Genomic DNA, 56509 nt, shown 5'->3' on the forward strand with positions numbered 1-56509 from the left:
CGAAACCCATGCTGCCGTGGTGATGGGTATCGCTTCGCTCAACGCCATCCTACGAAAAGCCGTGCTTCCTGGAACCGTAGGAGCAATTGTCTTGCCGACTGCACCGAAGCGCTTTTCGTAGGATGGGTTGAGCCTTGGCGAAACCCATGCGGTCACGGCGATGGGTATCGCTTCGCTCAACCCATCCTGCGGGGCTGCAACGTAGGAGCGGACCTTGTCCGCGATAGCCGGACGTTCCGGCGCGATTCGCGGATGAGATCCCTCCTACGCTGCCCCCGCCGCTCCATTCCCATGTAGGAGCGCGCCCTGCGCGCGAATCGCAGGCAGGGCCTGCTCCTACAAGGTGCCGGGATGCAATGGTTTCGCCATGAAAAAAGGCCGCGGATGCGGCCTTTTCCCGTCGGGGCAGGGCTGCCTGCTAGGCGTGCAGCTCTTCCGCAGCGTACAGGGTGTTCTCCAGCAGGCAGGCGCGGGTCATCGGGCCTACACCGCCCGGCACCGGGGTGATCCAGCTGGCGCGCTCGGCCGCCACTTCATATTCCACGTCGCCCACCAGCCGGCCGTCGGCCTGGCGGTTGATGCCCACGTCGATGACGATGGCGCCTTCCTTGATCCACTCGCCCTTGACCAGGCCCGGCTTGCCGGCGGCCACCACCACCAGGTCGGCGCGGCGCACGTGGTCGGCCAGGTCGCGGGTGAAGCGGTGGGTGACGGTCACGGTGCAGCCGGCCAGCAGCAGCTCCAGGGCCATGGGGCGGCCGACGATGTTGGAGGCGCCCACCACCACCGCGTCCATGCCGTACAGGTCGGCACCGGTGCTTTGCAGCAGGGTCATGATGCCTTTCGGGGTGCACGGGCGCAGCAGCGGGATGCGCTGGGCCAGGCGGCCAACGTTGAACGGGTGGAAGCCGTCCACGTCCTTGTCCGGGTTGATGCGTTCCAGCAACTGCGAGGCGTCGAGCTGGGCGGGCAGGGGCAGCTGGACCAGGATGCCGTCGATCGCCGGGTCGGCATTGAGGCGGTCGATCAGGCCCAGCAGTTCTTCCTGGGTGGTGCTTTCCGGCAGGTCGTAGGCCTGGGACAGGAAGCCCACTTCCTCGCAATCCTTGCGCTTGTGCGCGACGTAGACTTGGGATGCCGGATCGCTGCCGACCAGGATCACCGCCAGGCCGGGAATGCGCAGCCCTTGCTGGCGGCGCTCGGCGACGCGTTGGGCTATCTGCTGGCGGAGGCTGGCGGCGATCGCTTTGCCGTCGATCAGTTTTGCGGTCATGTCGGAGGAGCAACCATAGAGACGGGGAAAAAAGGACGCGCATTTTCGCACGCCGTCCACATAAGGCAAAGGCGGGCCGTCCCCGATTTGCCGTAACTCCTTTATCTCTTTGAAATTTTTTTGAAAAAACCGTTGACGAGGGTAGGGCTCGTCGCTAACATGCGCCCCGCTTGCCGAGCACAGCCTGAAGCAAGAAAGCCAAGGCAGTGCAGACCGGTTCAGTGGTTTCCACTGATCTGCTTAGCAAGGGTTGCAGCCACTAAAGCGCCCGTAGCTCAGCTGGATAGAGCATCCGCCTTCTAAGCGGATGGTCGCAGGTTCGAGTCCTGCCGGGTGCGCCATACTGGCGTTCGGTGAAGCATGTAATATGGTGGGCGTAGCTCAGTTGGTAGAGCACAGGATTGTGGCTCCTGGTGTCGTGGGTTCGATTCCCATCGTCCACCCCATATTCCGAAGCGCCAGGCCCCGAGCCTGGCGTTTTCGTTTCTGCGGTTCCCTGCGGACGTGGTGAAATTGGTAGACACGCCGGATTTAGGTTCCGGTGGCGCAAGCTGTGAGAGTTCGAGTCTCTCCGTCCGCACCATTCTTTTCCAGAAGCTCTCGCAGCCCGAGTATTTCCGCCGCTTTCAGCCTGGGTGACTTCTGCATTTCTTGTGACTAGAATGCTTGCCCTTGATTCTGGGAGCCGGAAGGACCGGCTTACGTCTGTGCCACGAGGAATATCCATGCAAGTTTCCGTTGAAAGCACCTCCGCTCTTGAGCGCCGCATGACCGTTGGCGTGCCGGCCGAGCGCATCGAGACCGAAGTCAACAAGCGTCTGCAGCAGACCGCTCGTCGCGCCAAGGTTCCCGGCTTCCGTCCCGGCAAGGTGCCGATGAGCGTGATCCGCCAGCGCTACGAAGCCGCCGCTCGTCAGGAAGCCCTCGGTGACCTGATCCAGGAAACCTTCTACGAAGCCGTGGTCGAGCAGAAGCTGAACCCGGCCGGCGCTCCGTCCGTCGAGCCGAAAGTGTTCGAGAAGGAGAAGGGCCTGGAATACGTGGCCACCTTCGAAGTCTTCCCGGAATTCCAGGTTGCCGGCTTCGACGGCATCGAGGTCGAGCGCCTGCAGGCCGACGTGGCCGACGCCGACGTCGACAACATGCTGGAAATCCTGCGCAAGCAGAACACCCGCTTCGAGGCCGTCGAGCGCGCCGCGCAGAACGACGACCAGGTGAACATCGACTTCGTCGGCAAGATCGACGGCGAAACCTTCGCCGGCGGTTCGGCCAAGGGCACCCTGCTGGTGCTGGGCTCCGGCCGCATGATCCCGGGCTTCGAAGAAGGCCTGGTCGGCGCCAAGGCCGGTGAAGAGCGCGTGCTCAACCTGAGCTTCCCCGAGGACTACCAGAACCTCGACCTGGCCGGCAAGGCCGCCGAGTTCACCGTCACCGTGAACACTGTCAGCGAGCCCAAGCTGCCGGAACTGACCGAAGAGTTCTTCGCCCTGTTCGGCATCAAGGAAAGCACCCTGGAAGGCTTCCGCGCCGAAGTTCGCAAGAACATGGAGCGCGAACTGCGCCAGGCCATCAAGTCCAAGGTGAAGAACCAGGTGATGGAAGGTCTGGTGGCCGCCAACCCGATCGAAGTGCCCAAGGCCCTGATCGGCAACGAAGTGAACCGTCTGCGCGTGCAGGCCGTCCAGCAGTTCGGCGGCAACATCAAGCCCGAGCAACTGCCGGCCGAGCTGTTCGAAGAGCAGGCCAAGCGCCGCGTGGTCCTGGGCCTGATCGTCGCCGAGCTGGTCAAGCAGCACGAGCTGAAGGCCGACGAAGCCCGCGTTCGCGAGATGATCGAAGAGATGGCTTCGGCCTACCAGGAGCCCGAGCAAGTGGTCGCCTGGTACTACAAGAACGACCAGCAACTGAACGAAGTGCGCTCGGTTGTACTGGAAGAACAAGTTGTAGATACTGTCCTGCAGAAGGCCAAAGTGACCGATAAGCAGGTATCCTACGAAGACGCGGTCAAGCCTGCTGAAGCTCCTGTGGCGGCCTGATCCAACCCTTCGTTCGATCGTCATAAGCCAGCCCTCGGGCTGGCTTATGTCTTTGAGACATATCTATTTCATTAGGGAGTGATCGTCGGACATGCCGAATACCTTCATGCCGCAAGTTCCGAACATCCAGGCCGCCGGTGGCCTTGTGCCGATGGTGGTGGAGCAGTCCGCCCGCGGTGAGCGTTCCTACGACATCTATTCGCGCCTGCTGAAGGAGCGGATCATCTTCCTGGTCGGCCAGGTCGAGGACTACATGGCCAACCTGGTGGTGGCCCAGCTGCTGTTCCTCGAAGCCGAGAACCCGGACAAGGACATCCACCTGTACATCAACTCGCCGGGCGGTTCGGTGACTGCCGGCATGTCCATCTACGACACCATGCAGTTCATCAAGCCGGACGTGTCGACCATCTGCGTCGGCCAGGCCTGCAGCATGGGCGCGCTGCTCCTGGCGGGCGGCGCCGCCGGCAAGCGCTACTGCCTGCCGCACTCGCGGATGATGATCCACCAGCCGCTGGGCGGTTTCCAGGGCCAGGCCTCGGACATCGAGATCCACGCCAAGGAAATCCTCTTCATCAAGGAGCGCCTGAACCAGGTGCTGGCGCACCACACCGGCCAGCCGCTGGACGTCATCGCCCGCGACACCGACCGCGACCGCTTCATGAGCGGCGAGGAAGCGGTGCAATATGGTCTGATCGATCAGGTTTACACTCAGCGCCCCTCGGCCGCCTGAGTCTTTCCGCTCGAACGCGGCCGGGCGACCGGCCGTTTCGCGGGCTTGAAAATGCCCGCATTTGCCTTCATCTTGTGTTTCAAGCCCTATCCGACTGGAACGATCTAATGACTGACACCCGCAACGGCGAGGACAACGGCAAGCTGCTGTATTGCTCCTTCTGCGGCAAGAGCCAGCACGAAGTGCGCAAGTTGATTGCCGGCCCCTCGGTCTTTATCTGCGACGAGTGCGTCGACCTGTGCAACGACATCATCCGCGAGGAGGTGCAGGAAGCACAGGCGGAGAGTAGCGCGCACAAGCTTCCGGCGCCGAAAGAGATCCGTTCCATCCTCGATCAGTACGTGATCGGCCAGGAACGTGCCAAGAAAACCCTGGCGGTAGCGGTCTACAACCACTACAAGCGCCTGAATCAGCGCGACCGCAAGGACGACGTCGAGCTGGGCAAGAGCAACATCCTGCTGATCGGGCCGACCGGCTCGGGCAAGACGCTGCTCGCCGAGACCCTCGCGCGCCTGCTGAACGTGCCTTTCACCATCGCCGACGCCACCACCCTGACCGAAGCCGGTTACGTGGGCGAGGACGTCGAGAACATCATCCAGAAGCTGCTGCAGAAGTGCGACTACGACGTAGAGAAGGCCCAGATGGGCATCGTCTACATCGACGAGATCGACAAGATCTCGCGCAAGTCGGACAACCCGTCCATCACCCGTGACGTGTCCGGCGAAGGCGTGCAGCAGGCCCTGCTGAAGCTGATCGAGGGCACCGTCGCCTCGGTTCCGCCCCAGGGCGGCCGCAAGCACCCGCAGCAGGAGTTCCTGCAGGTCGACACCCGCAACATCCTGTTCATCTGCGGTGGCGCGTTCGCCGGCCTGGAAAAGGTCATCCAGAACCGTTCCACCAAGGGCGGCATCGGCTTCAGCGCCGAAGTGCGCAGCCAGGAGATGGGCAAGAAGGTCGGCGAGGCCCTGCGCGAAGTGGAGCCCGAAGACCTGGTCAAGTTCGGCCTGATCCCGGAGTTCGTCGGCCGCCTGCCGATCATCGCCACCCTCGACGAGCTCGACGAGGCGGCGCTGATGCAGATCCTCACCGAGCCGAAGAACGCCCTCACCAAGCAGTACGCCCGGCTGTTCGAGATGGAAGGCGTGGACCTGGAGTTCCGCCCGGACGCCCTCAAGGCCGTTGCCCGCAGGGCCCTGGAGCGCAAGACCGGCGCCCGTGGCCTGCGTTCGATCCTCGAAGGCATCCTGCTCGACACCATGTACGAAATCCCCTCGCAGACCGAGGTCAGCAAGGTGGTCATCGACGAGAGCGTCATCGACGGCTCGTCCCAGCCACTGCTGATCTACGAGAACAGCGAGCAGCCTGCCAAGGCTGCGCCTGAGGCATAAAGAAAAGGGGGCCTTCGGGCCCCCTTTTTCCTTCCCGTCTACCGCGCTTGTTTTTTCCCTGGCCTAACCCCATCTTAGGTCCAAGGGTCTAACCCCATCTTTTTTGGCCAAGTGCCGCTGTAGAGCCGAATATCATGAAAACACTCGTCGAGTTGCCCCTGCTTCCCCTGCGTGACGTAGTGGTCTATCCGCACATGGTCATCCCCCTGTTCGTGGGGCGCGAGAAATCCATCGAGGCCCTGGAGGCCGCGATGACCAGCGACAAGCAGATCCTCCTGCTGGCGCAGAAGAACCCCGCCGACGACGACCCGGGCGAAGACGGCCTGTACCGCATGGGCACCGTGGCCACCGTGCTGCAGCTGCTGAAGCTGCCCGACGGCACCGTGAAGGTCCTGGTGGAAGGTGAGCAGCGCGGCCATGTCGAGCGTTTCATCGACGAAGACGCCCATTGCCGCGCCGAAGTGTCGATCATCGACGAGGCGCCGGTCGGCGAGCGTGAGTCCGAGGTCTTCATCCGCAGCCTGCTGAGCCAGTTCGAGCAGTACGTGCAACTGGGCAAGAAGGTCCCGGCCGAAGTGCTGTCGTCGCTGAACAGCATCGACGAGCCGGGCCGCCTGGTCGACACCATGGCCGCGCACATGGCCCTGAAGATCGAGCAGAAGCAGGAAATCCTCGAAATCACCGAGCTGGCCGCCCGCGTCGAGCACGTGCTGGCCATGCTGGATGCCGAAATCGACCTGCTGCAGGTCGAGAAGCGCATCCGCGGCCGCGTGAAGAAGCAGATGGAGCGCAGCCAGCGCGAGTACTACCTGAACGAGCAGATGAAGGCCATCCAGAAGGAGCTGGGCGACATCGACGAGGGCCACAACGAGGTCGAGGAGCTGAAGAAGCGCATCGACGCCGCCGGCCTGACCAAGGAGGCGCTGGCCAAGGCCAACGCCGAGCTGAACAAGCTCAAGCAGATGTCGCCGATGTCCGCCGAGGCCACCGTGGTGCGCTCGTACATCGACTGGCTGGTGAACGTGCCGTGGAAGGCCGAGAGCAAGGTGCGCCACGACCTGGACAAGGCCGAGGACATTCTCGACACCGACCACTACGGCCTGGAAGAGGTCAAGGAACGTATCCTCGAATACCTCGCCGTGCAGAAGCGTGTGAAGAAGGTCAAGGGCCCGGTGCTCTGCCTGGTCGGCCCGCCCGGCGTGGGCAAGACCTCGCTGGCCGAGTCCATCGCCCGCGCCACCAACCGCAAGTTCGTGCGCATGGCCCTGGGCGGCGTGCGTGACGAGGCCGAGATCCGCGGCCACCGCCGCACATACATCGGTTCCATGCCCGGCCGTCTGATCCAGAAGATGACCAAGGTGGGCGTGCGCAACCCGCTGTTCCTGCTCGACGAGATCGACAAGATGGGCAGCGACATGCGCGGCGACCCGGCCTCGGCGCTGCTGGAGGTGCTGGACCCGGAGCAGAACCACAACTTCAACGACCACTACCTGGAAGTCGACTACGACCTCTCGGACGTGATGTTCCTCTGCACGGCCAACTCCATGAACATCCCGGCGCCGCTGCTGGACCGCATGGAAGTCATCCGCCTGCCGGGCTACACCGAGGACGAGAAGGTCAACATCGCCTCGAAATATCTTGTACCGAAGCAGACTGCGGCCAATGGTCTCAAGAAGGGCGAGCTGACCTTCGACGAAGCGGCCATCCGCGACATCATCCGCTACTACACCCGCGAGGCGGGCGTGCGCAGCCTGGAGCGGCAGATCGCCAAGGTCTGCCGCAAGGCGGTGAAGGAGGGGGCCAGGGCCAAGCGCATCGAGGCCAAGGTCACCACCGAGACCCTGGAGAACTACCTGGGCGTGCGCAAGTTCCGCTATGGCCTCGCCGAGCAGCAGGACCAGATCGGCCAGGTCACCGGGCTGGCCTGGACCCAGGTGGGCGGCGAACTGCTGACCATCGAGTCGGCCATCGTCCCCGGCAAGGGCGCGCTGACCAAGACCGGTTCGCTGGGCGACGTGATGGCGGAGTCCATCACCGCTGCGCTGACCGTCGTGCGTAGTCGTGCGAAAAGTCTGGGAATTCCGGCGGACTTCCACGAAAAACACGATATCCATATCCACGTCCCGGAAGGCGCCACGCCCAAGGACGGCCCCAGCGCCGGCATCGGCATGTGCACCGCGCTGGTCTCGGCGATCACCCAGATCCCGGTGCGCGCGGACGTCGCCATGACTGGCGAGATCACCCTGCGCGGCCAGGTGCTGGCCATCGGCGGGCTCAAGGAAAAACTTCTGGCGGCCCACCGCGGGGGAATCAAAACCGTGATCATCCCGGAAGAAAATGTCCGTGATCTCAAGGAAATTCCGGATAACATTAAGGCAGATCTCGTTATTAAACCGGTTAAATGGATTGACGAGGTCCTGCAAATTGCGCTGCAATACACGCCGGAGCCCTTGCCCGATGCGGCTCCCGAGATGGTTGCAAAGGATGAAAAACGCGAGTCTGATTCCAAGGAGCGAATCAGCACGCATTAGCCGGGGGGCTTTCTTGACACTGTTTTTGGGCCCTTGTTATAAAGCGGCACTTGCTTTGTCAGTTGGCAAACCAGCACCTGCTTTTGCTTACACCTAACACATAGAAACATACTCAACAGAAATAAGGGGACTTAGAGTGAACAAGTCGGAACTGATCGATGCAATTGCCGCATCTGCTGATATCCCGAAAGCTGTTGCCGGTCGCGCTCTGGACGCGGTAATCGAGTCCGTCACTGGCGCCCTGAAGGCGGGTGACTCCGTCGTACTGGTTGGCTTCGGCACCTTCGCTGTCAAAGAGCGTGCTGCCCGCACCGGTCGCAACCCGCAAACCGGCAAGCCGATCAAGATCGCTGCCGCTAAGATCCCGGGCTTCAAAGCCGGTAAAGCCCTGAAGGATGCTGTCAACTAAGCGTCTTTCTGGACTTGACCTGTCCGGTCCGGCCTAGCGTCGGATCGGCCGCGGAGCGGCGCTCGGGATGGGTTACCATCCCGCATCGCCGGGGGTCGCGGGCCTGGCCCGCTAGCTCCGCCAGTTGCGAGAAGGCGCATCCTCGGATGCGCCTTTCTCATATCCGCATATTAAATACCCACGCCTCGCCGCCACTGACGGCAGGTGCGTGGCCGCTTTTGGGGGCCGCATGCTGCAAAACATCAGGGACAATTCCCAGGGCTGGATCGCCAAGACCATCATCGGTGTCATCGTCGTGCTGATGGCGCTGACCGGTTTCGATGCCATCATCCGGGCTACCCATCATGAGAATGTCGCTGCCAAGGTCAATGGCGATGACATCAGCATCCCCGAGCTGCAGCAGGCTCAGGAAATGCAGCGCCGCCAGTTGCAGCAGCGCCTGGGCAAGGACTTCGACGCCTCGACCCTGGACGACAAGCTGCTCAAGGACGCCGCACTCAAGGGCCTGATCGAGCGCAAGCTGCTGCTCCAGGCCGCACAGAACGACAAGTTCGCCTTCACCCAGCAGCAGGTCGACCAACTGATCCTGCAGACTCCCGAATTCCTGGTCGACGGCAAGTTCAACGCCGACAAGTTCGACCAGGCGCTGCGCCAGAACGGCTACACCCGCATGCAGTTCCGCCAGATGCTCGAGCAGGAAATGCTCATCGGCCAACTGCGCGCCGGCATCGCCGGTTCCGGCTTCGTCACCGACAACGAACTGCAGGCCTTCGCCCGCCTGGAGAAGCAGACCCGCGACTTCGCCACCCTGACCTTCAAGGCCGATCCGTCCAAGGCCAAGGTCGAGGGCGCCGACATCAAAGCCTACTACGATGCCCACAAGGCCGAGTTCATGAGCCCGGACCAGGTGGTGATCGACTACATCGAGCTGAAGAAGTCGTCCTTCTTCAACCAGGTCGTCGCCAAGGACGAGGACCTGCAGGCCCAGTACCAGAAGGAAATCGCCGGTCTCTCCGAGCAGCGCGACGCCGCGCACATTCTCGTCGAGGTCAACGCCAAGCAGACCGATGCCCAGGCCAAGGCCAAGATCGAAGAGATCAAGGCGCGCCTGGCCAAGGGCGAGGACTTCGCCAAGCTGGCCAAGGAGGAATCCAACGACGTCGGCTCCGCCAACAATGGCGGTGACCTGGGCTATGCCGGCCGTGGCGTCTACGACCCGGCCTTCGAGGATGCGCTCTACGGCCTGAAGGCCAAGGGCGATGTGTCCGAGCCGGTGCGTACCCAGTACGGCTGGCACCTGATCAAGCTGCTGGGCGTGCAGGCGCCGGAAGTCCCGAGCTTCGCCAGCCTGAAGCCGAAGCTGGAACAGGACCTGAAGAGCCAACTGGTGGAGCAGCGCTTCGTCGACGCCACCAAGCAGCTGGAAAGCTCTGCCTACGAAGCCTCCGACCTGGCCCAACCGGCCCAGGAACTGGGCCTGAAGGTCGAGACCAGCAAGCCCTTCGGCCGCGAGGGCGGCGAGGGCGTCGCCGCCAACCGCCAGGTCGTCCAGGCTGCCTTCAGCACCGAGGTGCTGGAGGATGGCGCCAACAGTGGCGCCATCGAGCTGGATCCGGACACCGTGGTGGTGCTGCGCGTCAAGGAGCACCACAAGCCGCAGCAGCAGACCCTGGAGGAAGTCACCGCTTCCATCCGCGAAGTGCTGCAGCGCCAGCATGCAGCCGATGCCGCCAAGGCACAGGGCGAAGCCCTGCTGGCGGGCCTGCGCGACGGCAAGACGCCGCTGGCCCAGGCCCAGAGCGGCCAGACCTGGAAAGTGGTGGAAGCCGCTTCCCGTGGCCAGGACGGCGTCGATCCGCAGCTGCTCCAGGAAGTGTTCCGCATGGCGCGCCCGGCCAAGGCCGAGCAACCGACCTTCGCCGGCGTGACCCTGGGCAATGGCGACTACGTGCTGATCCGCCTGAACGGCGTCAGCGAGCCGAGCGCCACCCTGAGCGACCAGGAGAAGGCCATGTATCGCCAGTTCCTCGCCTCGCGCAGCGGCCAGGAAGACTTCGCCGCCTTCCGTCGCCAACTGAGCGACAAGGCCGAGGTCGAGAAGTACTGATCCATCGGCTGTGAGAAAAGGCGGAGCAGGGTGACCTGCTCCGCCTTTTTTGTATCCGCCGCATACCGACGCCATCCCATGTAGGCGCGAGCCGTGCTCGTCTGCAACGTAGGAGCGGACCTTGTCCGCGATAGCCGGACGATCCGGCGCGATTCGCGGATGAGATCCGCTCCTACGCTGCCCCACCCACGCGATTTCAATTGTAGGAGCGCGCCCTGCGCGCGAAATCGCGGGCAGGGCCCGCTCCTACAGGGTGCCTTGAAGCCCGGCATTCCCACCCGTAAGTCGATCAGCGGATAACGCCGCAGCGTTATGCGCCCTACGGGGCCGCTACGTAGGATGGGTTGAGCGAAGCGATACCCATCGCCATGGCCGCATGGACTGCCTCATCCTTCCCTTCGTGGCGAGCCTCAGCCGAAGCGATAGATGTCCATGCCCAGGGCGCCCAGGGTGAAGCCAGCGTGCTCGATGTGCATGGCGGGGCCGCCGGCGCCGCGGGCGAAGTACAGCGGCAGCAGGTGTTCGTCGCTGGGGTGGTTTCGCGTTGCCGACGGTGCCTGCTGGCGATAGTCGAAAAGCGCGGCTTCGTCGTTGCGCGCCAGCTTCTCGACGATCCAGTCGCGGAAGGCCCGGGCCCAGGGTTCGACCACGTCGGGGCCGGCGTGCCAGTCCAGTTCGCCGAGGTTGTGGGTGATGCTGCCCGAGCCGATGAGCAGGATGCCTTCCTCGCGCAGCTGGCGCAGGGCCTTGCCTATGTGGTCCTGCAGGCGCGGACCGAGGCGGCTGGGCAGCGACAGCTGCAGCACCGGGATGTCCGCGGCCGGGTACATCAGGCTCAGCGGGACCCAGGCGCCGTGGTCCAGTGGCCGCTCGGCGTCCAGGCTGGCCGGGATGTTCTGGCTGGCCAGCAGTTCGACGACGCGTTGGGCCAGCTCCGGGGCGCCGGGCGCGGGGTACTGGACCTCGTAAAGGGCGCGGGGGAAGCCGTAGAAGTCGTGCCAGGTCTCCGGCCGGGGATTGGCGGTGACGCGCAGGTCCGGCGTTTCCCAGTGCGCCGATACCACCAGGATCGCCTTCGGCCGGGGCAGCTCGGCGGCCAGGCGCTGGAGAGGTGCCGCGCTGGCACCGGGCTCCAGCGCCAGCATGGGGGAGCCGTGGGATATGAACAGGGTGGGGAGCATGGAACACCTCCAGGGGAATGGCGTTATGTTCCCGCTGGGATAGATCGAAATCCAGTATGGGTTTTCGACCATAACAATCCGTTAATTCGATGCCATCAAGCTGTGCCGCGAAGCGACGGTCGGGCGGAACCTGGATGGCCAGTGGCCGCTCCAATACGAGTGGTCGCTCTCGACTGTGACGGGGTCGAGGCGTTTTTGCCGGCTGCGTCGCAAAGCCATCTATTCTCGGAAAAGAGCCACAGCAAGTTGCGGCTTGCGTCTCTTTGGCTGAGGGGCGGGGGTGAGGATAATTCGCGCCCCGCGGTGCAGTCGTCGTTTCCAGCGTTCGAGGTTCCATCCATGCAAGCCTTCAGGCAAGAGCTGATCCTTCGGGAAGGCGATCGTTTCGTGCTCGACGACGGTACCGAACTCATCGTCCGCCGCATCCGCGCGGGGCGGGTGAGCCTGGGGGTGGTCGAGCAGCGCGAGCAGGCCGAGCGCCACGGCTGGCTGCACTGGCCGCTGCGGCCGGCGTTGCTGCGCGGTCGCTAGCGGCAGACGCCCGGCTGGGCGATCATGGGCATCCGGCGGAGCCGCTCCGCCGATTCCGTGCAGGCAATCCGGCCTGCACCGCAGCAGGAATGGAGCCCATGCACGAAGACTTCTGGCAGGCGCGCTGGTCGCGCAACGAAATCGGTTTCCACCTCGCCGAGGTCAACCCCTACCTCGTTCGTCACTGGCCGGCGCTGGCCCTGCCAAGGGGCGCGCGCGTGCTGGTGCCGCTGTGCGGCAAGTCGCGTGACCTGGTCTGGCTGGCGGAGCAGGGCTACCGGGTGCTGGGGGTGGAGCTGGCCGAGCGCGCGGTGAAGGATTTCTTCGCCGAGCAGGGCTGGCAGCCCGAGGTGGAGCAGCGTGGCGCGCTGTGCTGTTACCGGTATGGCGCCGTGGAAATCCTCCAGGGCGACTTCTTCGACCTGACGGCCGAACATCTGGCCGATTGCCGGGCGCTCTACGACCGCGCCGCGCTCATCGCCTTGCCGCCGGACATGCGCAAGGACTATGCGCGGCACCTGTCCACCATCCTGCCGCGACCGCTGGATGGCCTGCTGGTCACCCTGGAATACCCCCAGGAGCAGATGTCCGGGCCGCCGTTCGCGGTGCCGGCGGATGAAGTGAGGGAGCGCTTCGCGCAGTGGCAGGTCGTGGAACTGGAGCGCCTGGATGTGCTGGGCGAGAACTGGAAGTTTCTCGACCGCGGGGTGAAGCGCCTGGAAGAGGTGGTGTTCCGGCTGCACCGGGACTGAAAGAAGAAGGGCGGCTCCGAGGCCGCCCTTTTTTGCTTGCTCAGCGCGCGTTGCGCAGCGCCTCGATGCGTTCTTCCAGCGGCGGGTGGCTCATGAACAGGCCGGCGAGGCCGTGCTTGAGGCCGCCGTTGATGCCGAAGGCGGTCAGGCTGTCGGGCATGTGCACCGGCACGCCCTGCTCGGCGCGCAGGCGCTGCAGCGCGGCGATCATCGCCTTGCTGCCGGCCAGGTGGGCGCCGGCGGCGTCGGCGCGGAACTCGCGGCGGCGCGAGAACCACATGACGATGATGCTGGCGAGGATGCCCAGCACCAGTTCCGCGACTATGGTCGCGATGTAGTAGGCCGGGCCGCGGCCTTCCTCGGTCTTGAACACCGCCTTGTCGACGAAGTTGCCGAAGATGCGCGCGAAGAACATGACGAAGGTGTTCACCACGCCCTGGATCAGCGCCAGGGTGACCATGTCGCCATTGGCCACGTGGCCGATCTCGTGGGCGAGCACCGCGCGCACTTCATCCGGCGAGAAGCGCTCGAGCAGGCCCTGGCTGACGGCCACCAGGGCGTCGTTGCGGTTCCAGCCGGTGGCGAAGGCGTTGGCCTCGTAGGCCGGGAAGATCCCCACCTCGGGCATCTTGATGCCGGCTTCGCGCGAGAGCTGCTCGACGGTCTGCAGCAGCCACTGCTCGTGGCGGGTGCGCGGCTGGCTGATGATTTCCGTGCCGGTGGTGGTCTTGGCCATCCACTTGGACAGGAACAGCGAGATGATCGAGCCGGCGAAGCCGAAGACGGCACAGTAGACCAGCAGCGCTTGCAGGTTGAGGTCGACGCCGTTGGCGGCCATGACCCCGTTGAAGCCGAGCAGGCTCAGGGTGATGCTGGCGACGAGCACGACCGCCAGGTTGGTGGCCAGGAACAGCAGGATGCGCATCATGGGTAAGACTTCTCCTCGCGACTTGGGCGCACGGCGCGCAGGGGCGCGCCGGTGCCCCGGGCGTGCGCGCTCCGGGGCCGGGCTGGATTATGCGGGGTATATACGGTCGGCCCCTAGGCGATTCAACGTGGGGACTATTTCAAACTATGTCTCTTTTTCCACGCCAGCACATTCGAAGAGTAGCCGGGCCAGGCGCGAGATGCGTTCGCTGTGCGCATCGGCCAGCGCGTCGCGCAGTTGCTGCGCGAGGGTGGCCTGCTGGCGTCGCACGCTGGCGGGCAGCTGCGCGTCGTCATCGCTGCCGCGGGGCAGGGCGCGGCTCAGGCGCAGGAAGCCTTTTTCGCTGAGCACGGCCTGGTCCAGGGCTTCGTGGCGGATGCAGCTGTCGTAGCGCAGGTAGCCTTCCTCGGCCAGCCACAGCAGCGCGCCCAGGCAGGCCTGGTGACGCTTGCTGGGCAGGCCGAACTCGTCATGCTCCTCGCGGCCGATGAGGTCTTCCACGTACAGGGCGATCTTGCGCGGGAAGGCCTGGTAGAGCAGGAGCATCCCGGCGGCGGCGTCCTTGTAGAAGTCGTCGATCTGCAGGTCCATGGTTACTGACGATAGCTGCCGAGGAAGTTGCCGATGCGCCCGATGGCCTGCTCCAGGTCGTCGACGCGGGGCAGGGTGACCACGCGGAAATGGTCCGGCCAGGGCCAGTTGAAGGCGGTGCCCTGGACGATCAGCAGCTTTTCGGAAAGCAGCAGGTCGAGGACGAACTTCTCGTCGTTGTGGATCGGGCAGACCTTCGGGTCGATGCGCGGGAAGGCGTAGAGCGCGCCCATGGGCTTGACGCAGCTGACCCCGGGGATGTCGTTGAGCAGTTCCCAGGCGCGGTTGCGCTGTTCCAGCAGGCGGCCGCCGGGCAGCACCAGGTCGTTGATGCTCTGGTAGCCGCCCAGGGCGGTCTGGATGGCGTGCTGGCTCGGCACGTTGGCGCACAGGCGCATGTTGGCCAGGATGTCCAGGCCCTCGATGTAGCTCTGCGCCTTGTGCTTGGGCCCGGAGATGGCGATCCAGCCGGAGCGGAAGCCGGCCACCCGGTAGGCCTTGGACAGGCCATTGAAGGTCAGGCACAGCACGTCCGGCGCCAGGGAGGCGGTGGAGATGTGCACGGCCTCGTCGTAGAGGATCTTGTCGTAGATCTCGTCGGAGAAGATCACCAGGTTGTGCTGGCGCGCCAGTTCGACGATGTCCAGCAGCACTTCCTTCGAGTAGACCGCGCCGGTGGGGTTGTTCGGGTTGATCAGCACCAGCGCCTTGGTGTTGCTGGTGATCTTCGCTTTCATGTCGGCGATGTCGGGGAACCAGTTGGACTGCTCGTCGCACAGGTAATGCACCGGCTTGCCGCCGGCCAGCGACACCGAGGCGGTCCACAGCGGGTAGTCGGGCGCGGGGATCAGCACCTCGTCGCCGTTGTTGAGCAGCGCCTGCAGGGCCATGACGATCAGCTCGGAAACGCCGTTGCCCAGGTAGATGTCCTCGATGCCGACGCCTTCCACCTGCTTCTGCTGGTAGTACTGCATCACCGCCTTGCGCGCGCTGAACAGGCCCTTGGAGTCGCTGTAGCCCTGGGCCGTGGGCAGGTTGCGGATGACGTCCTGGAGAATCTCGTCAGGGGCTTCGAAACCGAACGGCGCCGGGTTGCCGATGTTCAGCTTGAGGATGCGATGGCCTTCCTCTTCCAGGCGTTTGGCGTGCTTGAGCACCGGCCCGCGGATGTCGTAGCAGACGTTGGCGAGCTTGTTCGATTTGCTGACCTGCATGATGTGGCGTTCCCGAAATGAAGGTTCCCGCGCTCCGGCCCTGGCTTGGCAGGCTGTAACGCGGGTGACAGACTGGCGTCTATACGAGGTGCGGAATGTCGCGCGTCCTGGCGGTAAAACTGAAAAAATGCCTGGTTGACGGAGAAACGAACGAAAAAAAGCCCATAAAAAGGCTTTTTTATCGTAGATGATCCCTTGTGCGGCAGATTCTGCATCCAACGATGACGTCACGCATCATACGTGCGGCCCGTTTCCCGCGAAAGGGCGCGGACGGGCTTTTTTCAAGCTTGCGAGGTACAGCGATGGAAAAGATCGAGAAGCCCCTGGAAAGCTGGCGCGAGGAGCTCGACGAACAGCAGTTCCACATCTGCCGCCTGGGTGGGACCGAGCGTGCCTTCACCGGCGAGTACTACGCTACCAAGACCCCCGGCATCTACCACTGCGTGTGCTGCGGCGCGGCGTTGTTCGACTCGGACGCCAAGTACGATTCCGGCAGCGGCTGGCCGAGCTACTTCCAGCCGGTGTCCAAGGATGCCATCGCCGAGCTGGAAGACTTCAGCCATGGCATGCACCGCATCGAGGTGCGCTGCGCCGCCTGCGAAGCCCACCTGGGCCACGTGTTCCCCGACGGGCCGCGGCCGACCGGGCTGCGCTACTGCATCAACTCAGCGTCGCTGAAGCTGGTGCCGCGCGACGAGGCTTGAGTGACGCAAGGCCCGCCGGTCGTCGGCGGGCCTTTTTTCGATGTAAATAAATTGTGTGCAATTTAATTGCGAGCTATCTTGATCGCTCCCACTTTCCTGGAGCCGGTTCCATGAGCGACGCATTGCTGGATATCCCCTGCACGACCATCAAGGGCGAGCAGAAGACCCTGGCCGATTTCGGCGGCAAGGCCCTGCTGGTGGTGAACACCGCCAGCCAGTGTGGCTTCACCCCGCAGTACAAGGGCCTGGAGGCGCTGTGGGAGAAGTACCGCGACAAGGGCCTGGTGGTGCTGGGCTTCCCCTGCAACCAGTTCGGCAAGCAGGAGCCGGGCGACGAAGGCGAGATCTCGCAGTTCTGCGAGCTGAACTTCGGCGTCAGCTTCCCGCTGTTCAAGAAGATCGACGTCAACGGCGCCGACGCCCACCCGCTCTACGTGCAGTTGAAGAAGCGCGCGCCGGGCGTGCTGGGCAGCCAGGGCATCAAGTGGAACTTCACCAAGTTCCTGGTCAGCCGCGACGGCAGCCAGGTCAAGCGCTTCGCCCCGCTGACCAAGCCGGAGGAACTCACCGCCGAGATCGAAGCGCTGCTGCGATGAGCCGCCGCGAACCTGAACAGGCGCTGCTGCTGGACAACCAGCTGTGCTTCCGCCTGTACGCTGCCTCGCGGGCGATCATCCGCGGCTACCGGCCGATGCTCGATGCGCTCGGCCTGACCTACCCGCAGTACCTGGTGATGCTGGTGCTGTGGGAATGGCAGGACAAGCCGCCGGCGCAGCCGACGGTGAAGGCCCTGGGCGAGCGCCTGATGCTCGACTCCGGCACCCTGACGCCGCTGCTCAAGCGCCTGGAGCAGCTCGGCCTGGTGCAGCGCCGGCGGGCGCGGCAGGACGAGCGCGAGGTGCACCTGGGCCTGAGCGGGGAGGGCATCGCCTTGCGCGAGAAGGTGGCGCCGCTGCGCGAGGCGCTGCTGTGTGCCAGCGGCCTGGACCTCAATGCGATGGATGAGCTGCGCGGACGCCTGGACGACCTGCTCGGGCAACTGCTGGCGCTGGAGCCGTAAGGCGCCGCCGGCCTCAGGCATCCAGCCGGGGCTGCGCCCAGCGCTCCAGCATCGCCGCCATCTCGTCGCGGTGGAAGGGCTTGGCCAGGTAGTCGTCCATGCCGGCCAGGCGGCAGCGCTCGCGCTCGTCGGGCAAGGCGTTGGCGGTCAGGGCGATCACCGGCAGATCCTTCCAGCGCGGCGCCTGGCGAATCCGGCGGGTCGCCTCGTAGCCGTCCATCACCGGCATGTTGCAGTCCATCAGCACCAGCTCGAAGTCTTCCTCGGCCAGGGCATCCAGGGCCTCCTGGCCATCGGCGGCGACCCGCACCCGGCAGCCGAGCTTCTGCAGCAGGCCCCGGGCCACCAGTTGGTTGACCGGGTTGTCTTCCACCAGCAGCACCCGCGCGGCGAACTGCTCCGGGGCTTCGCCCGGCAACTGACGCTGGGCCGGTGTGGCCGGGCGGCGGAGGGCCTGCTGCAGGGCCTGGTGCAGGGTGGCGCGGCTGAGCGGGCGGGCCAGTTGGCGCAGGGGCGCCAACTGCTGCGCCAGTTCGGCCTCGAGGAAGCTGCCGTAGGCGGTGACCAGCAGCACCGGGCGGTCCTTGAGGTGCTGACGCAGGCCGACCAGGCAGTCCGGGCAGTCGGACACCAGCACGTCCAGCTCCACGCCCAGCAGGCTGGCGTCGATGTCCAGGCGCCGGTAGTCCAGGCCCCAGCGCGGCAGCCAGGTCTGCAGCAGTTCGGCCAGGCCGCTGCCGGCCGGGCACTGCGCCACCACCTTGCCGCTCAGGGGCTCCAGCGCCTGCGCGGGGTCCAGGGTGGGCAGCGGCAGGGTCGCGGCGAACTCGCTGCCCAGGCCCGGTTGCGAGCTGACGCTCAGCTCGCCCTGCATGGCCTCGCAGAGCTTGCGCGTCAGCGCCAGGCCCAGGCCGGTGCCGCCGAACTGGCGGGTGATGCCGGCATCCGCCTGGGTGAAGGGTTGGAAGATGCGCTGCAGGGCGTCGGCGGCGATGCCGATGCCGGTGTCGCGGACGCTGATGCGCACGCCGTCCTCCCAGGGCTCGACGCGCAGGTCGACGCGGCCCAGGCGGGTGAACTTGAGGGCGTTGGAGAGCAGGTTGCTGACGATCTGCCGCACCCGCGTCGGGTCGCCTTCCAGCTGTGCAGGCAAGTCGGGGCTGACCAGGCAGGTCAGCTCCACCGCCGGGGCGGCGTTCTGCGACAGCAGGCTGGCGGTGTCCTCCACCAGGGTGGCGAGGTCGAAGGGGATCTTCTCCAGCTCCAGCTGGCCGGACTCGAACTTGGACAGGTCGAGCACGTCGTTGAGCAGGTCCACCAGCACCTTGCCCGAGTCGTGGGCGATGGACAGCTGCTGGCGCTGTTCCGGGCTCAGCGGGCCGTCCAGGGCCAGGCCGAGCATGCCCAGCAGGCCGTTGAGCGGGGTGCGGATCTCGTGGCTCATGTTGGCCAGGAAGGTGGCGCGGGCCTGGGCCATGTCCAGGGCGTTGAGGCGGGCGCGCTCCAGTTGCTGGTTGGACTGCGTCAGGCGGGCGTTGGCCGCTTTCAGCTCGGCGGTGCGCGCCGCCACTATGTTCTCCAGCTCGGCCAGGTAGCGGGTCAGGCGGTCCTCGGCCTCGCGGCGCTGCTCCATCTCCACGGCGATGTGGCTGAGCTGGCGGTTGGTCACCTCCACCAGCACGCCGATCTCGTCGCGCTCGTGGCCGCTGGGGCAGGGCAGGCGCAGGCGCGTGGGCGAGCGCGGGTCGTGGCGGGCGAGCACCTCGATCAGGCTCACCAGCGGCTTGGTCAGCAGGCCGTAGAACAGCACCAGGAGGATCAGCGACAGCAGCAGGCTGCGGACGAAGCCGGAGATCAGTGTCATGCCGGCGCGGCGCAGGAAGTCGTTGCCGAAGACGAAGGTGTCGATCTCCAGGCGCAGCACGCCGAGGGACTCCTTGGGCTGGTGCTCTATATACAGCGGCTCCTCGTAGACGCGCATGTGCCCGAAGAGGAAGTCGCTGAGCGGGCGCAGGCGGCTCTCCGCCGGTGGCCGGCCGGCGCTGGCCAGGGCCACGTCGGCGCTGTCGATGATCTCCGCGCGGATCACCGCCGGCGAGCGCAGCAGGCCCACCACCAGTTCCTGGGCCAGTTCGGCGTCGATGTTGTAGGCGATGCGCGCCGCCGGGTTGTGGCTGACGTCCAGCAGGGCGCGTACTTCGCGGTTGATGGAGGCGTCCTGGCTGGCATAATCGACGCCCACCTGGATGAGGCTGAGCAGGGTGCCGAGGATGAAGGCGACCAGCACCGTCAGGCTGGCCTGCTTGAACGAGAGGCGATGGGTGAGCGCAATATCCATGAGGTGCGGTACTTCGCCTCGAGAATGCTTTCCAGGCGCGTAGCATAGCCCAAGCCGGCAGGCTGTCGGCAGAGGCGATGCCATCCATGTGACATGACCGAACGACAGCGTCGCTACGCTGAAGATCCCAGGGAGAAAGCCGTGGATTCCCGTCTGAATGATTTCCTGGCCCGCGCCGAAAGCGTGCTGGCCCGGCTGGAGCCGTTGCTCCCGGCGCTGCGCGAGCCCATCGACTGGCAGCGTTGCCTGGCCGCCCGCTGGCACCGCGATGGCCGCAGCGGCTACCTGCAGGCGCTGCAGGTGAGCCTCGACCTGCGCCTGGACGACCTGCTCGGCGTCGACAAGCAGCGCGAACAGCTGGCCCGCAACACCCGCCAGTTCGTCGCCGGCAGGCCGGCCAACCACGCTTTGCTGTGGGGCGCCCGGGGGACGGGCAAGTCCTCGCTGGTGCGCGCGCTGCTGGCCGAGCTGGCCGGCGACGGCCTGCGCCTGATCGAGATCGAGCGCGACCACCTGGCCGACCTGCCGCGGGTGGTGGAGCAGTTGCACGGCCTGCCGCAGCGCTTTGTGCTGTTCTGCGACGACCTGTCGTTCGACGCCGGCGAGGGCGACTACCGGGTGCTCAAGAGCGTGCTCGACGGCTCGCTGGAGCAGGCTCCGGACAACGTCCTGCTGTACGCCACCTCGAACCGCCGCCACCTGGTCTCGGAGAAGCAGAGCGACAACGAGAACTGGAAGATGGTCGACGGCGAGCTGCACCCCAGCGAGGCGGTGGAGGACAAGATTGCCCTGTCGGATCGTTTCGGCCTGTGGCTGTCGTTCTACCCCTTCACCCAGGAGCACTTCCTGGACGTGGTGCGGCACTGGGTGGAAGTGCTGGCCGGCCGTTCGGGGCTGGCCTTCACCTGGGACGAGCCGCTGGAGAAGGAAGCCATCCGCTGGGCCCTCGGGCGCGGCAACCGCAACGGCCGCTGCGCCTATCAATTCGCCCGCCAGTGGGTGGGCCGTCAATTGCTCGAAGGAGAAGAACCATGATCGACCTGCAACAGACCGGCGCCGGGCTGGGTGGCTACGCGCTGCTGGCGGCGCAGGCCGAAGCGCTGTTCGCCGACGAGCGCGACTTCATCGCCAACGCCTCGCAGTTCGCCGCCCTGCTGTTCCACGAACTGGGCGACCTGAACTGGGCCGGTTTCTACCTGAACAAGGACGAGGAACTGGTGCTGGGCCCGTTCCAGGGCAAGGTGGCCTGCGTGCGCATTCCCTTCGCCAAGGGCGTGTGCGGCGCCGCGGCGCGCACCCGCCAGACGCAGCGGGTGGAGGACGTGCACGCCTTCCCCGGGCACATCGCCTGCGACAGTGCTTCCAACAGCGAGCTGGTGGTGCCGCTGGTCAAGGACGGCCGGCTGATCGGCGTGCTCGACCTGGACAGCCCGAGCATCGGCCGCTTCAGCGCCGAGGACCAGGCCGGCATCGAGCGCCTGGCCGAGATCTTCCTGCGCCTGACCGATTGCTGAGGCACGAATTGTAGGAGCGGGCCCTGCCCGCGAAATCGCGCGCAGGGGAATGGCATCGGCGCTTGGGCTTTCCCCTCACCCCAGCCCTCTCCCGGAGGGAGAGGGGGCAGTACGTGCCGAGAGAAGGCCTGGTTTCAGCCGGCGATCCCTGTGCTAGCCGGCTGACGCCGAAACACCAACGCACGCCGAACGGTCCTCTCCCGGAGGGAGGGGGAGCCAGTCCGTGCCGAAAGGAGGCCAGGTTTCAGCCGGCGATCCCTGTGCTTGCCGGCTGACGCCGAAACACCAATGCACGCCGAACGGTCCCCTCTCCCTCTGGGAGAGGGTTAGGGTGAGGGGGCCGCAGGCCTGCTCGCTCGATTCCGTGCCCCTATGCGCTTCGTGAGGCACGGCGTTTCCCCCCGCACCTGTAGCGGGCCCTGCCCGCGAAATCGCGCGCAGGGGAATGGCATCGGCGCTCGGGCTTTCCCCTCACCCCAGCCCTCTCCCGGAGGGAGAGGGAGCCAGTCCGTGCCGAAAGGAGGCCTGGTTTCAGCCGGCGATCCCTGTGCTTGCCGGCTGACGCCGAAACACCAATGCACGCCGAACGGTCCTCTCCCGAGGGAAGGAGCTAGTCCGTGCCGAGAGGAGGCCTGGTTCCAGCCGGCGACCCCTGCGCTAGCCGGCTAACGCCGAAACACCCACGCACGCCGAACGGTCCTCTCCCGGAGGGAGAGGGAGCCAGTCCGTGCCGAGAGAAGGCCTGGTTTCAGCCGGCAACCCCTGCGCTAGACGGCTAACGCCGAAACACCAACGCACGCCGAACGGTCCCCTCTCCCTCTGGGAGAGGGTTAGGGTGAGGGGGCCGCAGGCCTGCTCGCTCGATTCCGTGCCCCTATGCGCTTCGTGAGGCACGGCATTTCCCCCCGCACCTGTAGGAGCGGGCCCTGCCCGCGAAATCGCGCGCAGGGCGCGCTCCTACAAGGGAATGGCGCGGGTGTGGCGGCGTAGGATCTCATCCGCGAATCGCGCCGATACCTCCGGCTATCGCGGACAAGGTCCGCCCCTACGGGGGATGTACGCCGTGCCTCGACCGACGGCGTCTTTCTATTCAGGCCGGCGCCTGGGCGATGCGCGCGCGAATCTTGTCGACGACCCGCTGTTCACCCTCGAGAAGCGCCTGCTGGGCAGGGCGCTGCAGCATGCGCTGGAAGTGCGCGGCCAGACGCGGCCAGCGCCCGGCATCCAATACTTCCCCGCCGTGGCGCATGTTCACCAGTTGGCTGGCCACGGCGATGTCCGCCAGGCTGAAGCGGTCGTCGACGAAATACTCGGCTTCGCCCAGGCAGCCTTCCAGGTAGTCGAAGTGCGGCGGCAGTTTCTCCTGCAGCGCAGCTTCCACCGCCACCTCGTCGCACGGCTTGCCCAGCAGCGGCTTGAGCAGGCGGTTGCGGAACACGGTGAAGGTGGCCAGGGGCGCCACTTCGTAGTCGGCGTATTTTTCCAGCCAGCTGATCCGCGCGCGGGCCAGGGCGTTGCCGCCGCACAGGGGCGTGGCCTGGGGATCGCGGTCGTCCAGGTAGTGGCAGATGACGCTGGAGTCGGCCAGGGTGACGTCGCCGTCGCGCAGGGCGGGGATGCGTCGCAGCGGGTTGAGGTCGGCGTACCAGTCCGGCTGGTTGAACGGGTCGACGTTCTCCAGCTGGTAGTCCAGGCCCTTCTCCGCCAGGCACAGGCGGGCCTTGCGGACGAAGGGGGATAGAGCGGCGCCGTAGAGGGTCAGGCTCATGCGGGTCTCCTCAGTCGTAGAGATTCTTCTTCTTCCAGATGTCGTCTTCGTCCAGCGCCTTCAGGCCTTCGGTCAGCTCGGTGTTTTCCTCGGCGGAGGGCTTGCTGCTTTCCAGGACCAGGGCGTTGGCGCGTTCGAGCTGTTGTTCCAGTTGCTTCAGCTGGGCCTGGTAGCGGCCGAGGTCGGCCTGCTTCTGCAGGTATTGCACGCCGCGCTCGAAGGCCAGGCGGGCCTGGCGGGGCTGGCCCTGCTGCAGCGCCTGCTGGCCGATGTTGGTGAAGAACTCTATATGCAGCTGGGTGAGCAGGTGGCGGATTTCCTTCAGCCAGCGCTGGGCGTCGTTGCGCGACAGCAGGCCGTCCTGGGCGAAGCGGTTGATCTGGGCGTGCAGGCCCTCGAAAAGGAAGCGGACTTCCTTGGCCTTGGCTTCGGTGAGGATCAACTGCGGGGCGTTGCGCACTTCCATGGCGCTGCCCTGGCTTACCAGACGGTTGAGTTCGGCGACGCGCTCGGCGATCTGGGGCGTCTTTTCCAGCTTGAGCAGGCGTTCGCCCAGGGCGAGTTCGAAACGGCTGAGCAGCAGCTTGAGGTCCGCGGAGATGAACTGGCCGGGCAGGCTCTCGGCGATGGCGCCGCAGCGGCGGAAGCGATCCTGCAGGTCGGCTTTCTCCCGGGCCTTCTCCAGCTTACGGTTTTCCAGCTGCTGGTTGATGAAGACGATGGCGATCAGAATGACGATGCCGGCGACGACCAGGGCGGTGATGACGAGTGGCGACACCTTGGAAACTCCCTGAAGGATTTTTCCCGAGTGTAATGGCTCGCTGACACCGGTCATAGCGGCGGCGCAAAATTTGACCAGAAGTCTTTGATTTAAAAAAATTTTTCCGGAAGGGTTGACGCCCCTCCAAAGGCTCCATAGAATGCGCGCCACTTCGACGCGAAAGCCGAAAGGCAGAGCGAAGAAGCCGGAAAGAATGTTGTAAGTTCCGGGCCGCGTCCCCTTCGTCTAGTGGCCTAGGACACCGCCCTTTCACGGCGGTAACAGGGGTTCGAGTCCCCTAGGGGACGCCATTGCGGGAATAGCTCAGTTGGTAGAGCACGACCTTGCCAAGGTCGGGGTCGCGAGTTCGAGTCTCGTTTCCCGCTCCAAATTCTCGGTCATCGCCCCGGCGGTGAACGGAAAGCGAAATGGCGTTACCCTCCGGCCGAAAGCTGGAGGTTGCAACAAGTTGATGCGGGAATAGCTCAGTTGGTAGAGCACGACCTTGCCAAGGTCGGGGTCGCGAGTTCGAGTCTCGTTTCCCGCTCCAATCCGGATCGCCTTCGCGGTGATCCACACAAAAAGGCTGCCTCAGGGCAGCCTTTTTGCGTTTCCGTCCCCTCGCTTATCCGCAGGCGCCGGCTCGCTGCCCCGCGTTTCCCGCTCCAGCGCCTGGCGCAGGCTGGGCATGGCCGGTTGCGCGAGGTCGTCCAGGCGCCAGGCTCCCCCGCGCCTGACCAGGCGCAGCAGCACGCCGCGGCGCCACTGCTCGTGCACCAGGATCACCCTGGCCGTGGCCCGGCCCTCGCCGGCCAGGCTGACGTGCAGTTGCTCCAGCTCCAGGCCTGGTGAACGCCGGCAGACGCAGAGCGGGTCGTTCTCCAGCAGCCCCGCGCCTTCGTTGCGGGCGGCGCGATAGGCCTTCAGCGCCCGCGCCAGCGCCGGGCTCAGCCAGCGCCGGGCGCGCGCCTCGCCGATATCGCCGGACAGCGCCCCGGGGCCTTCGTCGCCGTACAGCCGGCGCACGAAGCTTTCCACCTCGACCTTCGCCGTCCGCTGCCCGCCCTGGCTCTGGCCCTGGCTGCTGGGCGCCAGGCTCGCCAGCAGCACCAGCAGCAGGGCGAGGATGCTGCCCGAGCGCAGCCGCAGCCCTCCATGGCTGGTGGTCATCGGTGGGAGGTGCGGCATGGGGAGGTCCTGCGATAGCGCCTTGGCGAAGTGTTCCGGCCAGCTTGGCAAGGCTTGCCCGGCCGGTGGAATAAGGCGCAGGCGCGGGCGCCGGTGAGACGTTTCCTCGCCCCCGGGCAATGCCGGCGCCGGGCAGCGAATTCGGATTGCCCTTATTTGGTCCGCCGGGGGGATTTGCTCTGATAGCGCCGGCTTCCCCGGCGCGCATCGGCGCCTGGGCAGCATTGCAGGGACCGTGTGGCCGCAATGCCTGGCACGGGTCGATGGATATTCTCCGAGTAGTTCTTCATATGTATGACGATTTCATTGGGCGGCTCCTGGAGACGCTCGTCCGCCGCTTCGGCCTGGCGCCGGAAAACGCCGGGAAGCTCCTGGGCCTGCTGGCGCACCTGGTGCTCGACGAGCAGCGCGGCGGCTGGGCCGGTTTCGTCCAGCACCTGCGCCGGCAGGGACTGGGCGCCTGGCTGCAGGGTGGCCCCCCTGCGCAGGCGCCCGACCGCGCCCAGCTGGAGCAGGTGTTCGACGCCGGCACGCTGGGCCGCTTCGCCCGGCAGCTGGGGCTGTCCGACGAGGGGCTGGAGGAGGTGGTCGCCGCCTGCCTGCCGGAACTGCTGGCCGGGCTGGACGCCGCCGGTGGTGCGGCGCAGGCCGGAGCCGAGGGGCTGACTGTGCTGATGGCCGACACCGCCGAATTGCTGCCGGCGCTGCGGCCGGAGGCGATCGGCGAGCCGGCCGGGCCGCGACCGGAGGCGAAGCGTGGGCTGGCGCCCTGGTTGGGCGCGCTGCTGGTGCTGTCGTTGCTCACCATGGTGCTGTCGTTCCGCCATTGCTCGTCCACGCCCGTGGCCCAGGCGCGGGTGGCGGCAGCCGTGGAGGTGGCTCCGCAGCCCAAGGCCAGCCCGGTGCTGGAGGCGCCGCGCTTCATGCTCGAACTGCGCGAGGGCAAGGTGCGCATCAATGGCCAGCTCACCAGCATCGACGAGCGCGCGGCGCTGCTGGGGCGGCTGAAGGAGGTCTTCGGCGCGGAGCGCCTGCGGGGCGACATCCTGGTCAAGCGGCAAACCAGCCCCGCGGCCTGGCTCGACGGACTGCTGGAGCTGCTGCCGGAACTGAAGGTCGAGGGGCTCAAGCTGGGCTTCAACGGCGAGCGCATCCGCATGGATTCCACCGCGCTGAGCCAGGGGCAGCGCATCGAGCTGTCGCAGAAATTGCGCGAGACCTTCGGCGGCTTCGAATTCCTGGGGCTTTGGAACCGCACCCTGGCCGCCCTCAACGGCCTGCCGCCGGGCTCCGGCGCCCGGCAACTGGCCGATGCCCTGACGCAGTTGGGGATTCGCTTCGACAACCGCTCGAGCACCATCAGCCGCGACAGCGACGAGGTGCTGGCCGAAGCCGCCGAAGCCATCCGCCAGGCGCCGCCGGGCACTCTCGTGGAAGTGGGCGGACACACCGACGACAGCGACGATTCGCAAAGCAGCCAGCAGGCCTCCCGCGTTCGGGCCGAGGCCGTGGTGGCGCGCCTGGTGGAACTGGGCGTGGCACCCGACCGCCTGCAGGCCAAGGGCTACGGGCGCAGCCAGCCGCTCTTCAGCAACGCCACCGAGGCGGGCAGGGCGCGCAACCAGCGCATCGAGTTCAGCGTGCTGGAGTGAGCCGGCCCTTGCCCTGGCGCGCCAGGCTCAGCGCACGGCGCGCAGGGCCTGGCCCTGGGGCTGCCGGACCAGGCCGAACAGGTCCTTCGGGTCCTGCGGCCGGGGCACCAGTTCGATGTCGCGGCCGATGCCGCGTTCGCGCGCCGCGTCGTGCAGCCAGCGCAGGGCGGAGAAGTCTTCCAGGGCGAAGCCTACCGAGTCGAACACGGTGATCTGTTCGGCGTTCTGCCGGCCCTCGGCGGCGCCGGCGAGGATGCGTTGGAACTCGATCACCGGGAAATCCGCCGGCATCTGCTGGATGTCGCCCTCGACGCGGGTCTGCGGTTCGAACTCGACTATCACCCGCGCGCGCTCCAGCACTTCGGCCTGCAGCTCGGTCTTGCCCGGGCAGTCGCCGCCCACGGCGTTGATGTGCATGCCCGGTTCGAGCATGTCGGCCGTGAGGATGGTGGCGTTGGTCTTGTCGGCGGTGACCGTGGTGACGATATCGGCGCCGCGCACCGCTTCACGCACCGAGTCGGCGACTACCAGCTTCAGGCCGGGAAGGCCGGCGAGGTTGCGTCGCAGCTTGGCGGTGGCCGCCGGGTCGATGTCGAACAGGCGGATTTCCTCGATGCCCAGCAGCTCGTGGAAGGCGATGGCCTGGAACTCGCTCTGCGCGCCGTTGCCGATCAGCGCCATGCTTCGGGCGTCGGGGCGGGCCAGGAAGCCGGCGAACAGCGCCGAGGTGGCGGCGGTGCGCACGGCGGTGGTCAGCGTCAGTTCGCCGAGCAGCAGCGGGTAGCCGGTGTCCACCGTGGCCAGCACGCCGAAGGCCATCACCGTGGGCAGGTCGACGCGGTGGTTCTGCGGGTGGCCGTTGACGTACTTGAAGGCATACAGCTTGCCGTCGTCGGCGGGCATCAGTTCGATCACGCCGAGGGCCGAGTGGTTGGCGACGCGGGCGCACTTGGTGAATTCATCCCAGCGTCGGTAGTCGGCCTCGATGTAGCCGGCCATGGCGCGGATGGCCGCGCCCGGGCCGACCTCGCCGAGCAGTCGGCCAACGTCCTGCACATCCAGATAACGGGTCATGCTGCCATCCTCCTGAGTGGGAGCGCCGCGCGTTCATCGGGCGCCTGGGGTCAGTCTATGCCGCTGGCCGGGAATAACTGTGCTTTCTGACTGCATGGGCTAGGCTTCTGCGCAAAGACAGACTCAGGATGAGAGGTATGAAGAAAAGAAATTCCAGCGTGGCCGATCTGGATGCCACCGACCTGGCGATGCTGCGCCTGCTGCAGGAGGACGCCAGCCTGTCCAACGCCGAGCTGAGCGAGCGCCTGGCGCTGAGCGTCACGCCCTGCTGGCGGCGGCGCAAGCGCCTGGAGGAGGAGGGCTACATCCGCGACTACCAGGCCAACCTCGACCGCCGGCGCCTGGGCCTGGACATCCTGGCGTTCGTCCACGTGCGCTTCGCCGCCCACTCCGACGATGCCTCGGACCGCTTCGAGGCGACCGTGCGCGACCTGCCGGAAGTGCTGGCCTGCCACAAGATCACCGGCGATGCGGACTTTCTCCTGCAGGTGCTGGAGAAGGACCTGGACGCCTATGCGGAGTTCGTCGAGAAGGTGCTGCGCAAGCAGCCGGGCATCGCGTCGATCCAGTCGACCCTGGCGCTGCGGGAGATCAAGGATTGCCACCGGATACGGGTGCCGGAGGAGGGGTAGGGCGGACTGGCGGCCGGATCGCGGACGGAGTCCTCCTACGGTTCCAGGAAGCACGGCTTTTCGTAGGATGGCGTTGAGCGAAGCGATACCCATCGCCGCAACAGCATGGGTTTCGCAAGCTCAACCCATCCTACGAAGAGCACCTCGGCGCAAGACAGTTGCTCCTACGATCGTGCTTCTCTGCCAATGCCCAGGCCAACCCCGGAACCGCCGGGGATCGAGGCCAAACGGCGCATAACGCCGTAGGCGTTATGCGCCCTACGTGGTGTCCCCGTATCCGCGATTGCGCCGGCTCAATGCTTGGCCGAGTCTTCCGGCAGCGCCAGCAAAGCCTTTTCCTTGTTCCAGTCGAAGGGCTCGCCGTTTTCCTCGGCGGCGAAGCGGCGTTCGTCCAGTTGCTGGTACAGGTCGATCTCTTCGTCGGGCATGAAGTGCAGGCAGTCGCCGCCGAAGAACCACAGCAGGTCGCGCGGTACCAGGTGGGCGATCTGCGGGTAGCGGTGGAAGGTCTGGGAAATCAGGTCCTGGCCCAGGTACTGGGCGCCCACCGGGTCGCGCGGCAGTTCCTGCAGCAGCTCGTCGAAGCGTTCGAGGAACAGGCCGTGGTTCTCCTCCGGGACCTGCTCGGCTTCGCCCAGGGCGCCGAGGATCATGCGCAGGTGCTGCAGCAGGGCGAGGTGGTGGTCAAGGTAGGCGCTGGCCATGGTGGGGTCCTCTGCGGAAACGGCTGAAACGGGGGCGGAGTATATAGGGGTTTCACCGGCCCCGCCGCGCGGCGCCATTCAACGCAGCGGCCGCGACTGCGTCTGCCGGCGCTGGTTGTCGATCATCCGCCGCTGCATGTCGAGCTGCTGCTGTTGTTGCTGCAGGCGGAACTGCTGCAGGTCGGTGCGCTGGCGCTCGATGGTCTGGTCCTGCAGGCGCTGTTGCTGGCGCTGGCGCTCCAGGGCCTGCTGCTGGTCCTTGAGCTGTTGCTGCTTGAGCTGCAGGCGCTGGTCTTCGTATTGCAGGCGCTGGTCCTGCTGCTGCACGCGGCGTTGTTCGGCCTGACGCTGCAGGCTGTCGATCTGCTGCTGTTGCGCGTCCAGGTCGACCAGCGGCGCCGGTGGCGGGCTGTTGCGGCTCGGGTAGAGCCAGGAATCGGCCTGCGCCGTGGTTGCCAGGGCCAGGCCGACGAGGAGGATGGGCAGGATGCGCATGGGCGTTCTCCCGGTTGCCTTTGCCTGCCAGTGTGCACCCATCCGCCTGCACTGGCAGCCCCCGGGGCGAAAACGCCAAGGGCGCCGTGTCGGCGCCCTTGGCGTACTGCTCCCTTCATGGGGTAGGGAAGGGTTCTGGGTGGTCAGACCTTGCCGGGCTGGCCGAGTTCCTCCTTGGCGAAGTCGTCGACGTCGATCACCTGGCGCCGGGCCTTCTCTGCGGCGTGCAGCTGCTGGCCCTGGTCTTCGTCCAGCACACGCGCGGCCACCGCGGCGTCGATCGGCGACTGGCCGGGCGCCGGGCGCACCTTGCCTTCCTTGAGCGCCTTGTGCAGCTGTTTCTGCAGGGGCGCGACCTCGCGCAGGGCGGTGAGGGCGCGCTCCAGGTCAGCCAGCGGGTCGTCTTGCGCCGTGGGCAGGAAGGCGCCGTAGAGGATCGCCTGCAGCGCCGGGTCGTCCAGCGGGCGGCCGAGGATGCCGGCGATCTCCGCGTCCAGCGCATCGCTCGGGCCCTTGTGGCGGCGGCCCAGGGGAAACACCAGGAGCTTGAGCAGGCAGCCGACGCAGCGGTTGGGGAAGTTCTCCAGCAGGGCGGCCAGGGCTTCCTCGGCCTTCGCCAGGTTCTCCTCCAGGGCCCAGCGCAGCAGCGGTTGCAGGTACTCGGCGTGGTTCAGGTCGTGATAGCGCTTGAGCGCCGCCGAGGCCAGGTAGAGGTGGCTGAGGGCATCGCCCAGGCGCGCCGAGAGGCGTTCCTTGCGCTTCAGCTCACCGCCCAGCAGCATCATGCTGAAGTCGGCGAGCATGGCGAAGCTGGCCGCCAGGCGGTTCACCGCGCGGAAGTAGGGGCGCGTCAGGCGGTCGCCGGGCACGTGGTCGAAGCGGCCGAAGCCCAGGCCCAGCAGCAGGCTGCTGGCGGCGTTGCTCACCGCGAAGCCGATGTGCCGCAGCAGCAGGCGGTCGAACTCGTGGGCGGCGTGGGCCTGGTCTTCCTGCTGGGCCAGGGCCATCTCCTTGAGCACGAAGGGATGGCAGCGGATGGCGCCCTGGCCGAAGATCATCAGGTTGCGCGAGAGGATGTTGGCGCCTTCCACGGTGATGAAGATCGGCGCCGTCTGCCAGGCGCGGCCCAGGTAGTTGCGCGGGCCGAGGATGATGCCCTTGCCGCCGTGGATGTCCATGGCGTGGCTGATGCATTCGCGGCCGCGCTCGGTCAGGTGGTACTTGAGTATGGCCGAGAGCACCGAGGGCTTCTCGCCCAGGTCCACCGCGTGGGCGGTGAGGATGCGCGCGCAGTCCATCATCCAGGCGTTGCCGCCGATGCGCCCGAGGGCTTCCTGAATGCCCTCGAAGGCGCCGATGGGCACGTTGAACTGCTCGCGGATCTGCGCGTAGCGCCCGCTGCTGTAGCTGCAGCCCTTGGCCGCGCTGGTGCCCACCGCCGGCAGGGAGATGGAGCGGCCCACCGACAGGCAGTTCATCAGCATCATCCAGCCTTTGCCGATCATCGCCTGGCCGCCGATGATGCAGTCCAGCGGCAGGAACACGTCCTTGCCCGAGTTCGGCCCGTTCATGAAGGCCGCGCCCAGGGGCACGTGGCGCCGGCCGATCTCCACCCCGGGAGTGTCGGTGGGCACCAGGGCCAGGGTGATGCCCAGGTCTTCCTCGCCGCCCAGCAGGTGGTCCGGGTCGTGGCACTTGAAGGCCAGGCCGAGCAGGGTGGCCACCGGGCCCAGGGTGATGTAGCGCTTCTCCCAGGTCAGGCGCAGGCCGAGCACTTCCTCGCCCTGCCACTGGCCCTTGCAGACGATGCCGATGTCGGTCATGCCGCCGGCGTCGGAGCCGGCCTGCGGGCTGGTCAGGCCGAAGCAGGGGATTTCCTCGCCGCGCGCCAGGCCCGGCAGGTAGCGCTGGCGCTGCTCGTCGGTGCCGTAGTGCAGCAGCAGTTCGGCCGGGCCCAGGGAGTTGGGCACCATCACGGTGGAGGCCAGGTCGCCGCTGCGGCTGGCCAGCTTCATCACTACCTGGGAGTGGGCGAAGGCGGAGAAGCCCTTGCCGCCGTATTCCCTGGGGATGATCAGGCCGAAGAAGCCCTGTTCCTTGATGAAGGCCCAGGCTTCGGGCGGCAGGTCCATGCGCCGGGAAATGTCCCAGTCGTTGACCATGGCGCAGAGCTGTTCGGTGGGGCCGTCGATGAAGGCCTGCTCCTCCTCGGTGAGCTGCGGCGCCGGGGCGCCCAGCAGCTTGCTCCAGTCCGGGCGGCCGCTGAACAGGTCGCCATCCCACCACACGGTGCCGGCCTCTATGGCCTCGCGCTCGGTGTCGGACATCGGCGGCAGCACCTGCTTGAACCAGGCGTACAACGGGCCGCTGAACAGCTTGCGGCGCAGGTCGGGCAGGGCCAGGGCGGCGGCCACCGCCAGCCAGGGCAGCCAGAGCAGGATCATCCAGCCGTGGGCGTGGCTGAACAGGCCCATGAAGATGAGATAGACGGCGACTATGCCCAGCGCCGGGGCCGGCGCCACGCGCCGGTGGGCCAGCCAGGCGACGCCGAGCACGAGAACGATCAACCAGAGCAACGACATGCACTTTCCTCCATGACGAACGACGGGGCGATCCCTCACAGCTTAGCCGGGTGTTGGCGCCTTCCTCGGCGAGCTTGGCCGGATCGTCCTCCACGGTGCGCGGACGGGCTGTTTAGACTGGCCGGAACCGTGAAGGAGATTCCCCCATGCAGGCTTACCTCGAACCCGGCCGCTACCTGGATAGTGACCACCCCGCGGTGATCGAGTTCGCCCAACGGCACCGTGGCGCCTCGCCGCAGCCGCGCGAGCAGGCGGTGGCGCTGTACTACGCGGTGCGCGACGGCATCCGCTACAACCCCTATGTGTTCAGCCTCGATGCGCAGACGCTCAAGGCCAGCCACGCGCTGCAGGCCGGGCAGTCCTACTGCGTGCCCAAGGCCGCGCTGCTGGCGGCCTGCGCCCGGCATTGCGGCATCCCCGCGCGCATCGGCCTGGCCGACGTGAAGAACCACCTGGCCAGCGGGCGCATGGTGGAGATGCTGCGCAGCGAGGTGTTCGCCATGCACGGCTACACCGAGCTGTTCCTCGACGGCCGCTGGGTCAAGGCCACGCCGGCATTCAACCGCGAGCTGTGCGAGGCCTTCGGCGTGCTGCCGCTGGAATTCGACGGGCGCCAGGACAGCGTCTTCCACGAATTCGACCAGGACGGCCGGCGGCACATGGAGTACCTGTGCGACCACGGCCAGTTCGCCGACGTCCCCGAGGACCTGTTCTTCGGCCACCTGCGCGCCTGCTACCCGCACCTGTTCGACGCCGGCCCCACGCCGCTGTCCGGCGACATGCAGGCCGAAGCGCCGAAGCATGAAGGCAATCGATAGTCATCATCAGTCCGCACGCCTTTCTTCTTGCCGCGCCGACCGGTAGGGTGCTTGGATTCACCGGCCGACCTGCCCTGGTCGCGCCCACCCTCCGAACAAGAAGAGAGCGAACGCCATGTTGAAGATCTGGGGCCGCAAGAATTCGTCCAACGTGCGCAAGGCGCTGTGGTGCGCCGAGGAGGCCGCGGTGGCCTACCAGCGCATCGACGCCGGCGGCGCCTTCGGCGTGGTGAACGAGCCGGCCTACCGCGCGCTCAACCCCAACGGCGTGGTGCCGACCCTGGAGGACGGCGACTTCGTGCTCTGGGAATCCAACGCCATCGTCCGCTACCTGGCGGCGAAGTACGCGCCCGACAGCCTCTACCCGCAGGACCTGCAGCAGCGCGCCAGCGCCGAGAAGTGGATGGACTGGACCACCTCGACCTTCGCCGGGCCCTTCCGCACGGTGTTCTGGGGTACCCTGCGCACCCCGCCGGAGCAGCGTGACGAAGCGTCCATCGCCGCCGGCATCGAGGCCTGCGTGACGGCCCTGGCGGTGCCCGAGCAGGCCCTGGGGCGCCAGCCATACTTGTCCGGCGAGCGCTTCGGCATGGGCGACATCCCCCTGGGCAGCTTCATCTACGCCTGGTTCGAGATGCCCATCCAGCGCCCGCCGATGCCGCACCTGGAGGCCTGGTATGCCCGCCTGCGCGAGCGCCCGGCCTACCGCAGCGCGGTGATGACCGAGCTGACCTGAACCGCCCGCGGCGCCGGCGAAGGTTGCATTTGCCGGCGCGGGCCCTTATCTAGCTGTTCCATTTTCATGCGCCGCCCAGCCACGGGAAATTCCATGAGTTCCGCGCTTACCCTCCGTCAACTGACGAAAACCTACGGCAACGGTTTCCAGGCCCTCAAGGGCATCGACCTGGACGTCGCCGAGGGCGATTTCTTCGCCCTGCTCGGCCCCAACGGCGCCGGCAAGTCCACCACCATCGGCATCCTTTCCACCCTGGTGAACAAGACCAGCGGCACGGTCACGGTGTTCGGCCACGACCTCGACCGCGAGCCGCTGAAGGTCAAGCGCTGCCTGGGCGTGGTGCCCCAGGAGTTCAACTTCAACCAGTTCGAGAAGGTCTTCGACATCGTGGTGACCCAGGCCGGCTACTACGGCATTCCGGCGAAGATCGCCAAGGAGCGCGCCGAGAAGTACCTCAACCAGCTGGGCCTGTGGGACAAGCGCAACTCGGCCTCGCGCGAGCTTTCCGGCGGCATGAAGCGCCGGCTGATGATCGCCCGCGCGCTGATCCACGAGCCGCGCCTGCTGATCCTCGACGAACCCACCGCCGGGGTGGACATCGAGCTGCGCCGCTCGATGTGGAACTTCCTCACCGAACTGAACCAGCAGGGCATCAGCATCATCCTCACCACCCACTACCTGGAGGAGGCCGAGCAGCTCTGCCGCAACATCGCGATCATCGACCACGGCACCATCGTCGAGAACACCAGCATGCGCAAGCTGCTGACCCAGCTGCACGTGGAGACCTTCGTGCTCGACCTCAAGGGCGCCGTGGCCCAGCTCCCGCAACTGCCCGGCTACCCGGCGCGGCTGCTGGACGACCACACCCTGGAGGTGCAGGTGGACAAGGCGGCCGGCATCAACGGCCTGTTCGCCCAACTGAACGGGCAGGGCATCGAGGTGCTGAGCCTGCGCAACAAGACCAACCGTCTGGAGGAGCTGTTCGTGTCGCTGGTCGAGAAGAACCTGTCGAAGGTGGCGGTATGAGCGAGCTGCGCGCCAACTGGGTGGCCTTGAACACCATCGTCTACCGCGAAGTCCGCCGCTTTACCCGAATCTGGCCGCAGACCCTGCTGCCCCCGGCGATCACCATGGTTCTGTACTTCGTCATCTTCGGCAACCTGATCGGCCGGCAGATCGGCGGCATGGGCGGCTTCAGCTACATGCAGTACATAGTGCCGGGGCTGATCATGATGTCGGTGATCACCAACGCCTACGGCAACGTGGTGTCGAGCTTCTTCGGCAGCAAGTTCCAGCGCTCCATCGAGGAGCTGCTGGTGTCGCCGGTGTCGCCGCACACCATCCTCCTCGGCTACACCGTGGGCGGCGTGTTGCGCGGGCTGGCGGTGGGCGTCATCGTCACGGCGCTGTCGCTGTTCTTCACCAAGCTGCAGGTGCACCACCTGGGCATCACCGTGCTGGTGGTGGTGCTGACGGCCACCATCTTCTCCATGGGCGGCTTCGTCAACGCGGTGTACGCGCGCAACTTCGACGACATCTCGATCATCCCGACCTTCGTGCTGACGCCGCTGACCTACCTGGGCGGGGTGTTCTATTCCATCCACATGCTGCCGGAATTCTGGCAGACGGTATCGCTGGCCAACCCCATCCTGCACATGGTCAACGCCTTCCGCTACGGCATCCTCGGGGTGTCGGACATCCAGATCGGCACGGCGCTGATCTTCATGCTGGTGGCGACGGTGATCCTGTACTTCTTCTGCATCCGCCTGCTGGTGAGCGGGCGGGGGATGCGGCAGTAACGGCGCGGTAGGTGGGGTGGGCGCGGCTTTGATGGCGGCTCCGTGCCTGGCAGCGAGCGGGGTGTGGCCAGGGCCAAGCGGCGGATAACGCCATAGGCGTTATGCGCCCTACGCCAGGCTCGACCGTGGCGTAGGGCGAATAACCGTTCGCGGTTATCCGCCGCTACACCGACCTTGTCGGCCATGCCGTGGTTGAACCGGGCGTGGCTTTGATGGCGGCTCCGTGCCCGGCAGCGAGCGGGGTGTGGCCAGGGCCAAGCGGCGGATAACGCCATAGGCGTTATGCGCTCTACGCCAGGCTCGACCGTGACGTAGGGTGAATAATCGTTCGCGGTTATCCGCCGCTACACCGTCCTTGCCGGCCATGCCGTGGTTGAACCGGGCGTGGCTTTGATGGCGGCTCCGTGCCTGGTAGCGATCAGGGTGTGGCCAAGGCCTGTTCTTCAGAACGCCACCTTCACCCCCGCCTCGATGCCGCGTCCCGCCGCCGGCACGCTGTCGCGCAAGATGGAGCTTGCGTAGCGCACCGTCTGGTTGGTCAGGTTCTCGCCCTTGACGAAGGCCAGCCACTGGCTGCCGCCCATGTCGAACCTATAGCCGACGCTGGCGCCCAGGGTGGTGTAGCCGTCGGTGGAGAGCTCCTCGTCGGGCACGCGGTGCTGGGAGGCGGCGTGTTCCACTTCCAGGCGCGCCTGCCATTGCTGCAGTTCCCAGATCAGCGCGCTGTTCAGGCGCAGCGGGGCGATGCGCGGCAGCGGCTGGCCGGTGTCGCGGTTCTTCGCCCGGGTGTAGTCGCCGGACAGCTCCAGGTCGAAGTTGCCGTAGGGGCTTTCCAGCAGGTGGATGCGGTCCTGTGCCTCGACGCCGTAGAAGTCCGCGCGCACGCCGCTGTACAGGTATTCCGGCAGGGCCTCGTCGCTGTCGGCGGCGACCACCTCGCCTTCCTCGTCGCGGTAGCGGCCGCTGGCGAGCAGGCCGATGTAGTTGGAGAAGCGGCTGTAGAACACGCCGACGCTGCCCTTGTGGATGCCGTTGTCGAAGCGCAGGGCCAGGTCGGTGGACACCGCCTTTTCCTTGTCCGCGTCGGCATCGCCCACTTCGTAGGTGCCGGTGGCCGCGTGCGGGCCGTTGGCGTACAGCTCGTAGAAGGTCGGCGCGCGCTCGGTGTAGCTGAGGGTGGCGGCCAGCGCCCAGATCGGCGTCAGCTGGTACACCGCGCCGGAGGACAGGCTGCCGGCGGTGAAGCTGCGGCTGCCGTCGTTCTCGGCGAAGCGCTCGTTGTCCTTGGCGTCGGGGTCGATGCGGCTGTGTTCGACGCGGCCGCCGAAGCTCAGCGCCAGGCGCTCGCTGGCCTGCCAGTTCTCCAGGAAGAACAGCGCCGCGCTGTCGGTTTCGGTGTGCGGCACGAAGGCCTCTTCGCCCAGGGCCGAGAAGCGGCTGTTGGCCACCTGCGCGCCGACCACGCCCTGCAGCGGGCCCAGCGGCTTGTGGCGGGCCTCGATGCGCGCCTCGTAGCCGTCGTTCTTGAAGGTGGTGCCGGTCTCGCCGTCCTCGATCTCCTTGTGCTGGTACTCGGTGTAGGCGGCGTCCAGCTTCACCGAGCTGAACGGGCCTTCGAGGTCGCGGATTTCCGAGGCGAAGGCGTAGCGGTCCTGCTGCATCTTCAGGCGCACGTCCTCCTCGGCGGGGGAGCCGTAGTTGCCGTCGTAGCCGCTGTAGGAGAGCCCGGCGTAGCCGTGGTCCCAGTGGTAGCTGCCGCCGATGGCGCCGCTGTCCTGGCGGCCGTCGCTGTTCTCGACGCGGTGCTTCGAATCGTCGCCGTCGATCGCGCGCTGGGCGCGGGAATGGGCGTAGCCGGGGATGCGCAGGTCGTTGAACTCGCGGGAGCCGGCGTCCAGGTGCAGGGCGAAGTTGCCGTCGCCGGCTTCCAGCGCGCCGGCGGCGCTGCGGGTGGTGTCGGCGCCGCCGTAGCGCAGCTCGCCGCGGCCGTGCACGCCGTCCACCGGTTCGCTGGGGATGCGGTTGTCGAAGCTGTTGACCACCCCGCCGATGGCGTTGCCGCCGTAGAGCAGGGCGGCCGGGCCGCGGACCACTTCGATGCGCTCGACCACGTTGGGGTCTTCCGGCACCGCGTGGTCGTAGGACAGCGACGAGGCATCCAGCGCGCCCACACCGTTGCGCAGCAGGCGGATGCGGTCGCCGTCCATGCCGCGGATGATCGGCCGGCTGGCGCCGGGGCCGAACCAGGTGGAGGACACCCCCGGCAGGCCGTCGAGGGTCTCGCCCAGGCTGCCTTTCTGGCGCAGCGTCAGGTCGTCGCCCTGCAGCACGCTGCTGGGCGCGGCGGGTTGCACCTCGCCCAGCGGGTTGGCGGTGATCACCTGGGGCTGCAGCTCGGCGGGGCGGGTGTCGGCGAGCGCGGGAACGGCGAACAGCGCGAGGGTCAGCGGCGCGAGTGGCCAGCGGGGCAGGGGGCGGGACGGGGACATCGTGGGGCTCCTTGGTTTTTTCGGGCAGAACGCGCCCCTCCCGTGGCGATCCGGGCTGCGCGAAGGCTCTAGGCAGGGGCTTGGCGGGCCGCTCGGTGGGGCGGCCTTGATTTATGTTGTTATAACATAACATTCCCTGTGGTTTGAAAATCAAGTGCTTTCAGATCCGAAAGTGCTAGCCGCTGGCTGCGAAGGACGGGCGTCCTGGAGTTTTTCGCAACAAGTCCAGAGCTTTTCGCAAGAATGCCGGGGCAGGGTGCCACTAGATTCCGCCATTCGCCCATCCGGGTTGCACCTTGAGTGCAACCGTTCGGCGATTCGGTGCAACAAGGGCTTTTCCTTGCGCTAGAATCCGCCGCCCGCGCGTGTCCCCGGACGTGCGCCGGGCAATGTGGCGACGGCTGCCCCGGGACGGTGAGGGGGCGCCGAAGAATCAGCCGCCCGCGTGGTGCAACCGCGACGGGGGGCGACAGGGGTGGTAGCGGAGCTTGCGCAGGGCCGCTGCCGCCCCGCCGTGCCGAAGGGCACGGCAGGGGGACCGACGCCAACCGCGCCGGCCCCGACGAGCAAGGGCCCGGGCTACCCTCCGGGCCTGGATAAAAACAAGCTTCAGGGGAGCCCCCATGAGCGTCAACACGCCAACACTGGTCACGTTCGTGATCTACATCGCGGCCATGGTCCTGATCGGACTCGCCGCCTACCGTTCCACCAACAACTTCTCCGACTACATCCTCGGCGGCCGCAGCCTCGGCAGCTTCGTCACGGCCCTGTCGGCCGGCGCCTCGGACATGAGCGGCTGGTTGCTGATGGGCCTGCCGGGGGCGATCTACCTCTCCGGCATCTCCGAAAGCTGGATCGCCATCGGCCTGATCGTCGGCGCCTACCTGAACTGGCTGTTCGTCGCCGGCCGCCTGCGCGTGCACACCGAGCACAACGGCAACGCGCTGACGCTCCCCGACTACTTCACCAACCGCTTCGAGGACAACAGCCGCATCCTGCGCGTGCTCTCGGCGGTGGTGATCCTGGTGTTCTTCACCATCTACTGCGCCTCGGGCATCGTCGCCGGCGCCCGCCTGTTCGAAAGCACCTTCGGCATGTCCTACGAGACCGCCCTGTGGGCCGGTGCCGCCGCGACCATCGCCTACACCTTCGTCGGCGGCTTCCTGGCGGTGAGCTGGACCGACACCGTGCAGGCCTCGCTGATGATCTTCGCGCTGATCCTCACCCCGATCATCGTGCTGTTCGCCACCGGTGGCGTGGAGCCGACCTTCGCCGCCATCGAGCTGAAGGACGCGGCCAACTTCGACATGCTCAAGGGCGCTTCCTTCATCGGCGTGATCTCGCTGATGGCCTGGGGCCTGGGCTACTTCGGCCAGCCGCACATCCTGGCGCGCTTCATGGCCGCCGACTCGGTCAAGTCGATCCCGGCCGCGCGCCGCATCTCCATGACCTGGATGATCCTCTGCCTGGGCGGCGCCGTGGCCGTGGGCTTCTTCGGCATCGCCTACTTCCAGGCCAACCCGGAGCAGGCCGGCGCGGTCACCGAGAACCATGAGCGCATCTTCATCGAGCTGGCGAAGATCCTGTTCAACCCGTGGATCGCCGGCGTGCTGCTGTCGGCCATCCTCGCCGCGGTGATGAGCACCCTGAGCTGCCAGCTGCTGGTGTGCTCCTCGGCGCTGACCGAAGACTTCTACAAGGCCTTCCTGCGCAAGAACGCCAGCCAGCTGGAGCTGGTCTGGGTCGGCCGCGCCATGGTGCTGCTGGTGGCGCTGATCGCCATCGCCCTGGCGGCCAACCCGGAAAATCGCGTGCTGGGCCTGGTGTCCTACGCCTGGGCCGGCTTCGGCGCCGCCTTCGGCCCGCTGGTGCTGTTCTCGGTGCTGTGGAAGCGCATGAACCGCAACGGCGCCCTGGCCGGCATGCTGGTCGGTGCGGTCACCGTGATCGTCTGGAAGCAGTTCGGCTGGCTCGGCCTGTACGAGATCATCCCCGGCTTCCTGTTCGCCAGCGTCGCCATCGTGGTCTTCAGCCTGCTCGGCCCGGCCCCGTCCAGGGCCATGCAGCAGCGCTTCGACGAAGCCGAGGCGGAGTACGGCGAGGCCCACCTGCCGGCCTCGGCTCCCGCCGCCGGCCGCTGATCCGCTGAGCGGTAGCCAAGGCCGCGGTCCCGCAAGGGGCCGCGGCCTTTTTCATTTGTGCCCGTTGCGCAGCGCCTCGGCATAGCGCCAGCAGGCGAACAGGCACAGCGCCAGGCCGGCCATGGCCAGGGCGCCGCCGACGTTGCCGATCTGCGCCAGGCCGATGCCGCCGACCACCCGGCTGCCGAGCAGCGCGCCGCCGCCGATGCCGACGTTGTACAGCCCGGAGAACATGGCCATGGCCACGTCGGTGGCGTCGTGGGCCAGTTGCAGCACCTTGGCCTGCAGGGCCAGGCCGAAGCACAGGATGGCGGCGCCCCAGAACAGGCTCAGGCCGAGCAGCGCCAGGGGCTCGCGGGCCAGCGGCAGGAGCAGCAGCAGGCAGCTGCCGAGCACGGCGATGGTCAGGCACGGGAAGCCGCGCGGGAAGCGCTCGCTGTAGCGGCTGAAGAGGATCGAGCCGAACAGCCCGGCGCCGCCGAACAGCAGGAGCAGCAGGGTGGTGCGCTGGCTGTCCAGGGCGGCCACTTCGCGGGCAAAGGGCTCGATGTAGCTGTAGGCGGTGAACTGCGCGGTGATCACCAGCACGGTGAGCACGTACAGCGCCACCAGCGCCGGGCGCCGCAGCAACAGCGGCAGGCTGCGCAGCGAGCCGGAGTTCTGGCTGGGCAGCAGCGGCAGCGCGCGGGCCAGCCAGAGCACCACCACCAGCGAGACGCCGGCGATGGCCAGGAAGGTCGCGCGCCAGCCCATGGCCTCGCCGAGCACGCGGCCCAGGGGGATGCCCAGGACCATCGCCAGGATGGTGCCGGTGGCCAGCAGGCCCAGGGCCTTGGCCTGCTGGCCCGGCGGCGCCACGCGCACCGCCAGGGACGCGGTGATCGACCAGAACACCGCGTGGGCGAAGGCGATGCCGAAGCGGCTGAGCATCAGCGTGGTGAAGCTCCAGGCGACGCCGGAGAGCAGGTGGCTGCCGATGAACAGGCAGAAGATCGTCACCAGCAGGCGCCGCCGCTCCATGTTGCGCGTGGCCAGCATCAGCGGCAGCGAGGTGAGCGACACCACCCAGGCGTACAGGGTGAGCATCAGCCCGGCCTGTTCCGGGCGCATGTCGAAGCTGCGGCCGATGTCGCTGAGCAGGCCCACCGGGACGAACTCGGTGGTGTTGAAGATGAAGGCGGCGATGGCCAGGGCGATGACGTTCAGCCAGCTGCCGGTGCGGGTGTCTTGCGGGTTGTGCATGGGAATCCTGAGTGAGGGTGGGGCTCAGGCCGAGTCCCCCGGCCACGCGTGATGCCCCGGCGGCGATGGCCGGGTGCGGGCGGGCGAAGAGGAATCGTTGTTGGTATGGGGGCTGCGGCGGTCGCGGCGGCCATTCTACGCCGCGCGCCGGGCGCCTGTCTGCGCCCGGGCTGCGCGCCTGGCGGCTTGCTGCTAAGGTGCGCGCACTTACGCACCGACGACGAAGCCCGACCATGAGCGAGAAACCCAAGGACCCGCTGCACGGCATGACCCTGCAGACCATCCTCGAACGCCTGCTGGAGCAGTACGGCTGGGAAGGGTTGGCCAAGCGAATCGACATCCGCTGCTTCAAGAGCGAGCCCAGCATCAAGTCCAGCCTGACCTTCCTGCGCCGCACGCCCTGGGCGCGGGAGCAGGTGGAGAAGCTCTACGTGCAGATGGTGCGTGGGAAAGGTTGAGCGGATGGCCCGGCCCCCGGCGACCTGTAGGAGCGGGCCCTGCCCGCGATTTCGCGCGCAGGGCGCGCTCCTACAGGGGAATGGCGCGGGTGGGGCAGCGTAGGAGCGGATCTCATCCGCGAATCGCGCCGGGACGTCCGGCTATCGCGGACAAGGTCCGCTCCTACGGGGGGAGGAATACCGTGCCTCCCGGCAACCTGTAGGAGCGGGCCCTGCCCGCGATTTCGCGCGCAGGGCGCGCTCCTACAGGGGAATGGCGCGGGTGGGGCGGCGTAGCGGATCTCATCCGCGAATCGCGCCGGTATGTCCGGCTATCGCGGACAAGGTCCGCTCCTACGGGGGGATACCGTGCCTCCCGCGGGCCTTGCCCGCGATTCGCGCGCAGGGCGCGCTCCTACAGGGGAATGGCGCGGGTGGGGCGGCGTAGGATCTCATCCGCGAATCGCGCCGGGGCGTCCGGCTATCGCGGACAAGGTCCGCTCCTACGGGGGGCGGATACCGTGCCTCCCGGCAACCTGTAGGAGCGGGCCCTGCCCGCGATTCGCGCGCAGGGCGCGCTCCTACAGGGGAATGGCGTGGCGTAGGATCTCATCCGCGAATCGCGCCGATACCTCCCGGCTATCGCGGACCATACCGGTGCACATGGCTTCTCGTAGGAGCGAGCTTGCTCGCGAACCGCATGGCACCGTGTTTGTTCGCGAGCAAGAACTAGGCGTCCCCCTCGATCCTACGAAGAGCACTTCGGCGTCACCTCAATTGGGCTTCGCCTGCGCCGGCAGCCAGAACTCGATGACCCCGGGCGAGGCCTGCAGGCTTGCCGCCAGCGGCAGGGCCACGGCCTTGTCGCTGAACTTGTGGGCCAGCCAGCGGGCGCATTCGCCGTCGCGGCGGGCGTGGTAGATGAAGGTCGGCCGCGGCCAGGGCAATGGCGGCGGCGAGCCGCGGCGGGCGGCGGCGCTGACCACGTTCTCGATGCCCGGGGTGCTGATGCCGCTGCCTTCCAGCAGCTTGAGGAAGTCCCGCGCCGTGCGTTGCTCGTCGGCCGAGTAGATCTGCGTGTAGAGCACCACCGGCCGCCTGCCTTCGCGCATGCAGGGGTTGGCCATCGGCTCTGCTGCGGGTGCGGGTGCGGGCGCGGCGCCGGCCGTGACGGCGGGCGGTGGCGCCATTTCGGCGCTGACCGGCGGCGCCGCGGCTGGCGGAGGTGGCGGAGGCGGCGGGGCGCTGGCCAGCGCCGGGTTGTCTTCGGGCAGCGGGGTGAAGCCGAACCAGTATTGCTGCACCGGGCTGTTGGGGTGCGGGTCGCTGGTGAGCTGGCGCAGGTAGTTGCAGTCGGCCGACTCGGTGCCATTGGCGCAGGCCGCGCTGGCGCGTTCGAACAGGGTGCGCATGTCGCTGGCGAACTCCACCGACAGGCCGTTGCGGCTGGCGAAGTTCTCCAGGTGGCCGATGCGCGTGCGCAGGGCGTCGCTGACCTTGTTGCCCTTGGCGTAGAGGTCGGCGATGGCCTCCAACTGGCTGGCGTACTTCGACTCGCTGTCGGCGATGTTGCCGCGGTACTGCTCCAGGCCCTGCCAGAGTGCCACCACCAGGCTGGCGGAAAGGCCCACGCCGAGGGTGGTGCGCACGTTCTGGGCGATGCGCTGGCGGCGGTTCGGGCCGTTGGCCGGGGCCGGCTGGCCGACTGCGGTGAGGGTCACGATGCTGGCCAGGTCGGCCCAGCCCGGCAGGCGCTGGAGGAAGTCGCGGCTGAGCACCGAGCCCAGCGCCAGGCCCAACTGGTGGTAGGCCTCCCACTGGCTTTCGTCGAAGAACTGGTCGTCGGTGCCCTGCTGCGGGAAGGCCGGGTTGCGGTCGGCGTAGCCCACCAGGTCGAAGGGCAGTTCCAGCAGCGGCGAGTCGCAGCGGTGCGGCTTGACCACCAGCAGGGTGCCGCGCCTGTGGCTGGCGTAGGTGATGCGCGCCAGCAGCAGGTATTCGCGGCCGCAATCCGGCGAGATGGACTCCGGGGTGCCGAACAGCAGGGTGCGCGCGTCGCCGGCGGAGACCCGCGCCAGGCTGTCCGGGTCGATGAACTCGATGTCGGCGTCGTAGTCGATCTTGGCTTTGCGCACCAGGTTTTCCAAGTCCTCGAACAGGTAGCGCGGGTCGGCGCCGCAGTCGCTGGCGACGATCAGGTCGACCTCGCGCTTGAGCAGGGCGTAGACGCCGCTGTTGTCGAAGTGGCCGCCGTCTGACAGGTACCAGAAGGGTGCGCGCAGGCCGGGGAACTGGGCGAGCATCTCGGCGCGGGTGGCCAGGTACTTGGCCAGGCGCGCGCGCCAGCCGGTCTCGGCGGCGCGCGTCGGGTTGGGCAGCCAGAAGCCCAGGCGCAGGCCGGTCATGAACACCAGCGCGGCCAGCCCGGCGCTGGTGCGCGAGCCCATGCCGGTGCTCAGCGCGGCGCCGGAGATAGTCGCCCATTGCGCCAGGCTGCTGCGCTCCATGCCCTGGGGCGGCCGCGGGCCGTGGGTGCCGGTCTCCACGCCCAGGGCGCTGACGGTCAGGGCCACGCCCTTGCGGTCGGCGTTGTAGCTGTGGGTACGGTCGTCGAGGGTCTGGTTGATGCAGCAGTTGATCAGGTGCAGCGGCCCGCCGTAGGCGTGCGGCTGGTAGTCGGCCAGGGCCACGTCGTCGCCGGGCAGTATCTCCCGCAGCGACTCGATGCCCTCGATCAGTTGGCGCTCGGCCGGCACCAGCAGCGAGGCCGGGAAGCGCGCCTCGGGTCCGCCGTGGTTGGCCACCGCGACGTAGGTGCGGGCCAGGCGCGAGCGGTAAAAGTAGTGCAGCGAGGCGAGGTTCAGCTGGGTGAGGTTGGCGCCGCTGATGCCGATGTAGAAGCCCAGCGCGGCCAGCACCAGGGCCCAGTACAGCAGCGGCAGCCAGGGCTGCATGGCTGCGCCGGGGCTGAGCAGGTTGCCGCCCAGGTAGAGGAAGGCCTGCAGCAGCGTCAGCCAGGCCAGCAGCAGGAACGCCAGCAGGGCCAGGCCCAGCAGGTTGGCCAGCTGGCTGCCGTAGGCGCTCGGCAGGCCCTGCTGGCGCAGGCGCTCCAGCAGCGTCGGCAGCAGGGCGCGCAGCAGCACCACGGCAAGGCCCGTGGAGCCCAGCACGCTGGAGGAAATGAGGGTGAAGTTGCCGCTCTCGCGCAGGCGCACGACCAAGTGCCAGGTGACCGCCTCGCAAACGCCCAGCAGCAACACCCCGGCGCCGCCCAGCAGCACCCAGCCCAGCCAGTGGGTCAGGCGCAGGCGCTGCTGCTCCGGCGGGCAGGCGCGCAGCGGCAGGCGCAGCAGCCAGCCCAGCGGGGCGATCAGCAGCGCGCCGACCAGAACGGCGTAGGCCAGCAGCCGCGGGCCCAGCTCGATGTCGCTCTGCAACTGCGGCCACAGGCCCTGCACCGCCAGGGCCAGCGCGGCGAGCAGGGCCAGCAGCACCGAGAGCAGGTCGCGCAGGGCGTGGTCCTGGCGATCGCGGCTGAACCAGTAGGCCCAGCACAGCGCCCCGGCGGCCAGCAGCAACAGCGGCACGACGAGGAACCACAGCGACCAGAGGTTGCCGAGGAACACCGGCGGCGTGCCCAGCAGCGCCAGCAGCACGTGGGGCAGCACCGTGAACATGCCGATGCACAGCAGCAGGATGCCGATCTCCAGCTGGGTGGCCATGAAGCCACGGAGCATCGAGGCGCCGGCCATCAGCAGGTCGCGGCCGCCGGCCGGGGCCAGGTAGCGGCCGTTGTTGCGCAGCCACCAGAGCAGCAGCGAGTCGTCCGCCGCCAGGCCGTTCTCCACCTCGCGGGCGCCCTGGGCGGGGCCGTACAGGCGGCCGAGCATGGCGCCGACGTAGCCGCCGCCGGACACCGTGGAGAGGTAGTCGAAGCGCTTGAGCACGTGGTTCTTCGCCAGCGCCCGCAGCAGGCCGAAGTTGAAGGTGGCGCTGCGCACGCCGCCGCCGGAGAGGGCCAGGCCCCAGCTGAAGTCGCTCGGCACGTCGATGCCGGCCTGGGCGCGGCGCTGGCGCAGCAACGCCTGTTCCTGGGCCCTGAGGTTCCCATGGCGGCGCGGCATGGCGGTGCCCTCCGGCTCCGGACCCGCGCGGCAAGGGGCGCCGCGCCAGGTCATGCTGACGGCCGGCCGGACCTCCCGGCGCCGAACCCTTGGCGCCGTGCTTCCCTGGCCTGTCCCGGGTTCAGGCCGCGGCGGCGCGCGGCCTCATAGCCAGCTCACCCGCAGGGTGTCCTGGGGCGCGTGGCACTCGGTGCCCGGCTCCAGGTAGTGCTGCAGCATCGGCGCCATGCCCTTGAGCACCTGCACCGGCAGCGCCGAGGTGAACTTGAAGTTGCTCGATGCGCTGCCGGCCACGTAGGCGGTGAGGGTGCCGAAGTGCCGCGGGCCGAGGTAGAACACGAAGGTCGCGGTGCGGTTCAGCGAGCGCGAGCTTTTCACCGCCCCGCCGCGGGTGAAGCTTTCGATGCGGTTGTCGCCGGTGCCGGTCTTGCCGCCCATCACCAGCGCGCTGCCGTCGTCGCGGCGGAAGCTGCCGGACAGCCGCCGCGCGGTGCCCTGGTCGACCACCTGGGACAGCGAGTCGCGCAGGGTGCTGGCCACCTCCGAGGTCATCACCCGGGTGCCGACGTTGGCCTGCGGCGCCAGGCTCACCTCGTAGGGCGTGCCGGCGGCGAAGTGCAGGCTGTCGATGCGCAGGGTGGGCAGGCGGATGCCGTCGTTGAGGATGATGCCCATCAGCTCGGCCAGCGCCGCCGGGCGGTCGCCGGAGCTGCCCAGGGCGGTGGCCAGCGAGGGCACCAGATGGTCGAAGGGGTAGCCCAGCTGTTTCCACTGTTGGTGGATGTCGAGGAAGGCCTCCACCTCCAGCATGATGCGGATGCGCTTGTCGCGGGCGGCCTTGTAGCGCGACTTGTACAGCCAGCCGTAGACCTGCTTGCGCTCGGCGTTGCTGGCGGCCACCGCGTCGGCGAAGCTGGCTTGCGGCTGGCGCTGCAGGTAGCCGAGCAGCCACAGCTCCAGCGGGTGCACGCGGGCCACGTAGCCCTGGTCGTTGAGGTCGAAGGCGCCGGGGCCGTAGCGCTTGTAGAGGTCGGCGATGCGCTTGTCGGTGAGCTTCTCGCCGGTGTAGTGGCTTTGCTTCAGGCGGTCCTGGAGGAAGGCGGCGAAAGTCGCCTGGTCGGCCTGGGGCTGCAGGTAGCGGTGGATCGCCGCCAGGCGCACCGGCCACGGGCGCAGGCCGTCGAGGAAGGTGTCCAGGCGCTCGTCGGCGTTCTGCCCGCGGTACTTCTGCCAGAAGCGCAGCAGGTAGACGCGGCTTTCCTGGTCGACGAAGCGGTCCAGGTACAGCTGGCGGCGCGGGTCCTTGTCGTCCTGCAGCACGGTCAGCTTGTTGCCGTCCTTCTGGTACATGTCGTGGCGCACCAGGTCGCGCAGCAGGCGCACGAAGGGCAGGTTGATGGATTCGCGCAGGGCTTCGAGCAGGGTGGGGATGCGCCCGTTGTCCTCCTTGCGGAAGTTGGAGAAGGTGTGCACGCCGCCGCCGGTGAAGAAGCTCTCGTAGGGGCTGGCCGAGTACTTGCGCTGCATGGCCGCGGCGAGCATGGCCGAGAGGTCGGCGTTGGGGTTGGCGATCAGGTAGTCGATGGACCAGCGGCTGATGAAGTCCAGCGGCTCCACCGGCACCTTGCGCAGCTCGGCGGCGGGCTTGCCGTTGTAGGCGCGGTACTGGTCGGCGATGCGCTCCAGGTAGTTGGACAGCACCCGCAGCTTGGCGGTGGAGCCCAGCTCCAGCTTGCTGCCCTCGTTGATGTCGAAGGGCTGGTCGGTGCTGTCGGTCTGCACGCGCACGCGGTTGCCGTCGGCGGTGCGCTCGAACAGCACGAAGCTGTAGCGCACGTCGGCGGTCTTGTCCTTGGACAGCAGGTGCTCGCCGAACAGGCCGATCTGCGCGGCGAAGTCCGCGTCGGCCAGTTGCTTGAGGTAGGCGCTGACCTTGTTCTGCAGCTCGTCCTGCAGGGTGGTGCTGAAGGTCAGGTCGAGGCGGTCCAGGTCATACAGCGGCACGTCGAGCATGCCGGCCAGGCGGGTGCGGGCCAGGCTCACGCCCTTGTTCGGCTCCAGCGGCTGCACCGTCGGCTGGCTCTGCGGGTCGCGGAACTCCAGGCGCTGGGCCAGGGCGGCATCGCGCAGCGGCGCGTCGATCACCCCGGCCTGGGCCAGCAGGCGCAGGTAGCTGTCGGTCAGCTCGCCCAGCGGCTTACGCCCGCGCGCCAGGTAATAGGACGGGCGGCGGTGGGCGATCATCAGCGACACCACCTGGCGCAGCGCCCGGCCCTGGGCCTCGAGCTCGGCGCCCTGGCCGACGGGCGAGGAGAGCAGGCGGTTGACCTGCTGGTAGTCGGCGCCGTACCAGATCCACAGGCCGTCGGGCAGGCCGCTGACCTCGCCGTAGCCCGGCTGCGCCGAGAGCGGCACCGAGTTGAGGTAGGTGAGCACCACGTTGCGCCGCGCCGGCAGGTTCTCGGCGCCGCCCTGGTAGGCGCGCACGCTGGCCGAGGCCATCTGCCGCAGCTTGTCGCGGATGGAGTTGGTGCGCCCGTCCACCGAGTGGCGGTACTTCTCGATCTGCGTGGCCAGGGTGCTGCCGCCGGGGGCGTGGTTGCCCATGCCGACCAGGCGCCCGGCCTGGGCCACGGCGGCCTGGGTGAAGCGGCTCCAGTCGATGGCCGGGTTGAGGTAGGGGCGGCTGGCGTCGAGCAGGTCGCGGTTCTCGATGTACAGCAGGCTCTGCACGATCAGCGGGGCGATGGCGTCGTAGCTGGCGTAGAGCCGCTGCGGGTAGCGGAAGTTGTAGATCGGCAGGCCGCGGCAGTCGCTGATGTCGACGCCGGCCTGGGCCTTCTCGGCGTAGGGCGGGAACATGCCGTAGCCGGCGTATTGCAGCAGGGCAGGGGAGAAGCGCGCCTGGTCGAGGGTGACGAAGTCGCGGTCGTGCAGGCGCTGCAGGAAGTCCGGCAGTTGCAGGTAGCCCAGGCGGCGGTCGAAGGGGCCGTCCTTCGGGTAGACCACCTGGTCGCTGGAACCGGCGCCGACCTGCCAGGTCAGCTCGCCGGCCAGGCGCGCCAGCTCGCGGGCCTGCAGCTTGGAGGTATGCGCCTCGTAGAGCAGCGCCGCGCCCATCGCCGCCAGCAGTGGCAGGACGAACAGGAACAGCAGCAGGAAGCGGTGGTGGCTGGGTTTTTTCGGGGAAAAGCCAGGCTCCGGCACGCCCGGTTGAGAATGCAGTTGACCGGTATGCTCCGTATGCGCCATATCACGACCTGCCCATGCTTGCGAAAGCCTGAGTAAGCGGTCTCCGCCGACGTGACGACCGGCACCCATCCCGGTGCCGCGAAAGCCCCCGTGCCAGCGGCCTCCCCTTTCTTTGAGCGTAGTAGGCGGGGAAAATTCTGCTGAATGTCGTGCCTTCGTCCGGCCCAAGCCGCGACAATGCCCGACGAGTGACCTGGAAAACGACCCGATGCGCCTGTTCCTGCTGTTCCTGCCGTTGATCGCCAGCCTGAGCGCCCATGCCGCGCCCATGCCGTTCTACCTGTGGCAGAGCCGCGTGGACGGCCACCTGACCTGCAGCCAGACCTCTCCGGGGGAGGGCTGGACGCGGCTGTCCGGGCCGTTCGGCGATGCGGGGTGCCGGCAGCCGTTGAAGAGCGGGCCCTCGACCAAGGGGCTGGCGGTGCCGAAGGGGTTGTGAGGGCGGGCTTTTCTTTTGTAGGAGCGAGGGGGACGTCCAGTTCTTGCTCGCGAACGAGGTAACCGGCGGCTTCGGTGTTTGGGGTTGACGCTGTCCCCTCTCCCCAGCCCTCTCCCTGAAGGGAGAGGGGGCTTGTCCGTGCCGAGAACAGACATGGTTTCAGCCGGCAATCTAAGTGCTAGCCGGCTGACTCCAAAACATCAGCGTCTGCCCAACGGTCCCCTCTCCCTTCAGGGAGAGGGTTAGGGAGAGGGCGCTCTTCGGGGCCTGCGCCGCCGCCACCGGGAAACACAGTTCGCGAGCAAGCTCGCTCCTACAACCTAAAATGGAATCTTCCCTTTCCCCTCGGACCCCCACCATGCCCGACAACCCCACCCGCATCCGCCACAGCTGGGACAGCAACGCCAGCGCCTGGACCCGCGCGGTGCGCGAGCAACGCATCGACAGCCGCCGCCTGGCCACCGACGAGGCCATCGTCCGCGCCGTGCTGGAAGGTTCGCCGCATCGTGTGCTGGACATCGGCTGCGGCGAAGGCTGGCTGTGCCGGGTGCTGGAGGCCCGGGGTTGCGAAGTGGTGGGCATCGACGCCTCGCCAGCGCTGATCGAGGCCGCGCGCCAGGCCGGCGAAGGGCAGTACGAGATGCTGAGCCAGGCCGAGCTGGTGGGCGAGGCTGGGTAAGCCTTTGGTCTCGTTCGCACCATAAGGGGGCAGACGCCCCGGCAATCTTGTGCAACACTCCGCGGCGACCTCAGTGGTTCACTCCCGCAATGCCCACGTCCGCTCCACAAGGGCGGGCAGCCTCTTCCGGTGTGCAGTCCCGGAAGGCCCCAGACGAATCCTCCCCGTGCCCACCGGCGCGGTGGCGGCGCTTTTTCCGTCGCGGGCCTTCCTCATCCCGATTGCGCTTCGAGTCGCCGCTGATATACCCAACAACAAAATCGAGGTTGCACCATCATGTCGTCCCATGATCTCCAACGGGATCTCAACGAGCGGCACATCCGTCTCATGGCCCTCGGCGCCTGCATCGGCGTCGGCCTGTTCCTCGGCTCCGCCAAGGCCATCCAGATGGCCGGCCCGGCCATCATGCTCTCCTACATCATCGGCGGCCTGGCCATCCTGGTCATCATGCGCGCCCTCGGCGAAATGGCCGTGCACAACCCGGTGGCCGGCTCCTTCGCCCGCTACGCCCAGGACTATCTCGGCCCGCTGGCCGGCTACCTGACCGGCTGGAACTACTGGTTCCTGTGGCTGGTGACCTGCGTCGCGGAGATCACCGCGGTAGCCATCTACATGGGCATCTGGTTCCCCGAGGTGCCGCGCTGGATCTGGGCCCTGGCGGCCCTGGCGAGCATGGGCACCATCAACCTGATCGCGGTGCGCGCCTTCGGCGAGTTCGAGTTCTGGTTCGCCCTGATCAAGGTCGTCACCATCCTCGCGCTGATCCTGGTGGGCGGCGGCATGATCGTCTTCGGCCTGGGCAACGGCGGCGTGGCCACCGGCATTTCCAACCTGTGGAGCAACGGCGGCTTCATGCCCCATGGCATCACCGGCGTGCTGATGTCGCTGCAGATGGTGATGTTCGCCTACCTGGGCGTGGAGATGATCGGCCTCACCGCCGGCGAGGCGAAGAACCCGCAGAAGACCATCCCCGGGGCGATCAACTCGGTGTTCTGGCGCATCCTGCTGTTCTACGTCGGCGCGCTGTTCGTGATCATGTCGATCTACCCGTGGAGCGAGATCGGCACCCAGGGCAGTCCCTTCGTGATGACCTTCGAGCGCCTGGGCATCAAGACCGCCGCCGGCATCATCAACTTCGTGGTGATCACCGCCGCGCTGTCTTCCTGCAACGGCGGCATCTTCAGCACCGGGCGCATGCTCTACAGCCTGGCCCAGCACGGCCAGGCGCCGGCGGTCTTCGCCAGGACCTCCAAGGGTGGCGTGCCGCGCAATGCGCTGATCCTGTCCATAGTCGCGCTGCTGTTCGGCGTGCTGCTGAACTACCTGGTGCCGGAGAAGGTGTTCACCTGGGTGACCTCCATCGCCACCTTCGGCGCCATCTGGACCTGGGCCATGATCCTGCTGGCGCAGCTGAAGTTCCGCCGCGGCCTGAGCCCGGCCGAGGCCGGCAAGCTGCAGTTCAAGATGTGGCTGTACCCGCTGAGCTCCTACCTGGCCATGGCCTTCCTGGTGCTGGTGGTGGCGCTGATGGCGTTCTTCGAGGACACCCGCATCGCCCTCTACATCGGCCCGGCCTTCCTGGTCCTGCTGGTGGTGCTGTACCGCGTGTTCGACCTGGCGCCCAAGGGCGAGCAGGGCGCGGTCGCCAGCGGCGCGTGAGCCTGATGGCGAAATGACAAAGGGCCTCTTCGGAGGCCCTTTTCTTTTGTGTGGCGAATCGCGGACGGAGAGGAAACTCCATGCCTCACGACAACTGTAGGAGCGGGCCCTGCCCGCGAAATCGCGCGCAGGGCGCGCTCCTACATGGGAATGGCGCGGGCGGGGCAGCGTAGGAGCGGATCTTATCCGCGAATCGCGCCGGAACCTCCGGCTATCGCGGACAGAGTCCGCTCCTACGAAAAGCCGTATCCGCCAACAACGGCGGCATCGGGCAGTCGAGGATGTCGGCCACCGCGCGCAGCAGTTCCGCCTCGGCCACGCTGATGCGCCCGTCGTATTCGCCGCAGCGGACCATGGCCTTGAGCAGCTGCGGCTTCTGCAACGGGCGCAGCTGCGCCAGGCGCCGCAGCGCCGCTTCCAGCTCGCGCAGGGTGCCGGCCTGCGGCGGCTGCCGCACGGCGAAGGGCAGGCTGGCCCAGGCCTGGGCGAAGGCCTGTTCGGCATGGGCCGCTTCGGCTCCGTCGACGCCGGCGAGGAAGGCCAGCAGGACCGCCGCCTCGTCGCCCAGTTCGGTCAGCGGCAGGTTGCCGATGCGCGCCGGGGCCGGGCGCAGGTTGCGTTCGACGATGCGCAGCAGCGTCCATTCCAGCAGTTTCACCCGGCGGTCGGCCTTGATCAGCAGCGCCATGTTGCCCAGCAGGCTCGTCACCTGGGTGGCGTCCAACTGCTTCAGCGCCGGCATGGCCAGGTCCAGCAGCGGCAGGCGCTGGCCCGGATCGAGGGCGTGCAGGTGCTCCTCCAGGCGGTCGAACTGGAAGGCCACGCCCAGCTCCAGGCGCGGCTTGAGCAGTTGCAATTGCTGGGCGCGGGCCAGCGCTTCGGCGTCCAGCAACAGGCCGTAGACCAAGGCCTGCGCGCCATCGACCTTGTGCGCCGCCGTCCGCAGGCTTTCATCCAGCCGCTGCAGGGTGTGCCGCGCTTGCTCCAGGTGCGCCCCGGCCGGCTCGCCGATGGCCTCGACCGACGCCAATGCAGCGCCCGAGGGGTAGCCGCGCAGGGCGGCGTTCCAGGTCTCGCGGTCCACCAGCGGGGTGTCCAGGCGCGGTTCCAGCTTCGGGTAGCGGCCGTCCCAGCCCGGCTCGATGCGGCGGATGCGCGCCTCCAACGGCGGGTGGGTGGCCAGGCCGAACCAGTGGTTGGCCAGGCCGTCGCTGAAGTACAGGTGGCTGAACTCGGCGCGGTGCAGGGCGCCGAGCAGCGAGCCGTAGCCGCCGACCTTCTTCAGCGCCCCGGCGATGCTGGCCGGGTTGCGGGTGAACTGCACGGCGGAGGCGTCGGCGAGGTACTCGCGCTGGCGGTTCACCGCGGCCTTGATCAGGCTGCCGAAGAAGGTCCCGACCGAGCCCAGCACCCACAGGCACAGGCCGGCGACGAAGGCCAGCGCGATGAAGCCCAGGGCCGAGCCGGAGCCGCTGTCATTGCCGGCGTTGCTGCGCTGCATGCGGATGCGCGCCACGTCGTCGGCGCGGTGGCTGTCCCACAGGCCGCGGACCATGGTCTGGCCGATCAGGCCCAGCAGCAGGATGCCGTGCAGCAGCGCCACCAGGCGGGTGTTCAGGCGCATGTCGCCGTGGTGGATGTGGCTGAACTCGTGGGCGATCACCCCCTGCAGCTCGTCGCGGTTGAGCAGGGCGATGGTCCCGCGGGTGACGCCGATGACCGCGTCGCGCGGCGTCAGGCCGGCGGCGAAGGCGTTGATGCCGCTGTCCTCCAGCAGGTACACCGGCGGCACCGGGGTGCCCGAGGCGATGGCCATTTCCTCGACCACGTTGAGCACCCGGCGTTCATCGGCGTCGCGGGCGTCCAGGTTGATCAGCCGGCCGCCCAGGCGCTCGGCCACGGCGCGGCCGCCCAGGCGCAGCTGGCGGTGCTTGTACCAGGCGCCGACGATCACCACGCCGACCACCACCAGGGCCACCCACAGGTAGAGTTCGAGGTCGGGCAGGCGCTGCGGCGAGGTCCAGTGGCTGGCGGGCTCGCCGATGTGGCGCCAGAGCCAGCCCAGGACCAGGCTGGTGAGCGTCACCAGGCAGGCCACCGCCGCGGCCAGGAGCAGGATCAGCCGGCCGGTCTGGCGGCGGGCGCGGTCCTGGTGCTGGAAGAAGTTCATCGCGCGCACCGCTCGTCAGAAGGCGACCTTGGGCGCATCCTGGATCTGCTTGCTGTCGGCGAACTCCAGCTGCGCGACCTCGGCCTTGTGGCCGAAATTCGCCGCCAGCACCACGGCGGGGAACGACTGGCGGTAGGCGTTGTACTCCATCACCGCGTCGTTGTAGGCCTGGCGGGCGAAGGCCACCTTGTTCTCGGTGCTCGACAGCTCCTCGGTGAGCTGCTGCAGGTTCTGCGAGGCCTTGAGGTCCGGGTAGGCCTCCATGGTCACGTTGAGCCGCCCCAGCGCGCCGCCCAGGGCGCCCTCGGCGTTGGCCAGCTGGGCCAGGCCGGCGGCGGCGCCGGGCTGGCTGGCGGCGGCCTTGAGCCCGGCCACCGCGGCATTGCGCGCGGCGATCACCGCCTCCAGGGTTTCCCGCTCGTGCTTGAGGTAGGCCTTGGCGGTTTCCACCAGGTTGGGGATCAGGTCGTAGCGCCGCTTGAGCTGCACCTCGATCTGCGCGAAGGCGTTGCGGTAGCGGGCGCGCAGGTTCACCAGGCGGTTGTAGATGGCGATGACGCCGAAGAACAGCACGGCGAGGACGAGCAGGGTGACCAGGGAGGAAACCGACATGGGAGGTCCTTTTCGAGCGTCGGGAAAGGTCCGCCGATGATAGCGGAAAGCTTCCACGGCGGAAGGAAAGGCATCACGGGCTGTGCCCGGAAGCGGAAGCATGCTGTAAAGGGCTGCCCTTGACGCCCCGCCGCACCAATGGTCAGATGCGGGCCGTTCCAGGTGCCTCACGCCGCCGTGCGTGAGGTGAAACGGGAAGCCGGTGCGTCGCCCTTGGCGATCAGTCCGGCGCTGCCCCCGCAACGGTAAGCGAGCGGGGCATCCACGAGGCCACTGTGCTCAGGCATGGGAAGGCGGATGCTCCAGAACCCTCGCAAGCCCGGAGACCGGCCTGGAGCGTTGTTGGCAAACCCGCGGTGGGCGGGCGTGAGCCGGATTCCGGACGCGCTCGCGCCGGAACTCGCTGCGCCGCCTGCGAAATTCCCGTTTCGAGGCGATCACCTTGCACTTCCCTTCTTCCGAATCCGCACTTCGGCTTGCCCCCTGGCTCGCCGGCCTGTGCCTGAGCCCTTGCCTGAACGCCGAGCCCCTGGGCCTGCGCGACGAAATCGTCAGCGCCCCTTCGGTGGAGTCCACCACCGTCGCCGAGATGGCCCGCTACGGCAGCAAGCTCGAAGTCATCGAGCGCGAGCAGATCGAGCGCGCCGGCCCCAGCGCCGACATCACCCGCGTGCTGCAGATGTACGTGCCCGGCCTGTTCGTGGCGCCGAAGAACGGTCCCTTCGACTACGGCACCTACTCGCTGCTGGGCGGGCGCAACGACGACACCCTGATCCTGCTCGACGGCGTGCGCCTGAACAACCGTCTGTACGGCGGCCTCTACCTGGACACCCTGCCGACCACCGCGGTGGAGCGCATCGAGGTGCTCAAGGGCGGCCAGGGCCTGCTGTTCGGCACCCAGGCGGTGTCCGGGGTGATCAACATCGTCACCCGCAGCGCGCAGACCCGCGAGGCTTCCGGCGAGGTCAACCTGGGCCTGGACAGCTTCCGCGGGCGCAACGGCGATGCGCGGGTGGAGAAGGTGCTGGAGAACGGCCTGGGCGACCTCGGCCTGCTGGCCTACGTCAGCCACAACCGCTCCGACGGCTACAAGCCGTTCCGCGAACAGGACATGACCGCCACCGTCAGCGACAAGCGCCGCTCCTACGACGTCAACGTGTTCGGCGCCAAGGCCATCCAGGCTTTCGGCGACAGCTCGCGCCTGGAGCTGTTCTACCAGTACGCCGACGCCGACCTGGACTTCGCCCGCCCGGCCGACAACCACCACACCAGCAACGACCGCATCCAGCAGATCGCCACGGCGACCTTCGAGCAGCGCCTGAACGACAACTTCAGCTGGTTCGCCAAGGCCCACCTGAACGACTGGGACACCCGCTACACACGCATCTACAACCTCGCCGGCGGCGGTACCCGCACGCTCAACCACAACGACTACTGGGGCTTCACTGACTGGGGCACGCAGCTGGAGGGCAAGGCGCGCCTGGCCGGCGGCCACGAGCTGGTCTTCGGCAGCGACAACCAGTGGTACAAGGGCCAGGACGACGTGCTGATCATCGACAACGACAAGGCCGAGTCCCACGCCCTGTACGCGCAGTTGCGCCCGCAGCTGGACCTGCTGCCGAACTGGCACCCCAGCCTGGGCGTGCGCCGCGAGGAAATGAGCGGCGGCGAGGGCGCCACCGTGTGGATGCTCACCTCGCTCTACGACCTCAGCGACCAGCTCAAGCTGCGCGGCCAGCTGGGCACCGCCTTCAAGCTGCCCAACGCCGA

Annotated in this window: 44 protein-coding genes, 6 tRNA genes and 1 riboswitch (1 of these 51 cut by a window edge); of the genes, 31 read left to right on the forward strand and 19 right to left on the reverse strand. The window is 67.4% G+C overall.

Annotated elements, in window-relative coordinates; all coding sequences use genetic code 11:
* Positions 1-418 precede the first annotated feature (418 nt).
* Positions 419-1273, reverse strand: coding sequence for a bifunctional methylenetetrahydrofolate dehydrogenase/methenyltetrahydrofolate cyclohydrolase FolD (gene folD / locus RN02_RS14340; protein WP_043315049.1), 855 nt, complete (start codon positions 1271-1273; stop codon positions 419-421).
* Between the two features lie 264 nt (positions 1274-1537).
* Here folD and RN02_RS14345 point away from each other — a divergent pair.
* From RN02_RS14345 to RN02_RS14385, 9 genes are all read left to right on the forward strand, one after another.
* A tRNA-Arg gene (locus RN02_RS14345) sits at positions 1538-1614 on the forward strand.
* A gap of 29 nt (positions 1615-1643) precedes the next feature.
* A tRNA-His gene (locus RN02_RS14350) sits at positions 1644-1719 on the forward strand.
* A gap of 52 nt (positions 1720-1771) precedes the next feature.
* Positions 1772-1856 (forward strand) — tRNA-Leu (locus tag RN02_RS14355).
* 142 nt (positions 1857-1998) lie between these two features.
* A complete protein-coding gene (gene tig, locus RN02_RS14360; protein ID WP_043315050.1) occupies positions 1999-3309 on the forward strand; it encodes a trigger factor in 1311 nt (436 codons plus the stop codon).
* A gap of 91 nt (positions 3310-3400) precedes the next feature.
* A complete protein-coding gene (clpP, locus tag RN02_RS14365; RefSeq protein WP_009623460.1) occupies positions 3401-4039 on the forward strand; it encodes an ATP-dependent Clp endopeptidase proteolytic subunit ClpP in 639 nt (212 codons plus the stop codon).
* A gap of 107 nt (positions 4040-4146) precedes the next feature.
* Entirely contained in the window at positions 4147-5427 is a 1281-nt protein-coding gene (gene clpX, locus RN02_RS14370) for an ATP-dependent Clp protease ATP-binding subunit ClpX (RefSeq protein WP_009623458.1), read from the forward strand.
* Between the two features lie 134 nt (positions 5428-5561).
* Positions 5562-7958 (forward strand): endopeptidase La, encoded by a 2397-nt coding sequence (gene lon / locus RN02_RS14375; RefSeq protein WP_009623456.1) that lies wholly within the window; start codon positions 5562-5564, stop codon positions 7956-7958.
* A 136-nt stretch (positions 7959-8094) separates the two neighbouring features.
* Positions 8095-8367: a nucleoid-associated protein HU-beta gene (gene hupB / locus RN02_RS14380; protein WP_003087931.1), complete on the forward strand. Its 273-nt coding sequence runs from the start codon at positions 8095-8097 to the stop codon at positions 8365-8367.
* Between the two features lie 229 nt (positions 8368-8596).
* A complete protein-coding gene (locus tag RN02_RS14385) occupies positions 8597-10474 on the forward strand; it encodes a SurA N-terminal domain-containing protein (RefSeq protein ID WP_043315051.1) in 1878 nt (625 codons plus the stop codon).
* A gap of 410 nt (positions 10475-10884) precedes the next feature.
* Here RN02_RS14385 and RN02_RS14390 read toward each other — a convergent pair whose 3' ends face one another.
* The gene (locus RN02_RS14390) at positions 10885-11655 is read right to left on the reverse strand and encodes a DODA-type extradiol aromatic ring-opening family dioxygenase (RefSeq protein ID WP_043315052.1); all 771 of its coding nucleotides are present in this window, start codon (positions 11653-11655) and stop codon (positions 10885-10887) included.
* Positions 11656-11994: 339 nt separating this feature from the next.
* On the opposite strand from RN02_RS14390, the gene RN02_RS14395 reads away from it, so the two are divergent.
* Both RN02_RS14395 and RN02_RS14400 read left to right on the forward strand, forming a co-directional pair.
* A complete protein-coding gene (locus tag RN02_RS14395; RefSeq protein WP_009623417.1) occupies positions 11995-12186 on the forward strand; it encodes a hypothetical protein in 192 nt (63 codons plus the stop codon).
* A 98-nt stretch (positions 12187-12284) separates the two neighbouring features.
* Positions 12285-12938, forward strand: a complete 654-nt coding sequence (locus RN02_RS14400; protein ID WP_043315053.1) for a thiopurine S-methyltransferase — start codon at positions 12285-12287, stop codon at positions 12936-12938.
* A 40-nt stretch (positions 12939-12978) separates the two neighbouring features.
* On the opposite strand, the gene htpX is transcribed toward RN02_RS14400, so the two are convergent.
* From htpX to RN02_RS14415, 3 genes are all read right to left on the reverse strand, one after another.
* Positions 12979-13866 (reverse strand): protease HtpX, encoded by an 888-nt coding sequence (gene htpX, locus RN02_RS14405; protein ID WP_043315054.1) that lies wholly within the window; start codon positions 13864-13866, stop codon positions 12979-12981.
* Positions 13867-14010: 144 nt separating this feature from the next.
* On the reverse strand, positions 14011-14457 hold the full coding sequence (locus tag RN02_RS14410; protein ID WP_009623411.1) for a hypothetical protein: 447 nt from the start codon (positions 14455-14457) through the stop codon (positions 14011-14013).
* Between the two features lie 2 nt (positions 14458-14459).
* Positions 14460-15671 carry a pyridoxal phosphate-dependent aminotransferase gene (locus tag RN02_RS14415; protein ID WP_009623409.1) on the reverse strand — a complete coding sequence of 404 codons (1212 nt, stop codon included), beginning with the start codon at positions 15669-15671 and terminating at the stop codon, positions 14460-14462.
* Between the two features lie 302 nt (positions 15672-15973).
* Between RN02_RS14415 and msrB the strand changes: the two genes are divergently transcribed.
* The 3 genes from msrB (at position 15974) to RN02_RS14430 (ending at position 17435) form a co-directional block, all read left to right on the forward strand.
* Positions 15974-16375: a peptide-methionine (R)-S-oxide reductase MsrB gene (gene msrB / locus RN02_RS14420; RefSeq protein ID WP_009623407.1), complete on the forward strand. Its 402-nt coding sequence runs from the start codon at positions 15974-15976 to the stop codon at positions 16373-16375.
* Between the two features lie 110 nt (positions 16376-16485).
* A complete protein-coding gene (locus RN02_RS14425; protein ID WP_043267143.1) occupies positions 16486-16971 on the forward strand; it encodes a glutathione peroxidase in 486 nt (161 codons plus the stop codon).
* Positions 16968-17435, forward strand: coding sequence for a MarR family winged helix-turn-helix transcriptional regulator (locus tag RN02_RS14430; protein ID WP_043267141.1), 468 nt, complete (start codon positions 16968-16970; stop codon positions 17433-17435). The genes RN02_RS14425 and RN02_RS14430 overlap by 4 nt, the downstream gene beginning before the upstream one ends.
* Positions 17436-17448: 13 nt before the next feature.
* On the opposite strand, the gene RN02_RS14435 is transcribed toward RN02_RS14430, so the two are convergent.
* Positions 17449-19773 (reverse strand): hybrid sensor histidine kinase/response regulator, encoded by a 2325-nt coding sequence (locus RN02_RS14435; RefSeq protein WP_043315055.1) that lies wholly within the window; start codon positions 19771-19773, stop codon positions 17449-17451.
* Between the two features lie 141 nt (positions 19774-19914).
* On the opposite strand from RN02_RS14435, the gene RN02_RS14440 reads away from it, so the two are divergent.
* On the forward strand, positions 19915-20808 hold the full coding sequence (locus RN02_RS14440; RefSeq protein WP_009623402.1) for an ATP-binding protein: 894 nt from the start codon (positions 19915-19917) through the stop codon (positions 20806-20808).
* Positions 20805-21287 (forward strand): GAF domain-containing protein, encoded by a 483-nt coding sequence (locus RN02_RS14445; protein ID WP_009623401.1) that lies wholly within the window; start codon positions 20805-20807, stop codon positions 21285-21287. The genes RN02_RS14440 and RN02_RS14445 overlap by 4 nt, the downstream gene beginning before the upstream one ends.
* A 1090-nt stretch (positions 21288-22377) precedes the next feature.
* Here the strand turns inward: RN02_RS14445 and RN02_RS14450 are convergent.
* Both RN02_RS14450 and RN02_RS14455 read right to left on the reverse strand, forming a co-directional pair.
* On the reverse strand, positions 22378-23055 hold the full coding sequence (locus RN02_RS14450) for a glutathione S-transferase family protein (protein WP_043315056.1): 678 nt from the start codon (positions 23053-23055) through the stop codon (positions 22378-22380).
* A 10-nt stretch (positions 23056-23065) separates the two neighbouring features.
* Complete coding sequence (locus RN02_RS14455) at positions 23066-23833, reverse strand: hypothetical protein (protein WP_043315057.1); 768 nt, start codon at positions 23831-23833, stop codon at positions 23066-23068.
* Positions 23834-24050: 217 nt separating this feature from the next.
* On the opposite strand from RN02_RS14455, the gene RN02_RS14460 reads away from it, so the two are divergent.
* The 3 genes from RN02_RS14460 to RN02_RS14470 all read left to right on the forward strand — a co-directional run bounded on the left by RN02_RS14460 (position 24051) and on the right by RN02_RS14470 (position 24365).
* Positions 24051-24126 (forward strand) — tRNA-Glu (locus RN02_RS14460).
* A 2-nt stretch (positions 24127-24128) separates the two neighbouring features.
* Positions 24129-24204: transfer RNA gene (locus RN02_RS14465), tRNA-Gly, on the forward strand.
* Between the two features lie 85 nt (positions 24205-24289).
* A tRNA-Gly gene (locus RN02_RS14470) sits at positions 24290-24365 on the forward strand.
* Between the two features lie 41 nt (positions 24366-24406).
* On the opposite strand, the gene RN02_RS14475 is transcribed toward RN02_RS14470, so the two are convergent.
* Positions 24407-25003 (reverse strand): hypothetical protein, encoded by a 597-nt coding sequence (locus tag RN02_RS14475; protein WP_134163465.1) that lies wholly within the window; start codon positions 25001-25003, stop codon positions 24407-24409.
* Between the two features lie 290 nt (positions 25004-25293).
* On the opposite strand from RN02_RS14475, the gene RN02_RS14480 reads away from it, so the two are divergent.
* Positions 25294-26655, forward strand: a complete 1362-nt coding sequence (locus RN02_RS14480; RefSeq protein ID WP_043315059.1) for an OmpA family protein — start codon at positions 25294-25296, stop codon at positions 26653-26655.
* A 27-nt stretch (positions 26656-26682) separates the two neighbouring features.
* Here RN02_RS14480 and RN02_RS14485 read toward each other — a convergent pair whose 3' ends face one another.
* Complete coding sequence (locus RN02_RS14485) at positions 26683-27729, reverse strand: ornithine cyclodeaminase (RefSeq protein ID WP_043315060.1); 1047 nt, start codon at positions 27727-27729, stop codon at positions 26683-26685.
* Positions 27730-27866: 137 nt separating this feature from the next.
* On the opposite strand from RN02_RS14485, the gene RN02_RS14490 reads away from it, so the two are divergent.
* Positions 27867-28361, forward strand: a complete 495-nt coding sequence (locus RN02_RS14490; RefSeq protein WP_009618932.1) for an Lrp/AsnC family transcriptional regulator — start codon at positions 27867-27869, stop codon at positions 28359-28361.
* A 293-nt stretch (positions 28362-28654) separates the two neighbouring features.
* Here RN02_RS14490 and RN02_RS14495 read toward each other — a convergent pair whose 3' ends face one another.
* The 3 genes from RN02_RS14495 to RN02_RS14505 all read right to left on the reverse strand — a co-directional run bounded on the left by RN02_RS14495 (position 28655) and on the right by RN02_RS14505 (position 32142).
* Entirely contained in the window at positions 28655-29065 is a 411-nt protein-coding gene (locus RN02_RS14495) for a PA2817 family protein (protein ID WP_043267118.1), read from the reverse strand.
* A 78-nt stretch (positions 29066-29143) separates the two neighbouring features.
* A complete protein-coding gene (locus RN02_RS14500; protein WP_043315061.1) occupies positions 29144-29560 on the reverse strand; it encodes a PA2816 family glutamine-rich protein in 417 nt (138 codons plus the stop codon).
* 143 nt (positions 29561-29703) lie between these two features.
* The gene (locus RN02_RS14505; RefSeq protein WP_043315062.1) at positions 29704-32142 is read right to left on the reverse strand and encodes an acyl-CoA dehydrogenase; all 2439 of its coding nucleotides are present in this window, start codon (positions 32140-32142) and stop codon (positions 29704-29706) included.
* Between the two features lie 146 nt (positions 32143-32288).
* Here RN02_RS14505 and RN02_RS14510 point away from each other — a divergent pair, with 146 nt between their 5' ends.
* From RN02_RS14510 to RN02_RS14525, 4 genes are all read left to right on the forward strand, one after another.
* On the forward strand, positions 32289-32960 hold the full coding sequence (locus RN02_RS14510; protein WP_043315063.1) for a transglutaminase-like domain-containing protein: 672 nt from the start codon (positions 32289-32291) through the stop codon (positions 32958-32960).
* A 115-nt stretch (positions 32961-33075) separates the two neighbouring features.
* A complete protein-coding gene (locus RN02_RS14515; protein WP_043315064.1) occupies positions 33076-33696 on the forward strand; it encodes a glutathione S-transferase in 621 nt (206 codons plus the stop codon).
* 93 nt (positions 33697-33789) lie between these two features.
* On the forward strand, positions 33790-34722 hold the full coding sequence (locus RN02_RS14520) for an ABC transporter ATP-binding protein (RefSeq protein ID WP_009618940.1): 933 nt from the start codon (positions 33790-33792) through the stop codon (positions 34720-34722).
* Complete coding sequence (locus tag RN02_RS14525; RefSeq protein WP_009618941.1) at positions 34719-35495, forward strand: ABC transporter permease; 777 nt, start codon at positions 34719-34721, stop codon at positions 35493-35495. The genes RN02_RS14520 and RN02_RS14525 overlap by 4 nt, the downstream gene beginning before the upstream one ends.
* 443 nt (positions 35496-35938) lie before the next feature.
* Here RN02_RS14525 and RN02_RS14530 read toward each other — a convergent pair whose 3' ends face one another.
* A complete protein-coding gene (locus RN02_RS14530) occupies positions 35939-37984 on the reverse strand; it encodes a TonB-dependent receptor (RefSeq protein WP_043315065.1) in 2046 nt (681 codons plus the stop codon).
* A gap of 623 nt (positions 37985-38607) precedes the next feature.
* Between RN02_RS14530 and putP the strand changes: the two genes are divergently transcribed.
* On the forward strand, positions 38608-40125 hold the full coding sequence (putP, locus tag RN02_RS14535) for a sodium/proline symporter PutP (protein ID WP_043315067.1): 1518 nt from the start codon (positions 38608-38610) through the stop codon (positions 40123-40125).
* A gap of 51 nt (positions 40126-40176) precedes the next feature.
* Here the strand turns inward: putP and RN02_RS14540 are convergent, their stop codons facing one another.
* Entirely contained in the window at positions 40177-41367 is a 1191-nt protein-coding gene (locus RN02_RS14540; RefSeq protein WP_043315069.1) for a sugar transporter, read from the reverse strand.
* Between the two features lie 233 nt (positions 41368-41600).
* On the opposite strand from RN02_RS14540, the gene RN02_RS14545 reads away from it, so the two are divergent.
* Entirely contained in the window at positions 41601-41825 is a 225-nt protein-coding gene (locus RN02_RS14545; RefSeq protein ID WP_043315070.1) for a VF530 family DNA-binding protein, read from the forward strand.
* Between the two features lie 752 nt (positions 41826-42577).
* Here RN02_RS14545 and RN02_RS33960 read toward each other — a convergent pair.
* Both RN02_RS33960 and RN02_RS14555 read right to left on the reverse strand, forming a co-directional pair.
* Entirely contained in the window at positions 42578-45928 is a 3351-nt protein-coding gene (locus RN02_RS33960) for a patatin-like phospholipase family protein (RefSeq protein ID WP_177331058.1), read from the reverse strand.
* 144 nt (positions 45929-46072) lie between these two features.
* Complete coding sequence (locus RN02_RS14555) at positions 46073-49084, reverse strand: transglycosylase domain-containing protein (RefSeq protein WP_043315103.1); 3012 nt, start codon at positions 49082-49084, stop codon at positions 46073-46075.
* 304 nt (positions 49085-49388) lie between these two features.
* Between RN02_RS14555 and RN02_RS14560 the strand changes: the two genes are divergently transcribed.
* The 3 genes from RN02_RS14560 to RN02_RS14570 all read left to right on the forward strand — a co-directional run bounded on the left by RN02_RS14560 (position 49389) and on the right by RN02_RS14570 (position 51957).
* A complete protein-coding gene (locus tag RN02_RS14560; RefSeq protein ID WP_009618948.1) occupies positions 49389-49619 on the forward strand; it encodes a hypothetical protein in 231 nt (76 codons plus the stop codon).
* 358 nt (positions 49620-49977) lie between these two features.
* The gene (locus RN02_RS14565; protein WP_052267739.1) at positions 49978-50298 is read left to right on the forward strand and encodes a class I SAM-dependent methyltransferase; all 321 of its coding nucleotides are present in this window, start codon (positions 49978-49980) and stop codon (positions 50296-50298) included.
* A 276-nt stretch (positions 50299-50574) separates the two neighbouring features.
* The gene (locus tag RN02_RS14570) at positions 50575-51957 is read left to right on the forward strand and encodes an amino acid permease (RefSeq protein WP_152623765.1); all 1383 of its coding nucleotides are present in this window, start codon (positions 50575-50577) and stop codon (positions 51955-51957) included.
* Positions 51958-52168: 211 nt separating this feature from the next.
* On the opposite strand, the gene RN02_RS14575 is transcribed toward RN02_RS14570, so the two are convergent.
* Together RN02_RS14575 and RN02_RS14580 are read right to left on the reverse strand one after the other, a co-directional pair.
* The gene (locus RN02_RS14575) at positions 52169-54127 is read right to left on the reverse strand and encodes a M48 family metallopeptidase (protein ID WP_043315074.1); all 1959 of its coding nucleotides are present in this window, start codon (positions 54125-54127) and stop codon (positions 52169-52171) included.
* 15 nt (positions 54128-54142) lie between these two features.
* Positions 54143-54739, reverse strand: a complete 597-nt coding sequence (locus RN02_RS14580; protein WP_043315076.1) for a LemA family protein — start codon at positions 54737-54739, stop codon at positions 54143-54145.
* 143 nt (positions 54740-54882) lie between these two features.
* Positions 54883-55088, forward strand: a riboswitch (cobalamin riboswitch).
* Positions 55089-55181: 93 nt separating this feature from the next.
* On the opposite strand from RN02_RS14580, the gene RN02_RS14585 reads away from it, so the two are divergent.
* Positions 55182-56509: the 5' portion of a TonB-dependent receptor plug domain-containing protein gene (locus RN02_RS14585; protein ID WP_043315077.1), read on the forward strand. Its footprint extends 622 nt past the window's final position; 1328 of the gene's 1950 nt are visible here — the first part of the coding sequence; the start codon lies at positions 55182-55184; the stop codon falls past the right edge of the window.

It is taken from the genome of Pseudomonas sp. PI1 (genome assembly GCF_000812405.1).
Taxonomy (GTDB): Bacteria; Pseudomonadota; Gammaproteobacteria; order Pseudomonadales; family Pseudomonadaceae; genus Pseudomonas; species Pseudomonas citronellolis.

What these genes read in the sequence shown, in the direction of transcription:
- folD (WP_043315049.1), bottom strand. Translation starts at nt 1,273, where the DNA reads ATGACCGCAAAACTGATCGACGGCAAAGCGATCGCCGCCAGCCTCCGC.
- tig (WP_043315050.1), top strand. Translation starts at nt 1,999, where the DNA reads ATGCAAGTTTCCGTTGAAAGCACCTCCGCTCTTGAGCGCCGCATGACC.
- clpP (WP_009623460.1), top strand. Translation starts at nt 3,401, where the DNA reads ATGCCGAATACCTTCATGCCGCAAGTTCCGAACATCCAGGCCGCCGGT.
- clpX (WP_009623458.1), top strand. Translation starts at nt 4,147, where the DNA reads ATGACTGACACCCGCAACGGCGAGGACAACGGCAAGCTGCTGTATTGC.
- lon (WP_009623456.1), top strand. Translation starts at nt 5,562, where the DNA reads ATGAAAACACTCGTCGAGTTGCCCCTGCTTCCCCTGCGTGACGTAGTG.
- RN02_RS14385 (WP_043315051.1), top strand. Translation starts at nt 8,597, where the DNA reads ATGCTGCAAAACATCAGGGACAATTCCCAGGGCTGGATCGCCAAGACC.
- RN02_RS14390 (WP_043315052.1), bottom strand. Translation starts at nt 11,655, where the DNA reads ATGCTCCCCACCCTGTTCATATCCCACGGCTCCCCCATGCTGGCGCTG.
- RN02_RS14395 (WP_009623417.1), top strand. Translation starts at nt 11,995, where the DNA reads ATGCAAGCCTTCAGGCAAGAGCTGATCCTTCGGGAAGGCGATCGTTTC.
- RN02_RS14400 (WP_043315053.1), top strand. Translation starts at nt 12,285, where the DNA reads ATGCACGAAGACTTCTGGCAGGCGCGCTGGTCGCGCAACGAAATCGGT.
- htpX (WP_043315054.1), bottom strand. Translation starts at nt 13,866, where the DNA reads ATGATGCGCATCCTGCTGTTCCTGGCCACCAACCTGGCGGTCGTGCTC.
- RN02_RS14410 (WP_009623411.1), bottom strand. Translation starts at nt 14,457, where the DNA reads ATGGACCTGCAGATCGACGACTTCTACAAGGACGCCGCCGCCGGGATG.
- RN02_RS14415 (WP_009623409.1), bottom strand. Translation starts at nt 15,671, where the DNA reads ATGCAGGTCAGCAAATCGAACAAGCTCGCCAACGTCTGCTACGACATC.
- msrB (WP_009623407.1), top strand. Translation starts at nt 15,974, where the DNA reads ATGGAAAAGATCGAGAAGCCCCTGGAAAGCTGGCGCGAGGAGCTCGAC.
- RN02_RS14425 (WP_043267143.1), top strand. Translation starts at nt 16,486, where the DNA reads ATGAGCGACGCATTGCTGGATATCCCCTGCACGACCATCAAGGGCGAG.
- RN02_RS14430 (WP_043267141.1), top strand. Translation starts at nt 16,968, where the DNA reads ATGAGCCGCCGCGAACCTGAACAGGCGCTGCTGCTGGACAACCAGCTG.
- RN02_RS14435 (WP_043315055.1), bottom strand. Translation starts at nt 19,773, where the DNA reads ATGGATATTGCGCTCACCCATCGCCTCTCGTTCAAGCAGGCCAGCCTG.
- RN02_RS14445 (WP_009623401.1), top strand. Translation starts at nt 20,805, where the DNA reads ATGATCGACCTGCAACAGACCGGCGCCGGGCTGGGTGGCTACGCGCTG.
- RN02_RS14450 (WP_043315056.1), bottom strand. Translation starts at nt 23,055, where the DNA reads ATGAGCCTGACCCTCTACGGCGCCGCTCTATCCCCCTTCGTCCGCAAG.
- RN02_RS14475 (WP_134163465.1), bottom strand. Translation starts at nt 25,003, where the DNA reads ATGCCGCACCTCCCACCGATGACCACCAGCCATGGAGGGCTGCGGCTG.
- RN02_RS14480 (WP_043315059.1), top strand. Translation starts at nt 25,294, where the DNA reads ATGTATGACGATTTCATTGGGCGGCTCCTGGAGACGCTCGTCCGCCGC.
- RN02_RS14485 (WP_043315060.1), bottom strand. Translation starts at nt 27,729, where the DNA reads ATGACCCGTTATCTGGATGTGCAGGACGTTGGCCGACTGCTCGGCGAG.
- RN02_RS14490 (WP_009618932.1), top strand. Translation starts at nt 27,867, where the DNA reads ATGAAGAAAAGAAATTCCAGCGTGGCCGATCTGGATGCCACCGACCTG.
- RN02_RS14495 (WP_043267118.1), bottom strand. Translation starts at nt 29,065, where the DNA reads ATGGCCAGCGCCTACCTTGACCACCACCTCGCCCTGCTGCAGCACCTG.
- RN02_RS14500 (WP_043315061.1), bottom strand. Translation starts at nt 29,560, where the DNA reads ATGCGCATCCTGCCCATCCTCCTCGTCGGCCTGGCCCTGGCAACCACG.
- RN02_RS14505 (WP_043315062.1), bottom strand. Translation starts at nt 32,142, where the DNA reads ATGTCGTTGCTCTGGTTGATCGTTCTCGTGCTCGGCGTCGCCTGGCTG.
- RN02_RS14510 (WP_043315063.1), top strand. Translation starts at nt 32,289, where the DNA reads ATGCAGGCTTACCTCGAACCCGGCCGCTACCTGGATAGTGACCACCCC.
- RN02_RS14515 (WP_043315064.1), top strand. Translation starts at nt 33,076, where the DNA reads ATGTTGAAGATCTGGGGCCGCAAGAATTCGTCCAACGTGCGCAAGGCG.
- RN02_RS14520 (WP_009618940.1), top strand. Translation starts at nt 33,790, where the DNA reads ATGAGTTCCGCGCTTACCCTCCGTCAACTGACGAAAACCTACGGCAAC.
- RN02_RS14525 (WP_009618941.1), top strand. Translation starts at nt 34,719, where the DNA reads ATGAGCGAGCTGCGCGCCAACTGGGTGGCCTTGAACACCATCGTCTAC.
- RN02_RS14530 (WP_043315065.1), bottom strand. Translation starts at nt 37,984, where the DNA reads ATGTCCCCGTCCCGCCCCCTGCCCCGCTGGCCACTCGCGCCGCTGACC.
- putP (WP_043315067.1), top strand. Translation starts at nt 38,608, where the DNA reads ATGAGCGTCAACACGCCAACACTGGTCACGTTCGTGATCTACATCGCG.
- RN02_RS14540 (WP_043315069.1), bottom strand. Translation starts at nt 41,367, where the DNA reads ATGCACAACCCGCAAGACACCCGCACCGGCAGCTGGCTGAACGTCATC.
- RN02_RS14545 (WP_043315070.1), top strand. Translation starts at nt 41,601, where the DNA reads ATGAGCGAGAAACCCAAGGACCCGCTGCACGGCATGACCCTGCAGACC.
- RN02_RS33960 (WP_177331058.1), bottom strand. Translation starts at nt 45,928, where the DNA reads ATGCCGCGCCGCCATGGGAACCTCAGGGCCCAGGAACAGGCGTTGCTG.
- RN02_RS14560 (WP_009618948.1), top strand. Translation starts at nt 49,389, where the DNA reads ATGCGCCTGTTCCTGCTGTTCCTGCCGTTGATCGCCAGCCTGAGCGCC.
- RN02_RS14565 (WP_052267739.1), top strand. Translation starts at nt 49,978, where the DNA reads ATGCCCGACAACCCCACCCGCATCCGCCACAGCTGGGACAGCAACGCC.
- RN02_RS14570 (WP_152623765.1), top strand. Translation starts at nt 50,575, where the DNA reads ATGTCGTCCCATGATCTCCAACGGGATCTCAACGAGCGGCACATCCGT.
- RN02_RS14575 (WP_043315074.1), bottom strand. Translation starts at nt 54,127, where the DNA reads ATGAACTTCTTCCAGCACCAGGACCGCGCCCGCCGCCAGACCGGCCGG.
- RN02_RS14580 (WP_043315076.1), bottom strand. Translation starts at nt 54,739, where the DNA reads ATGTCGGTTTCCTCCCTGGTCACCCTGCTCGTCCTCGCCGTGCTGTTC.